The organism is Streptomyces sp. NPDC048248, assembly GCF_043201875.1.
In the GTDB taxonomy this organism is placed as follows: domain Bacteria; phylum Actinomycetota; class Actinomycetes; order Streptomycetales; family Streptomycetaceae; genus Streptomyces.
The window spans coordinates 454,337-510,751 of sequence record NZ_JBICZL010000002.1 but is presented as its reverse complement, the minus strand read 5'-3'; the positions used below and the strand labels follow the sequence as shown (position 1 = coordinate 510,751).

Annotated in this window: 50 protein-coding genes and 1 tRNA gene (2 of these 51 only partly in view); 22 read left to right on the top strand and 29 right to left on the bottom strand. The window is 72.0% G+C overall.

All coding sequences use genetic code 11. The annotated features are described in order from the left end of the window. From ACGFZW_RS05420 to ACGFZW_RS05375, 10 genes are all read left to right on the top strand, one after another. Positions 1-1,031, top strand: the 3' portion of a protein-coding gene (locus ACGFZW_RS05420; RefSeq protein ID WP_393891693.1) for an SCO3242 family prenyltransferase. The gene continues 163 nt to the left of window position 1, outside the view; 1,031 of the gene's 1,194 nt are visible here — the last part of the coding sequence; the start codon falls outside the window, past its left edge; it ends in the stop codon at positions 1,029-1,031. Then, entirely contained in the window at positions 1,028-1,948 is a 921-nt protein-coding gene (locus ACGFZW_RS05415) for a sugar phosphate isomerase/epimerase family protein (RefSeq protein ID WP_393891692.1), read from the top strand. The genes ACGFZW_RS05420 and ACGFZW_RS05415 overlap by 4 nt, the downstream gene beginning before the upstream one ends. Continuing rightward, complete coding sequence (locus ACGFZW_RS05410) at positions 1,942-2,718, top strand: EboA domain-containing protein (protein WP_393891691.1); 777 nt, start codon at positions 1,942-1,944, stop codon at positions 2,716-2,718. The genes ACGFZW_RS05415 and ACGFZW_RS05410 overlap by 7 nt, the downstream gene beginning before the upstream one ends. A 23-nt stretch (positions 2,719-2,741) precedes the next feature. After that, positions 2,742-3,590, top strand: a complete 849-nt coding sequence (locus tag ACGFZW_RS05405; RefSeq protein WP_393891690.1) for a TatD family hydrolase — start codon at positions 2,742-2,744, stop codon at positions 3,588-3,590. Between the two features lie 13 nt (positions 3,591-3,603). Continuing rightward, positions 3,604-4,842: a metabolite traffic protein EboE gene (gene eboE, locus ACGFZW_RS05400; protein WP_393891689.1), complete on the top strand. Its 1,239-nt coding sequence runs from the start codon at positions 3,604-3,606 to the stop codon at positions 4,840-4,842. Then, positions 4,839-6,242 carry an alkaline phosphatase family protein gene (locus ACGFZW_RS05395; RefSeq protein ID WP_393891688.1) on the top strand — a complete coding sequence of 468 codons (1,404 nt, stop codon included), beginning with the start codon at positions 4,839-4,841 and terminating at the stop codon, positions 6,240-6,242. Before eboE ends, ACGFZW_RS05395 begins: the two co-directional genes overlap by 4 nt. A 91-nt stretch (positions 6,243-6,333) precedes the next feature. Beyond that, on the top strand, positions 6,334-7,395 hold the full coding sequence (locus ACGFZW_RS05390; protein ID WP_393891687.1) for a sugar phosphate isomerase/epimerase family protein: 1,062 nt from the start codon (positions 6,334-6,336) through the stop codon (positions 7,393-7,395). A gap of 138 nt (positions 7,396-7,533) precedes the next feature. Continuing rightward, on the top strand, positions 7,534-7,902 hold the full coding sequence (locus ACGFZW_RS05385) for a chorismate mutase (RefSeq protein ID WP_393891686.1): 369 nt from the start codon (positions 7,534-7,536) through the stop codon (positions 7,900-7,902). Between the two features lie 463 nt (positions 7,903-8,365). Then, the gene (locus tag ACGFZW_RS05380) at positions 8,366-9,955 is read left to right on the top strand and encodes an aldehyde dehydrogenase family protein (protein ID WP_393891685.1); all 1,590 of its coding nucleotides are present in this window, start codon (positions 8,366-8,368) and stop codon (positions 9,953-9,955) included. Positions 9,956-10,226: 271 nt separating this feature from the next. Next, a tRNA-Leu gene (locus ACGFZW_RS05375) sits at positions 10,227-10,314 on the top strand. Between the two features lie 97 nt (positions 10,315-10,411). Here the strand turns inward: ACGFZW_RS05375 and ACGFZW_RS05370 are convergent. The 4 genes from ACGFZW_RS05370 to ACGFZW_RS05355 form a co-directional block, all read right to left on the bottom strand. Beyond that, positions 10,412-11,125, bottom strand: coding sequence for a nucleotidyltransferase domain-containing protein (locus ACGFZW_RS05370; protein WP_393891684.1), 714 nt, complete (start codon positions 11,123-11,125; stop codon positions 10,412-10,414). An 80-nt stretch (positions 11,126-11,205) separates the two neighbouring features. Next, complete coding sequence (locus tag ACGFZW_RS05365) at positions 11,206-12,750, bottom strand: GMC family oxidoreductase (protein WP_393891828.1); 1,545 nt, start codon at positions 12,748-12,750, stop codon at positions 11,206-11,208. A gap of 63 nt (positions 12,751-12,813) precedes the next feature. Then, positions 12,814-14,391, bottom strand: coding sequence for an APC family permease (locus tag ACGFZW_RS05360; protein WP_393891683.1), 1,578 nt, complete (start codon positions 14,389-14,391; stop codon positions 12,814-12,816). Beyond that, complete coding sequence (locus ACGFZW_RS05355) at positions 14,379-15,848, bottom strand: aldehyde dehydrogenase family protein (RefSeq protein ID WP_393891682.1); 1,470 nt, start codon at positions 15,846-15,848, stop codon at positions 14,379-14,381. Before ACGFZW_RS05355 ends, ACGFZW_RS05360 begins: the two co-directional genes overlap by 13 nt. 331 nt (positions 15,849-16,179) lie before the next feature. On the opposite strand from ACGFZW_RS05355, the gene ACGFZW_RS05350 reads away from it, so the two are divergent. Continuing rightward, the gene (locus ACGFZW_RS05350; protein WP_393891681.1) at positions 16,180-16,644 is read left to right on the top strand and encodes a DUF6314 family protein; all 465 of its coding nucleotides are present in this window, start codon (positions 16,180-16,182) and stop codon (positions 16,642-16,644) included. Positions 16,645-16,717: 73 nt separating this feature from the next. Here the strand turns inward: ACGFZW_RS05350 and ACGFZW_RS05345 are convergent, their stop codons facing one another. Both ACGFZW_RS05345 and ACGFZW_RS05340 read right to left on the bottom strand, forming a co-directional pair. Beyond that, positions 16,718-17,527: a class I SAM-dependent methyltransferase gene (locus ACGFZW_RS05345; protein ID WP_393891827.1), complete on the bottom strand. Its 810-nt coding sequence runs from the start codon at positions 17,525-17,527 to the stop codon at positions 16,718-16,720. A gap of 225 nt (positions 17,528-17,752) precedes the next feature. Beyond that, entirely contained in the window at positions 17,753-18,391 is a 639-nt protein-coding gene (locus tag ACGFZW_RS05340) for a TetR/AcrR family transcriptional regulator (RefSeq protein ID WP_393891680.1), read from the bottom strand. Positions 18,392-18,504: 113 nt separating this feature from the next. Between ACGFZW_RS05340 and ACGFZW_RS05335 the strand changes: the two genes are divergently transcribed. Then, positions 18,505-18,966, top strand: coding sequence for an SCP2 sterol-binding domain-containing protein (locus tag ACGFZW_RS05335; protein ID WP_393891679.1), 462 nt, complete (start codon positions 18,505-18,507; stop codon positions 18,964-18,966). Positions 18,967-19,012: 46 nt separating this feature from the next. On the opposite strand, the gene ACGFZW_RS05330 is transcribed toward ACGFZW_RS05335, so the two are convergent. From ACGFZW_RS05330 to ACGFZW_RS05310, 5 genes are all read right to left on the bottom strand, one after another. Continuing rightward, positions 19,013-19,240, bottom strand: a complete 228-nt coding sequence (locus ACGFZW_RS05330; RefSeq protein ID WP_393891678.1) for a hypothetical protein — start codon at positions 19,238-19,240, stop codon at positions 19,013-19,015. Positions 19,241-19,407: 167 nt separating this feature from the next. Further along, positions 19,408-19,656 (bottom strand): SCO4226 family nickel-binding protein, encoded by a 249-nt coding sequence (locus tag ACGFZW_RS05325; protein WP_393891677.1) that lies wholly within the window; start codon positions 19,654-19,656, stop codon positions 19,408-19,410. A 450-nt stretch (positions 19,657-20,106) separates the two neighbouring features. Then, on the bottom strand, positions 20,107-20,790 hold the full coding sequence (locus ACGFZW_RS05320) for an ABC transporter ATP-binding protein (RefSeq protein ID WP_393891676.1): 684 nt from the start codon (positions 20,788-20,790) through the stop codon (positions 20,107-20,109). 285 nt (positions 20,791-21,075) lie between these two features. Continuing rightward, entirely contained in the window at positions 21,076-23,301 is a 2,226-nt protein-coding gene (locus tag ACGFZW_RS05315) for an OmpL47-type beta-barrel domain-containing protein (protein WP_393891675.1), read from the bottom strand. Further along, positions 23,301-25,721 (bottom strand): ThuA domain-containing protein, encoded by a 2,421-nt coding sequence (locus ACGFZW_RS05310; protein WP_393891674.1) that lies wholly within the window; start codon positions 25,719-25,721, stop codon positions 23,301-23,303. Before ACGFZW_RS05310 ends, ACGFZW_RS05315 begins: the two co-directional genes overlap by 1 nt. A 341-nt stretch (positions 25,722-26,062) precedes the next feature. On the opposite strand from ACGFZW_RS05310, the gene ACGFZW_RS05305 reads away from it, so the two are divergent. Both ACGFZW_RS05305 and ACGFZW_RS05300 read left to right on the top strand, forming a co-directional pair. Then, positions 26,063-27,034 carry a multicopper oxidase domain-containing protein gene (locus ACGFZW_RS05305; RefSeq protein ID WP_393891826.1) on the top strand — a complete coding sequence of 324 codons (972 nt, stop codon included), beginning with the start codon at positions 26,063-26,065 and terminating at the stop codon, positions 27,032-27,034. Between the two features lie 208 nt (positions 27,035-27,242). Continuing rightward, on the top strand, positions 27,243-28,058 hold the full coding sequence (locus ACGFZW_RS05300) for an SAM-dependent methyltransferase (RefSeq protein WP_393891673.1): 816 nt from the start codon (positions 27,243-27,245) through the stop codon (positions 28,056-28,058). A gap of 138 nt (positions 28,059-28,196) precedes the next feature. Here the strand turns inward: ACGFZW_RS05300 and ACGFZW_RS05295 are convergent, their stop codons facing one another. Next, positions 28,197-29,105 (bottom strand): helix-turn-helix domain-containing protein, encoded by a 909-nt coding sequence (locus ACGFZW_RS05295; RefSeq protein WP_393891672.1) that lies wholly within the window; start codon positions 29,103-29,105, stop codon positions 28,197-28,199. A gap of 91 nt (positions 29,106-29,196) precedes the next feature. Then, complete coding sequence (locus tag ACGFZW_RS05290; RefSeq protein ID WP_393891671.1) at positions 29,197-29,439, bottom strand: DUF397 domain-containing protein; 243 nt, start codon at positions 29,437-29,439, stop codon at positions 29,197-29,199. Between the two features lie 195 nt (positions 29,440-29,634). On the opposite strand from ACGFZW_RS05290, the gene ACGFZW_RS05285 reads away from it, so the two are divergent. After that, complete coding sequence (locus ACGFZW_RS05285) at positions 29,635-30,129, top strand: ATP-binding protein (RefSeq protein WP_393891670.1); 495 nt, start codon at positions 29,635-29,637, stop codon at positions 30,127-30,129. Positions 30,130-30,377: 248 nt separating this feature from the next. Here ACGFZW_RS05285 and ACGFZW_RS05280 read toward each other — a convergent pair whose 3' ends face one another. From ACGFZW_RS05280 to ACGFZW_RS05265, 4 genes are all read right to left on the bottom strand, one after another. Further along, complete coding sequence (locus ACGFZW_RS05280) at positions 30,378-30,809, bottom strand: VOC family protein (protein ID WP_393891669.1); 432 nt, start codon at positions 30,807-30,809, stop codon at positions 30,378-30,380. 357 nt (positions 30,810-31,166) lie between these two features. Beyond that, on the bottom strand, positions 31,167-32,174 hold the full coding sequence (gene meaB / locus ACGFZW_RS05275) for a methylmalonyl Co-A mutase-associated GTPase MeaB (protein WP_393891668.1): 1,008 nt from the start codon (positions 32,172-32,174) through the stop codon (positions 31,167-31,169). A gap of 13 nt (positions 32,175-32,187) precedes the next feature. Continuing rightward, entirely contained in the window at positions 32,188-34,431 is a 2,244-nt protein-coding gene (gene scpA / locus ACGFZW_RS05270) for a methylmalonyl-CoA mutase (protein ID WP_393891667.1), read from the bottom strand. Next, positions 34,431-36,329, bottom strand: coding sequence for a methylmalonyl-CoA mutase family protein (locus ACGFZW_RS05265; RefSeq protein WP_393891666.1), 1,899 nt, complete (start codon positions 36,327-36,329; stop codon positions 34,431-34,433). The genes scpA and ACGFZW_RS05265 overlap by 1 nt, the downstream gene beginning before the upstream one ends. Positions 36,330-36,891: 562 nt before the next feature. Between ACGFZW_RS05265 and ACGFZW_RS05260 the strand changes: the two genes are divergently transcribed. Further along, positions 36,892-38,175, top strand: a complete 1,284-nt coding sequence (locus tag ACGFZW_RS05260; protein ID WP_393891665.1) for a DUF4185 domain-containing protein — start codon at positions 36,892-36,894, stop codon at positions 38,173-38,175. A 53-nt stretch (positions 38,176-38,228) separates the two neighbouring features. Here ACGFZW_RS05260 and ACGFZW_RS05255 read toward each other — a convergent pair whose 3' ends face one another. The 7 genes from ACGFZW_RS05255 to ACGFZW_RS05225 all read right to left on the bottom strand — a co-directional run bounded on the left by ACGFZW_RS05255 (position 38,229) and on the right by ACGFZW_RS05225 (position 44,527). Next, positions 38,229-38,642 (bottom strand): DUF1992 domain-containing protein, encoded by a 414-nt coding sequence (locus ACGFZW_RS05255; RefSeq protein WP_393891664.1) that lies wholly within the window; start codon positions 38,640-38,642, stop codon positions 38,229-38,231. A 180-nt stretch (positions 38,643-38,822) separates the two neighbouring features. Then, positions 38,823-39,395, bottom strand: a complete 573-nt coding sequence (locus ACGFZW_RS05250; RefSeq protein ID WP_393891663.1) for a hypothetical protein — start codon at positions 39,393-39,395, stop codon at positions 38,823-38,825. Next, positions 39,392-41,017: an ATP-binding protein gene (locus ACGFZW_RS05245; protein WP_393891825.1), complete on the bottom strand. Its 1,626-nt coding sequence runs from the start codon at positions 41,015-41,017 to the stop codon at positions 39,392-39,394. Before ACGFZW_RS05245 ends, ACGFZW_RS05250 begins: the two co-directional genes overlap by 4 nt. A gap of 17 nt (positions 41,018-41,034) precedes the next feature. Beyond that, positions 41,035-41,739, bottom strand: coding sequence for a response regulator (locus ACGFZW_RS05240; protein WP_393891662.1), 705 nt, complete (start codon positions 41,737-41,739; stop codon positions 41,035-41,037). A gap of 105 nt (positions 41,740-41,844) precedes the next feature. Then, positions 41,845-42,258 carry an SsgA family sporulation/cell division regulator gene (locus ACGFZW_RS05235; RefSeq protein WP_393891661.1) on the bottom strand — a complete coding sequence of 138 codons (414 nt, stop codon included), beginning with the start codon at positions 42,256-42,258 and terminating at the stop codon, positions 41,845-41,847. 212 nt (positions 42,259-42,470) lie between these two features. Then, positions 42,471-44,012: a PH domain-containing protein gene (locus ACGFZW_RS05230; RefSeq protein ID WP_393891660.1), complete on the bottom strand. Its 1,542-nt coding sequence runs from the start codon at positions 44,010-44,012 to the stop codon at positions 42,471-42,473. Continuing rightward, positions 44,009-44,527, bottom strand: a complete 519-nt coding sequence (locus ACGFZW_RS05225; protein WP_393891659.1) for a PH domain-containing protein — start codon at positions 44,525-44,527, stop codon at positions 44,009-44,011. The genes ACGFZW_RS05230 and ACGFZW_RS05225 overlap by 4 nt, the downstream gene beginning before the upstream one ends. 309 nt (positions 44,528-44,836) lie before the next feature. Between ACGFZW_RS05225 and ACGFZW_RS05220 the strand changes: the two genes are divergently transcribed. The 3 genes from ACGFZW_RS05220 (at position 44,837) to ACGFZW_RS05210 (ending at position 48,762) form a co-directional block, all read left to right on the top strand. Further along, positions 44,837-45,439: a TetR/AcrR family transcriptional regulator gene (locus ACGFZW_RS05220; RefSeq protein WP_393891658.1), complete on the top strand. Its 603-nt coding sequence runs from the start codon at positions 44,837-44,839 to the stop codon at positions 45,437-45,439. Positions 45,440-45,763: 324 nt separating this feature from the next. After that, positions 45,764-47,395, top strand: a complete 1,632-nt coding sequence (locus tag ACGFZW_RS05215) for a zf-HC2 domain-containing protein (protein ID WP_393891657.1) — start codon at positions 45,764-45,766, stop codon at positions 47,393-47,395. 209 nt (positions 47,396-47,604) lie between these two features. Continuing rightward, positions 47,605-48,762, top strand: coding sequence for a WD40/YVTN/BNR-like repeat-containing protein (locus ACGFZW_RS05210; RefSeq protein ID WP_393891656.1), 1,158 nt, complete (start codon positions 47,605-47,607; stop codon positions 48,760-48,762). A 263-nt stretch (positions 48,763-49,025) separates the two neighbouring features. Here ACGFZW_RS05210 and ACGFZW_RS05205 read toward each other — a convergent pair whose 3' ends face one another. Then, positions 49,026-49,919: an NADP-dependent oxidoreductase gene (locus ACGFZW_RS05205; protein ID WP_393891655.1), complete on the bottom strand. Its 894-nt coding sequence runs from the start codon at positions 49,917-49,919 to the stop codon at positions 49,026-49,028. Positions 49,920-49,989: 70 nt separating this feature from the next. On the opposite strand from ACGFZW_RS05205, the gene ACGFZW_RS05200 reads away from it, so the two are divergent. Together ACGFZW_RS05200 and ACGFZW_RS05195 are read left to right on the top strand one after the other, a co-directional pair. Further along, the gene (locus ACGFZW_RS05200; protein WP_393891654.1) at positions 49,990-50,565 is read left to right on the top strand and encodes a TetR/AcrR family transcriptional regulator; all 576 of its coding nucleotides are present in this window, start codon (positions 49,990-49,992) and stop codon (positions 50,563-50,565) included. Positions 50,566-50,782: 217 nt separating this feature from the next. Beyond that, complete coding sequence (locus ACGFZW_RS05195; RefSeq protein ID WP_393891653.1) at positions 50,783-51,187, top strand: SMI1/KNR4 family protein; 405 nt, start codon at positions 50,783-50,785, stop codon at positions 51,185-51,187. 125 nt (positions 51,188-51,312) lie between these two features. On the opposite strand, the gene ACGFZW_RS05190 is transcribed toward ACGFZW_RS05195, so the two are convergent. The 4 genes from ACGFZW_RS05190 to ACGFZW_RS05175 all read right to left on the bottom strand — a co-directional run bounded on the left by ACGFZW_RS05190 (position 51,313) and on the right by ACGFZW_RS05175 (position 56,077). Beyond that, entirely contained in the window at positions 51,313-51,819 is a 507-nt protein-coding gene (locus ACGFZW_RS05190; RefSeq protein WP_393891652.1) for a MarR family winged helix-turn-helix transcriptional regulator, read from the bottom strand. 71 nt (positions 51,820-51,890) lie between these two features. Further along, positions 51,891-53,699 (bottom strand): FUSC family protein, encoded by a 1,809-nt coding sequence (locus tag ACGFZW_RS05185; RefSeq protein ID WP_393891824.1) that lies wholly within the window; start codon positions 53,697-53,699, stop codon positions 51,891-51,893. Between the two features lie 143 nt (positions 53,700-53,842). Further along, positions 53,843-54,868 carry an acyl-CoA dehydrogenase family protein gene (locus tag ACGFZW_RS05180; protein WP_393891651.1) on the bottom strand — a complete coding sequence of 342 codons (1,026 nt, stop codon included), beginning with the start codon at positions 54,866-54,868 and terminating at the stop codon, positions 53,843-53,845. Positions 54,869-54,907: 39 nt separating this feature from the next. Further along, a complete protein-coding gene (locus ACGFZW_RS05175) occupies positions 54,908-56,077 on the bottom strand; it encodes an acyl-CoA dehydrogenase family protein (RefSeq protein ID WP_393891650.1) in 1,170 nt (389 codons plus the stop codon). A 104-nt stretch (positions 56,078-56,181) separates the two neighbouring features. Between ACGFZW_RS05175 and ACGFZW_RS05170 the strand changes: the two genes are divergently transcribed. Then, positions 56,182-56,415 carry the beginning of an SDR family oxidoreductase gene (locus ACGFZW_RS05170; RefSeq protein ID WP_393891649.1) on the top strand. 615 nt of this gene lie beyond the right edge of the window, so 234 of the gene's 849 nt are visible here — the first part of the coding sequence; it begins with the start codon at positions 56,182-56,184; the stop codon falls past the right edge of the window.

Sequence of the window (56,415 nt, the reverse complement as noted above, 5' to 3'; positions counted from 1 at the left end):
TGCGCGTCTCCGCCCTCTTCACCGTCCCCGGCGACCTGCTGGCGGGTGCCGCGGCCGGCGGCCGGCGGCCCGACCACCGCACTCTCCTCGCCACCTGCTCGTCCCTCTGCCTCTACGAGGCCGGGATGGCACTCAACGACTGGGCCGACCGCGGCATCGACGCCGTCGAACGTCCCGGCCGGCCCCTTCCGTCCGGCCGGATCGGCCCGCCCGCCGCGTTCGCCGCGGCCTCCGGACTGACCGCAGCCGGCCTCGCCCTCGCCGCAGCGGCCGGCCGCCCCGCCCTCCTCACCGGCACCGCCCTCGCCGCGACGGTCTGGGCCTACGACCTGTACCTCAAGAACACCGCGGCGGGACCCGCCGCGATGGCCTGCGCCCGCGCGCTGGACCTCCTCCAGGGCGCCGTTGCCACCGGCCCGCGGAAGACTGCGGGGGCGCCGACCACGGCGGGGCCCTTGCGGCAGGCGGCCGGGGCCGGGGCGCGGCGGCGCGCCTTCGCGGCCCTGCCCTCCGCGGCATTGCTCGGGGCCCACACCCTCGCCGTCACCACCGTCTCGCGCCGAGAGGCGCAAGGCAGTTCCGCCGGTCTGCCGCTCGCCGGCCTGGCCGCCGTCGCCGCCGTAGCGCGGGCCGGTGCCGACCGGAGCAGGACGGCCGCGCCGTCCCCGGCGCCCGCTCCCCGGCGCGCCGGGACCGTACTCGCCACTTCGCACCCCGCCGGGACCGTGCGCCGCCTCTCCCGGGCGGTGTCGGCCGCCTTGCCCCGCGCGGTCCGCGACACGCCCGCGACCACCGCCGTCACCGCCGCACTGGCCGCCGGCTATGCCGCCACGGCCGCCCGTCCGCTCCTCCAGGCAGCCCTCAACCCCTCGCCCTACTTCCTCCAACGCGCCGTCGGCGGCGGCATCCGCGCCATGATCCCGCTCCAGGCGGCGCTCACCGCCCGAGCCGGAGCACCCGGTACCGGCGCCGCGCTGCTGGCGCTCATCCCCGCCGCCCGGCGGCTGTCGAGGAAGGTCAGCCCGACATGACGACGACGCCCGCCCTGCGGCTGGCCTACGGAACCAACGGCCTCACCGACCTCCGCCTCACCGACGCCCTCGCCCTGCTGGCCGACCTCGGCTACGACGGCGTCTCGCTGACCCTCGACCACATGCACCTCGACCCGCTCGCCCCTGATCTGCAGGCCCGGACCGCCCATGTCGCCCGCAGGCTCGACGCGTTGGGCCTCTCGGTGGCCATCGAGACGGGCGCGCGCTACGTCCTGGACCCGTACCGCAAGCACCACCCCACGCTCCTGGACCCCGACCCGGACGCCCGCGCGCGACGCACCGGACTGCTGCGCACCGCGGTCCGCGTCGCCGCTGACCTGGGCGCAACGGCCGTCCACTGCTTCAGCGGCGTGCGGCCCGACGGCACCCCCGAGGATGTCGCCCGCCACCGGCTCGTCGACGCCATCGGCCCCGTCCTCGACGCGGCAGCGGAAGCCGGGGTACCGCTCGCCGTCGAACCGGAGCCGGGCCACCTCATCGGGGACCTCGCCGGGTTCCACGGACTGCGCACCGCCCTCGGCGACCCGCCCGCCGCGCTCCTGGGCCTGACCCTCGACATCGGCCACTGTCAGTACCTGGAGCCCGACCCGCCCGCCGCATGCGTACGGGCCGCGGCGCCCTGGCTCCGCCACGTCCAGATCGAGGACATGCGGCGGGGTGTGCACGAGCACCTGCCGTTCGGCACGGGCGAGATCGACTTCCCACCGGTCCTCCAGGCACTCCAGGACATCGGCTATCGGGGCCTGGTGGGAGTCGAACTGCCCCGTCACTCCCACGCCGGCCCCCAGCTCGCCGCGTCCTCCCTGCGCTTCCTCCGGGCGGCCGCGGCCCCGCGCGACACCACGCCGCAGCCCACCGCCCTCCTCGCCGGCCCCGCGGGAGCCCCCTCATGCTGACGACCGCGGACGACTGGATCCCCCGGCTGTACACCGCCCTGCACACCCGTCTGCACACCTCGGCCAGTGCCTGGCTCACCGCTTCGCTGACCGAAGCCGCCGGGACCGCCACGTCCGCCCGGCCGGCAGCCGACGCGGATCACCCCACCGACACCGCTGCCGCCCTCGGGGTGCCCGAGCCGCCCGCGGGGAAGCCGCCCGCCTGGGAGACGCGGTTCGCCGAGGCGGGGCGGCACTGCACCCGGCCGGAGCCGCCACACGCCGCGGACCCCGAAGCGGCAGAGGCCGCCCGCGTCCTCATCCTGTGCGCCGCCCACGCCGATGTTCCGACGGTGACCCGGCTGTACGCGCACGGCACGGCCGCCGAGCGCCGCGCCGTCCTCGCCGCCCTGCCCCACCTCGAACTCGGCCCGGGAGCCCGGCCACTCGTCGAGGACGCCCTGCGCACCAACGACACCCGGCTGGTCGCGGCGGCCGTCGGGCCCTACGCCGCCCGCCACCTCGACGCCCACGCCTGGCGGCACGCCGTCCTGAAGTGCCTGTTCACCGGCGTACCGGTGCGAGCCGTCGCCGGGCTCGCGGAGCGGGCGGCGGACGACACCGAACTGGCCCGGATGCTCGGCGACTACGCCCGCGAACGCACCGCAGCGGGCCGCGCCGTACCCGACGACCTCCACCATGCCCTGGCCCTCACCGGCCCGGCCCCCGACCATCCCGCCCCGCCCACCGAGCCGCCCCGGCTCCCCGCCGTACCACCGGCAACGGCCTGACCCCCACCACGCGAGGAGTCCCGATGCGCATCTTCGACCCGCACATCCACATGACCTCCCGCACCACCGACGACTACGAGGCCATGCACGCCGCCGGCGTCCGGGCCGTCGTCGAGCCGTCCTTCTGGCTGGGGCAGCCCCGTACCTCGGCCGCCGCCTTCTTCGACTACTTCGACTCCCTCCTCGGCTGGGAGCCCTTCCGCGCAGCCCAGTACGGCATCGCCCACCACTGCACGCTGGCGCTGAACCCCAAAGAGGCCAACGACCCGCGCTGCACGCCCGTCCTGGACGCCCTGCCCCGCTACCTCGCGAAGGACTCAGTCGTCGCCGTCGGCGAGATCGGCTACGACTCCATGACCCCGGCCGAGGACACCGCCCTCGCCACCCAGCTCCAGCTCGCCGCCGAGCACGGACTGCCGGCGCTCGTCCACACCCCGCACCGGGACAAGGCCGCCGGGCTCCGCCGGACCCTCGACGTGCTGCGCGAATCAGCCCTCGCCCCCGAGCGGGTGGTCCTCGACCACCTCAACGAGACCACCGTGGGCGAGGCCGCCGACAGCGGCTGCTGGCTCGGCTTCTCCCTCTACCCCGACACCAAGATGGACGCCGACCGGATGGTGCGGATCCTGCGCCTGCACGGCACCGACCGGATCATGGTCAACTCCGCGGCGGACTGGGGCCGCAGCGATCCGCTGACCACCCGGCAGGCCGGTGACGCCATGCTCGCGGCCGGCTTCACCGAGGACGACGTCGACAAGGTGCTGTGGCGCAACCCCGCCGCCTTCTACGGGCAGAGCGGCCGCCTTGACCTGCACACCACGCCACCCGGCGCACTGTACGAGGGCAACTCCATCCTGCGCGGCGGGGAATGAGGAGGGCACCGGCATGCGCTTCCGCCACCCCGACGGCTCCACCGTCCACCTGGCCTACTGCACCAACGTCCACCCCGCCGAGACCCTCGACGGTGTGCTCGGCCAGCTTCGCGACCACTGCGAACCGGTCCGCAAGCGCCTGGGCCGCGACCGCCTGGGCATCGGGCTCTGGCTCGCCAGGGACGCCGCCCGCGCGCTGACCGCCGACCCCGCGGCGCTGCGCAGGCTCCGCGGTGAGCTGGACGGCCGCGGCCTCGAAGTGGTCACCCTCAACGGCTTCCCCTACCAGGGCTTCGGCGACCAGCACGTCAAATACCGCGTCTACCGGCCCGATTGGACCGAGCCCGAACGGCTGGAGCACACCACCGACCTGGCGCGGCTGCTGACCGCCCTGCTCCCGGACGACGCCACCGAAGGCACCATCTCCACCCTCCCCCTCGGCTGGCGCACCGACTTCGACCCGGTCCGGGGCGCCACCGAACGGCAGGACACCGCCCTCGACGCGCTGCGTCTCCTCGCCGAGCGGCTGGACGCCCTGCACGAACTCACCGGCCGCTCCGTCCGCGTCGGCCTGGAGCCCGAACCCGGCTGCACCGTCGAGACCACCGCGGACGCGATCGGCCCCCTCGGTGCCGTCAACCGGGACCGTGCCGACGGGCCGCGCACCGCGGGGCAGCCCTCCACCCGGCAACCGCGCATCGGCATCTGCGTCGACACCTGCCACCTAGCCACCTCCTTCGAGGACCCGGCGCGCGCCCTCGATGCGCTGCACCGGGCGGCGGTGCCCATCGTCAAGTCCCAGCTGTCCGCCGCGCTGCACGCCGAGCACCCCGACCGGCCCGAAGTGCGCGAGGCCCTCGGCGCGTTCGCCGAACCGCGGTTCCTGCACCAGACCAGGACCCGCAGTCCGCAGGGCACGCTGCGGGCAACCGACGACCTCGACGAAGCGCTCGCCGACCGAGGCGGCCTGCCCACCACCGCCCCCTGGCGCGCCCACTTCCACGTGCCGCTGCACGCCCCGCCCGAGCCGCCCCTCACCTCCACCATGGCGGTCCTCCAGGACACCCTCACCCTCCTGGTCGGCGGGCCGGCGCCGCGTACGCACCACCTGGAGGTCGAGACGTACACCTGGCAGGCGCTGCCGGCCGCACTGCGCCCCCGCAGCCGCGCCCGGCTGGTCGACGGTATCGCCGCCGAACTGTCCCTGGCCCGTGACCTGTTGACCGACCTCGGCCTCAAGGAGCTGCCGTGACCGACCCCACCGCACCCGGCACCGACGGCGTGCAGCGGCTGCTCGTCCTCGACGTCGTCGGCCTCACCCCGCGCCTGCTGTGCCACATGCCGCATCTGTCCGCCCTCGCCGAGGCCGGCGCGCAGCGTCCCTTGAACACCGTCCTGCCCGCCGTCACCTGTAGCGTCCAGTCGACCTTCCTCACCGGCACGACCCCCGCGGAGCACGGCATCGTCGGCAACGGCTGGTACTTCCGCGACGTCGGCGAGGTCCACCTCTGGCGGCAGCACAACGCCCTCGTCGGAGGCGACAAGATCTGGGACGCCGCCCGCCGCGCGCACCCCGGCTACACCGTCGCCAACGTCTGCTGGTGGTACGCCATGGGAGCCGACACCGACTGGACCGTGACCCCGCGCCCCATCTACTACGCCGACGGCCGCAAGGAACCCGACTGCTACACCCGGCCGCCCGCCCTCCACGACGAACTGACCGATCTGCTGGGCCCGTTCCCCCTCTTCACCTACTGGGGGCCGACCGCCTCGCTCGCCTCGTCGCAGTGGATCACCGACGCCACGCGGCACCTCCACCGCACCCGCCGCCCCGACCTCACCCTCGCCTACCTGCCGCACCTGGACTACGACCTCCAGCGCTACGGTCCCGACGACCCCCGCGCCCACGCCGCGGCAACCGCGCTTGACACCGTCCTCGCGCCCCTGCTCGACGACGCGCGCAACGCCGGCACCACCGTCGTCGCGCTCTCCGAGTACGGCATCACGCGGGTGCGCCGCCCGGTCGACATCAACCGGGCACTGCGCAGGGCCGGCCTGCTGGAGGTACACACCCAGGACGGCATGGAGTACCTCGACCCCACCGCGTCCCGCGCCTTCGCCGTCGCCGACCACCAGATCGCGCACGTCTACGTCCGCCGTCCCGAGGACCTCGCCGCCACGCGCGCCGCGCTCGCCGACCTCCCCGGTCTCGCAGACCTCTTGGACGACGAAGGCAAGAAGGAGTACGGCATCGATCACCCGCGTGCCGGCGAACTCGTCGCGCTGGCCGAGCGGGACGCCTGGTTCACGTACTACTACTGGCTCGACGACGCCCACGCTCCCGACTTCGCCCGCCTCGTCGAAATCCACCGCAAGCCCGGCTACGACCCGGCGGAACTCTTCATGGACCCGCGGGACCCGTACGTCCGCCTGCGCGCCGCGACAGCGCTGGCCCGCAAGAAGACCGGGATGCGCTACCGCATGGCCGTCGTCCCCCTCGACCCCGAGCCGGTGCGTGGCAGCCACGGCCTGCTGCCCGCCGATGCCGCCGACGGCCCGGTCCTCATCTGCTCGCAGCCGGACACCCTGCCGGAAGCCCCCGAGGCCACCGACATCAAGCCCCTGCTGCTCCGCCTCGCCCGACTCACCTGACAGGCCCTCTGCCGAGCCAGGCCGCCGGCCACCCCGAGCCCCCGGCCGCACCGGCAGCCCACCGCACGCCACCCACCTCCAGGAGCCGACCATGACCCACGACCCCGAGCGCACCCGCGACCTCGCCCGCACCCTCGCCCGGCGCAGATTCCTCGGCGTCGCGGCCGGCACCACGGCCGCCGCCCTCCTCGGAGCCCACACCGCGACCGCGGCCGTTCCCGCGGCAGTTCCCGCGCCACAAGGCCACCGCAGGCTGTTGCCGCCCGGCCGTCTCGGCATCCAGCTCTACACCCTGCGCGACCAGACCGGTTCGCTCGGCTTCGCCCGGGTCTTCGAGGAGCTCGCCCGCTACCACTACGACGAGGTCGAGTTCGCGGGCTACACACAGGGCAGCGCGGGCCCCATCAACCTCGCGCAGCTCAAGCGCCTGCTGCGGGACAACGGCCTGCGGGGCGTCGGCAGTCATGTCGGCTACTCCTCCACCGACCCCAATGCGTACACCTTCGCCACCAACTTGACCCAGGTCCTCGACGACGCGGAGGCGCTCGGCCTGCCGTACGTCGGGACGCCCTCCAGCCCCAACCGCTACGGCGACACTGTCGACGCCTGGAAGCGCGCCGCCGAGGAGTTCAACACCTACGGAGCCGCCGCCAGGGCCCGCGGGCTGCGCTTCTACCACCACAACCACGCCGAGGAGTTCTCCTTCGCCACCGACGACCCACGCATAAGGCTCTACGACGTGCTGCTCGCCGAGACCGACCCCGACCTGGTCTTCCTCGAAATGGACATCTTCTGGGCCTACGTCGCGCAATACCGCTTCTCCCGGCGGCCCGACGACACTCCCGCCCCCTTCGAACCCCTCGACTACGTGCTCAAGGCCCCCAACCGCTATCCGCTCTTCCACGTCAAGGACGGCGAACACGACACCGCCGAACAGGACGGCTACCGCATGGTCGACGTCGGTGACGGCGACATCGACTACCGGCGCTTTCTGGCCACGGTGAACCGGCGCAAGGGGTGCGACCCCCGCGACCACCACTGGATCGTCGAACGCGACGACGCCGTCGACCCGGCCGCCAACCCGGCCGGCTCGCTGTCCACCGCCGAACGTTCCGCCCGCCACCTCCGGGGCCTGCGCCGACAGGAACACTGATGCACGAGCGTGGTCGAGCTCCAGGGTGCCCTCCGGCCGGGTCCGGTCCGATCCGCGAGACCGTGCCGAGGGCCATCCCCGGGTCCGGGTAATGTGCAGGCGATCACGCACCACCCGATGACGAATGGCGAGACGCACATGAGCGAGGGGACAGCACCGGCGGCCGGCGACACGGCCACCGTCGCCGACGAGGCGGCCCGCGAGCAGCTGCGCTATCTGCGCGGCAGCATCGACAACCTCGACGCCGCCCTGGTGCACCTGCTCGCCGAGCGCTTCAAGTGCACCCAGCAGGTCGGCGAGCTCAAGGCCCGGCACAGCCTGCCGCCCGCCGACCCGGCCCGCGAGGCCGCGCAGATCGCCCGGCTGCGCACCCTGGCCGCGGACGCCAGGCTCGACCCGGCCTTCGCCGAGAAGTTCCTGAACTTCATCATCGGTGAAGTGGTCCGCCACCACCGCGCGATCGCCGACCGGACGCTGGAGGAGCCGGGCCGACCGTCCGCCGACTGACCTCCCGCGACACCACGAGGGTGGGCGGTGCCATCACGGCACCGCCCACCCTCGTCCGGGTGAGGTGGCCGAACCCGGCGCCGTCCAGGCAGAGTTCCACGTCCACGTTGATGCCTCACCGCCCCCGAGGGCGGACCCCGGGCCAGCCGGCGCGATCGCCTCCTGGGCCGCAAGGCAGGGCATCAGCATCAGGCGAAGAAGACGGCCCTGGAGGCGGCGGGGGTGCGCGTCGGACGTACTCGCACCGGGCAGCGCGGCCCGTCCGGGAGCACCTGGCCCGCCGACCGCCCCTCCCGGGTGGTCGCGCCGACCGGGCCGAGTGACACTCGCCATATCTGACGCCGGACCGTCCCGCAGGGCAGTCACGGACCACTACCGTCCGGTAACACACGGTTCCACCGGGGAGCCGACCGAGCGCCACCACCCTGCCCCTCCGGCCGTGCACCGAGAGCGGAGAAGAACGATGGCACCCACCCGCAGTACGACCCCCGACCCGCGGAATGCGCCACCCGCGGACCCGCCCCGCAGCCTCAAACCCGGCACCTCCTGGCGGGACGCCTGGGAGCGCAGTCTCGCCGCCGCCCCCGAGGCATTCGCCGACGACCACGTCCGCAACCTCTGGGACGGCCAATGGCAGCCGGACGGCCACCCGTTGCCCGCCACCAGTCCCGTGGACGGCACCCCCATCGCCGGTCCGCCCCGCCTCGACGCGGACGCCGCGCTGCACGCCGTCCGCGCCTCCCTCGACGAGCACAGGGCCTGGCGCCACATCCCCCTCCCCGAACGCAAGGCGCGCATCTCGGCGACCCTCGACGCCCTCACCGAACACCGCGAACTGCTCGCCCTCCTCCTGGTCTGGGAGATCGGCAAGCCCTGGAAGCTCGCGCAGGCCGACGTCGACCGCGCCATCGACGGTGTCCGCTGGTACGTGTCCGAGATCGACCGGATGCTCGCCGGCCGCACCCCGCTGCCGGGCCCGGTCAGCAACATCGCGAGCTGGAACTACCCGATGTCGGTCCTCATCCACGCGATGCTCGTCCAGGCCCTGGCCGGCAATGCCGTGATCGCCAAGACCCCGACGGACGGCGGCGTGTCCTGCCTGACCCTGGCCTGCGCGCTGGCCGCCCGCGAGGGTGTCCCGGCCACGCTGGTCAGCGGCAGCGGCCGGGAGCTGTCCCCGGCCCTGGTCCGCTCTCCGGAGATCGGCTGCGTCTCCTTCGTCGGCGGCCGCGACACCGGTGCCCGCGTCGCCACCGCAGTCGCCGACCTGGGCAAGCGCCACATCCTCGAACAAGAGGGCCTCAACACCTGGGGCATCTGGAACCACACCGACTGGCCCGCGCTGACCCCCTTGATCCGTAAGACGTTCGACTACGCCAAACAGCGCTGTACCGCCTATCCCCGCTTCGTCGTCCAGCGCGCCGCCTTCGCCGATTTCCTCACCGCATACCTCCCGGCAGTACGCAGCGTCCGATTCGGCCACCCACTGGCCGTCAACGCCCCCGGCGACCCGCTTCCGGAACTGGACTTCGGCCCGCTGATCAACGCCACCAAGGCCAAGGAACTCGCCGACCTCACCACGGAGGCGATCTCCCGCGGCGCCGTCCCCCTCCACCGGGGCAGCCTGGCCGAAGGGCGCTTCCTGCCCTCCCAGGACACCTCTGCCTACTTCCCCCCGACCACCCTGCTGGCCCCGCCGCCGGCCTCCCCGCTGCACCACGCCGAGCCCTTCGGCCCGGTCGACACCATCGTTCTCGTCGACACCGAGGCCGAACTCCTCGCCGCCATGAACGCAAGCAACGGCGCCCTGGTGGCGAGCCTCTCCTGCGATGACCAGGAGACCTACGAGCGCCTCGCGCCACAGATCCGCGCCTTCAAGGTCGGTCATGGCAAGCCCCGCTCCCGAGGCGACCGCGAGGAGCTCTTCGGCGGCTTCGGCAACTCCTGGAGCGGCGCATTCGTCGGCGGTGAGCTCCTGGTCAAAGCGGTGACCGAGGGGCCGGAGGCCGAACGGCTGCCGGGCAACTTCCCCGACTACCACCTCATGCCGTAGCGGGCCCGGTCCGCGCCGCCGCTCGTCGGCACCGTGCGATCCAGGGCCCCGATCAGGAGCGCACGGTGCCATCTCGGGCCGAGCGGCTGCCCGTCGATCCGACAGGCGGCCGCCAGGCCGTGCCCGCGACCGCGCGGCGAAGTATGATTTGCCCCTCATCAGCCATAAATCAGGGTTATGTGGCGCGCAGATACGCAGGTGAAGGGCACTCCGAAAGCTTGGTATTGTTGTCCATGTCGCCGCGGGGAACGCCCCGTGTCGATGACACCTAGTCCGGGTGGCGGAATGGCAGACGCGCTAGCTTGAGGTGCTAGTGCCCTTTATCGGGCGTGGGGGTTCAAGTCCCCCCTCGGACACCAGCGAAAACCCCAGTTGATCTGGGGTTTTTCTGCTTTTGGCGGCAGGGGCCCTCGGCGAAGGGCCGGAAGGGCGCAGACGCGCCGTATGCCCGTCCGATCAGGGCGTTCCCTGCCGGTGATATCCCGCCCACAGTCGGCCGCCCACGGGCCCCAGCGCCTCGTCGACCAGGGCGACGAGCGGGCCGGAGCCGCCGTCCATGGCGGCGCGGGACGCGGCTTGCAGGCGCTCCGGAAAGTCGGGATCGACACCCTCCAGCCGACGGGCCAGCCACTTGCCGCCGCCGAGCCACGCGCCGTGCCGCAGCAACACGAGTTCGCCGGTACGGCGGGCCAGCTCGGAGACGATGAAGAGTCGCTCCGTGTCCGCCGCGCAGCCTTCGAGGTCGTCGAGGAGGTCGGTGAGGGCGTAGCGGCGGTCGTCCAGCTCCGCGGCGGTCACCGGGGCAGGTCCGGCCGCGGCCCGGGTCCGTGCCTCCCGGGCCAGGTGCTCGCCCACGCCGTCCCGGTCGAGGAGCAGCACGCCCGCCGCGCACATCCACAGCAGCGGCGAACGGCGTGCGGCGGTCTCGCGCTCGATGAACGCGCGCCAGGTCCGTTCCGTGTGGGCGAACAGCTCGACCGGCCATCCGGCGTGCCGGAAGCTGTGCCGGGACGGGGCCGCGTCGCCGCACAGCACGACGACGATGTCGAGGTCGGATGTGGCCGTGCGCCGCTCGGTGGGAGCGCTGCCGCCGAGGAACGCGGCGAGGGCGTGCGGATGGTGCGCCCGCACGACGTCGCGGGCCGCGGCCACGGGGTCGGGGATCGTCATATCCGCGCGGGGCGGGGGGAGTTGGTCATGGCGGGATGCTACGGGACCCGGTCGCGCGTGAGGGTAGGTCATGCCGACGGTCAGCCGCTGCGGACAAGGTCCGCGCACTTCTCGCCGATCATCATCGTGGTGATGCACGGGTTCACCGCCGGCAGGAACGGCATCACCGAGCCGTCGGCGACCCGCAGACCACTGACGCCCTTGACCCGCAGATGCGGGTCGAGCGGGACGCCCAGGTCGTCGGCGGCGCCCATCCGGACGGTGCAGGCGGGGTGGTAGACGGTGTTGTGCGTGGTGCGGATGTAGTCGAGCAGTTCGGCGTCGGAGCGGACGTCGGGGCCGGGGGCCAGCTCGGCGCCGGCCCAGTCCGCCATCGGGGACTGGGCGACGATCTCGCGGGCGAGCCGCAGCCCGTAGGTCATCACGCGGACGTCGTGCTCGTCGGTGAAGTAGCGCGGGTCGACCTTGGGCTTGTCGCGGAAGTCGCGGGTACGCAGCCGGACGGTGCCCAGCGAACGGGCGCGGGTGACGTTCGGCGTGAGGCAGAACGCGTTCTCCGAGGTGGGATAGCCCCGGCGGTAAGTGTTCATGTCGAAGGGCACCGACCCGTAGTGGAACATCAGGTCCGGCCGGTCCAGGCCCGGCTCGGTGTCGGCGAAGATGCCGATCTCCCACCACTGGGTGGAGGAGGTGACCATGGGCTGCTTCGCGTCCCACATGATCACGCCCTCCGGGTGGTCCTGGAGGTAGGAGCCGACACCGGGGGAGTCGACGAGCGTCTCGATGCCCACCTCACGCAGATGCCCGGCCGGGCCGATGCCCGACAGCATCAGCAGCTTGGGGGAGTCGACGGCGCCGCAGGAGACGATGACCTCGCGGCGGGCACCGATGCGGCGGGTGTGGACCAGGTCGGCGGCGAGGTAGTCGACGCCGGTGCAGCGCCGGTCGCCGTCGAACACCAGCCGCTTCGCCTGGAGGCCGGTGCGGACGTCCAGGTTCGGCCGGCTGCCCATGACAGGGTGCAGGTAGGAGACGGACGCGGAGGAGCGGGTGCCGTCGGGGCGGCAGTTGATCTGGAACCAGTTGGCGCCGCGGACGACGGTCCGGCCGGTGTTGAAGGGAGTGGTCGGAATGCCGGACGCCGCGCACGCCTCCAGGAGGGCGACGCCGCACGGGTCGCGGGGCGGGATGCTGCGCAGCGTCACCGGGCCGCTGCGGCCGTGGTGATCGCCGGGGGAGTCGTTGGTCTCCAGGCGCTGGTAGAGCGGGAAGCAGTCGGCCGCGCTCCAGCCCGTACAGCCCGAAGCGGCCCACTCGTCGAGGTCCTCGGCCGGCGCCCAGAAGGCGATACAGGAGTTGTGGGACGAGCAGCCGCCCAGCACCTTGGCGCGGGCGTGGCGCATGAAGCTGTTGCCGTTCGCCTGCGGTTCGACCGGGTAGTCCCAGTCGTAGCCCGATTCGAGCAGCCCCATCCACTTGTCGAGACGCAGGATGTTCGGGTCGTCGACGTCGGAAGGGCCGGCTTCCAGGAGGCAGACGGTGACGGAGGGGTCTTCGCTGAGCCGTGCCGCCACGACGGCGCCTGCCGTACCGCCGCCGACGACGACGTAGTCGAACGTGTCCAGCGGCTCGTTGTCCGTACGGTTGTCGTCCACGGGGGCCTCTCAGGGCTTGGTGCTGTCGCCAGCTCAGGGCTTCTTGGGGGTGGTGGGGTCGGGGACGTCGGCGGCGTGGCCGGCCAGGACCCCCGTGCGCTTGCGCTGGATGAACCAGTAGTAGGCGAATCCGCCGAGGCCCACGACGCCGACGAAGAGGAAGGCACCCCAGCGCAGGTACCAGTGCTGCGGGCCGGTCGCGTTGTAGACGGTGGCGCGCGGCCAGGCGAGGTTGAGGGACATCGCGGCGCCCCACAGCACGGCGAGGATGTTCACCGGGAGCCCGAACTTGCCGAGGGAGAACTTCCCCTCGGCCGGGGTCCAGTTGCCGCGCAGGCGCTGGACCAGCATCGGCAGCGTCACCAGCAGATACGCCAGGTAGATCATGATGATCGCGATGCTGGTGATGACCGAGAAGATCTGCGGCTGGTTGATGTTGATGACGAGGATGCCGACCGCCACCAGGCCGATGATGACGGCGGGCAGCACCGGCGTCTGGAAGCGGGGACTGACCTTGGCGAGCAGGGACGCAGCGGGCAGGTTGTTGTCCCGCGCCATCGCGAAGGCCAGCCGGATGCCGGCGGTGTGCACCGCCAGCTCGCACACGGTGATGGCGATGACCACGCACCACAGCACGATCTGTCCGATCGTCGAGCCGAGCGTGGAGAGAACCACGTACTGCAGGCCGTCCACCGACAGTTCCTTGGCCTGCAGATCGGGGACCGCCAGCAGAGCGAAGAGCAGGATGAGGCCGCCGATGATGAAGGAGGCGATCAGCGCGCGCAGGATCGCCCGCGGGGCGTTGCGACCCGGGTTCTTGGACTCCTCGCCGAGCGACGAGGCCGTGTCGAAGCCGTACATGACGTAGGCGGAGGCCAGGGAGGCGGTCAGGAAGGCACCGAAGTAGCCCAGCTGGTCGCCCTTGCCCAGGCCGTTGGTCTCGGTGATTGCGCTGGGGCCGCGGGTGACGTGCGCGGCGAGGAGAATGATCAGGACGATGGCGGCGATCAGCTCGATCGCCACGCCCGCCGAGTTGATCCGGGCCATCAGCTTCACGCCGAAGGCGTTGACCAGCGTGGTGAACGCGACGAGCACGGAGCCGAGCAGCACGGCGTTGGCCGCGGCGTCGGTCTTGCCGGTGCCGTCGCCGATGAACTGGAACCACGACGAGATCTGCGGCAGCGTCACCTGGTAGGCGAGGGCGACGGCGGACAGCGAGACCATGGTGGCGGTCAGCATCATCCAGCCGCCGAGCCAGCCGATGTGCGGCCCGCCCAGCTTCTTGGCCCAGTTGTAGATCGACCCGGCCACCGGGTACCGGGCGGCCAGCTCGCAGAAGCACAGAGCCACCATCAGCTGGCCGACGAAGACCATCGGCCACGACCACCAGTACGCCGGGCCGCCGAAGCTGACGCCGAAGTAGAAGAGCTGGAAGGTGCCGGTGAGGATCGAGATGTAGCTGATCCCCGCGGCGAAGGTGTGGAAGTTTCCGAGGGTGCGCTTGAGTTCGGGCTTGTAGCCGAGTTCGGCGAGCGAGTCGTCGTCGTGGGAACCGTCCGCCCGGGTGCCGGGGCGGACGGGTTCGGAACCTGGGTCGCTCACTCGAACCACCTCTGCGCCTGCGGCGCGGTGTTGCGCCAGACGTGCTTGGCTTCCTGGTACTCCGCCAGGCCCGCGGGACCCAGCTCGCGGCCCACTCCGGACTGCTTCATGCCGCCCCATTCGGCCTGCGGGACGTACGGGTGGAAGTCGTTGATCCACACGGTGCCGGCGCGCAGCCGGGAGGCGACCCGCCGGGCGCGCCCGCTGTCCTGCGTCCAGACCGCGCCGGCCAGTCCGTAGATGGTGTCGTTGGCGAGGGAGATCGCCTCTTCCTCGTCGCGGAACCGTTCGACGGTCAGCACCGGGCCGAACGATTCATCGCGCACGACGGTCATGTCCGGGGTGCACTCGTCGAGCACCGTCGGCAGGTAGTAGAAGCCGTCCGCCAGTGACGGGTCGTCGGGTGCCGATCCGCCGCACAGCAGTACGGCGCCCTCCTCCAGCCCCGCGGCGACATACGCCTCGATCTTCGCCCGGTGCGCGGCGGAGATCAGCGGACCGGTGCGGGCGTTCTCGTCGAACGGCCCGCCCAGCCGGATGCGCCGGGCCCGGGAGACCAGCTCGTCGACGAACGCGTCGTGCAGCTCGTCCTGTACGAGCAGCCGGGCTCCCGCCGAGCAGACCTGCCCGGAGTGCAGGAACACCGCCATCAGGGCGTAGTCGAGGGCGGTCTCGAACTCGGCGTCCGCGAAAACGATGTTGGGGTTCTTGCCGCCCAGTTCGAGGGCGATCTTCTTCACCGTCGGCGCCGCGGCGGCCATGATGCGGCGGCCGGTCAGCAGACCGCCGGTGAAGGACACCATGTCCACCAGCGGGTCGGTGGTGAGCGGTGCGCCCACGGCGGGGCCGGTGCCGAGGACCAGGTTGGCTGCCCCGTCCGGCAGTCCCGCCTCGGCCAGCAGGCGCATGAGGTGGATGGCCGTGTGGGGCGTCAGCTCGCTGGGCTTGAGGATGATGGTGTTGCCGGCGGCGAGGGCCGGGGCCACCTTCCAGGCGGTCTGGAGCAGCGGATAGTTCCACGGCGTGATCAGCGAGCAGACGCCGACCGGTTCGTGCCGCACCGTGCTCTCGACCTCGCCGATGCCCGTGTCCACGACCCGGTCGGTGCCGCCGGCCGCGGCGAGATTGCCGAAGTGGCGGAAGCAGTTGGCGATGTCGTCCATGTCGTACGCGCTCTCGACCAGACGCTTCCCGGTGTCCAGCGACTCTTCCCTGGCCAGTGCGGCCTTGTCACGCTCCAGCAGGTCCGCGACGCGCAGGACCAATCGGCCGCGCTCGGCGACCGGTGTCCGTGGCCAGGGCCCGTCGTCGAAGGCGGTACGGGCCGCGGTGATCGCCGCCGCGGCGTCCTTCGGCCCGCCTTCGTCGACGGTCGCGACCAGCGTGCCGTCCGCCGGGCAGCGGATCTCGCGCACCTGCCCGTCGGCGGCTGCGGTCCACTGACCGCCGATGAACAGCTCCGGCATGTGGGGCCTCCGGTCTCCGGTCGTGTAGGAGCCTGCGGCGGGCGCGGTGCCCAACCGGCGGCGCGCTGCCGCCGGGACGCCGGCCGGCCCGGCGATGCGGACCTCGGTGACGATGTCTGCACCGACAGTAAGACGGGTCCCGCGGGGCCGCACGACACGAGGGGCCGGGTGGGGGGTGCCTCGTAATGGCGCAGGTCGGCGCGGGTGAAGAGGGCGGCCGGAGAGCGGCGCCCGGGCCACGGCGGGGGAACGGTGACGCCTTCCTGCGGTCGATGCCGCTCGCCGGTGGGGGGCTGCGAGGCGGCTCCGCGTGGCCGGGACAATGGAAGGTATGTCCACCGCGCCCGGCCCCGCCCCTGCCCTCCCGGTCCCCGACGCCGCGGCCTATCTCACCGGCCGCTGGCGCGTCGAACGCGCCGTGTACGACCTGCTCGGGGGCACCGAGGGACGCTTTCGCGGCATGGCGGAGTTCCGGCCGGGCCCGGCGGGTGACGCACTGCTCCATCTGGAGGAAGGCGAGCTGACCTGGGGCGGTGCGGTGCATCCGGCGAGCCGGACCCTCCGGGTGCGCCCGCTGTCCGACGGCACCGCGGAGGTCGACTTCGCCGACGGCCGGCCCTTCCACGACCTGGACCTGCGCACCGGCAGGTGGACCGCCGTGCACCCCTGCGCCGCGGACCGGTACGAGGGGACATTCACCGTGGTCGCACCGGACGAGTGGCATCTGCGCTGGCGGGTCGGCGGCCCGGCCAAGGACCAGTTGCTGCGGTCGGTCTACCGGCGCGAGGGGGACTGAGGCACCCGCGTGTCGCGTACGGGTGTCCCGCGCCTCCCCTCAGGTGCGAAGGCGCGGGCGGGCGCCGGTGGGGTCAGTCCTTCACCGCGCGCACCGCGTACAGCATCGGAATGATCGGCTCCGACGGAGGCAGGCGCCACCAGCCGTTGTCCGACGGGACCATCGACTCGAAGCGCTTCCAGGGCAGCAGCTCCGTCTCCCGCACGACCTGGACGGTGAGACCCGCGCCGACCACGGCCGAGATGACCTCGCCGATGCCGTGCCGCCACTCGTAGCTCGTCGTCGCGCCCGTCACCGGCGGGCCGTCGGTGTAGGTGCACGGCGTGTCGCTCCTGAGGGGGCCGCGTCCGGCCAAGTAGTCGTGACGCAGCAGGAGATCTTGACGCTCCGCGCCCGGGGTCGGGCCCAGGGCGTCCAGCAGCGGGTGGAACTCCACGAGGTAGAGGGCCCCGCCCGGCCGCAGCAGGGAGCTGACGACGCCGGCCCATACGGCCAGGTCCGGCAGGTAGCACAGCGCGCCCTTACCGGTGTAGATCACGTCGAACCGGCGATCCCCGAGCGCGTCGGCGGCCCGGTGGACGTCGCACCGGACGAACTCCACGTCCCGCCCCGCCTCGTCGGCGAGCCGCCGCGCCTCCGCGACCGCTGCCGCGGAGAAGTCCAGACCCACGGCGTGCGCGCCCCGTTCCGCGAACGCCGCCGTCTCGGTCCCCAGATGGCATTGCAGATGCAGGACGTCCCGCCCCGAAAGATCGCCCAGATCGGTCCACTCGAACGGCGCGAACCAGTCGTCGGCGGTCCTGGAGCCGTCCAGTCCGTAGAACTCGCTGGCCACATGGACGGGGGTACGGGCGTCCCAGTTGGCCTGATTGGTCCGCAGCATCTCCTCGGTGGTCGGCCGCCGCGCGGTGGTGGGTGCCGTACCGGTCCCCGGCGGCGTACACGTCGCGGGGATCCCCGCACCCCCCGGCGCGGCTCCGGCCAACGGCTCACTCTTCTCTGTGGTCATCCTTCCTTCTACCGGCCCGCCCGCGGCATGCACCAGACCGCGTGGCGCCGGACGGCGAGTCCCGTCGGCGGCAACGCTCCGGGGCCACCGAGACCCGGCTCAGCTCTCCGCCGGGGTCCAGACCTCGCCGTCGAGCACATTGCGCATCCCGACCCACACCATGTTCATCAGGCGCAGAGTGATCCGCTCCGGGGACTCCTCGGGGTGCCGCGCCATCCAGTCGGTGAGGGTGTCCGCGGCGCCGACCAGGGCGTGGGCCACGAAGTCGGCCTCCTCGGCGGCCGGGCGTGCGGCGCTGTCCGCGACGCCGTCCTGGATCAGCCCGGCGACCTCCGCCATGACCGCCCGGCGCCCGCACGCGACCTCCGCCGCGATGGCCGGGCTCAGTTCCGCGGCCTGGCGGTGCAGTATCACCCAGCTGCCGCGGTGCTCGGCGACGAAGGTGAAGAACGCCAGCAGTCCGGCCCGCAGGCGGAGTTCGGGGGAGTGCGCCTCACCTGCCGCGGCCTGGAAAGCGGCCACCAGGCGGCCCGCCTCGCGCCGCAGGCAGGCGAGGAACAGCCCTTCCTTGGAGTCGAGGTAGAGGTAGACCATCGGTTTGGAGATGCCGGCCAGCTCGGCGATCTCGTCGACCGCGGCGGCGTGGTAGCCGCGTTTGGCGAAGACCTGGATCGCCGCGTCGATGATCTGTTGTTCCCGGACCGGCCTGGGGATGCGTCGCCTGCGTGTGTCGCTCATCCTTGCCAGCCTATCCACCACCGACATAAACTTACTCTGTAGTAAGTTTACGGTTGGGTAGAGAAGGTCGAGCACAGCCGGTTGGGTACGGCCGGTCGAGCAAGGAGGCTTCCGTGGCCGACGACGTGCGCGCGCGGCTGGCCGCGCTGGACTTCGCGAGTGTCACCCCGCAGGAGTTCGCGAGCATCGTCAAGGGGCTGACCACCCGCCAGATCTCCGAGCTGGCCGAAGGCGAGCTGCGGACGCGGGTGCTCGCAGAGGTCTTCGGCCGGATGAGCCGTCAGTTCCGCCCGGAGGCCGCGGGGACGGTGGCGGCCGTCATCCGCTGGCACATCACCGGCGAGTCCGAGGTGGTCTACGAGACCATCCTCGCGGACGGCGAGTGCGCCGTGCGCAAGGGGCGTACGGAGACCGAGCCGCGGCTGACCCTGACCATGGGCGACGTCGAGTTCCTCAAGCTCGTCTCCGGCAACGGCAACCCGATGACCATGCTCCTCACCCGCAGGCTCAAGCTGTCCGGTGACCTCGCCCTGGCCGCCGCGCTGAACCGCTACTTCGACATCCCGAAAGCCTGAGGGACGCCGGTGCGACCGCCCGCGGCGGCGGTGCCGCGGGCGTCGCTCACCGGGGGCCGAGCGCTCGCCCGTACTCGTGGGCGGGCCCGTCCCGCCACTCCACCCACAGCGGGTCGTCGAGGATCTCTCCCGGTTCGGCCACCCCTGCCCGGCGCAGGAACTCGATCAGGTCCTGGTCGTCATGGGCGAGGCCGAGGATCTGTTCACGCACAGTGACACGCCGCCCACCGGTGGGGGAGGGGCGGTGGACCACGATCGGAGCTTGGCCGCGCATGCCCCCAGCCTGCTCGGTAGCCGCCCGCGCCGCAGCCGGACGCACGGATCCGGCCCGCGAGCCGTGCCGGGCGCCCGGCTGCCGGGCCGCCTGACGCAGTCGGACAGGTCGGGCGCCGGGTCGCTGCCGGGCTGTGCAGAAGTCCGCTCGCCTTCGCAGGCGCGGGCTCAGATCATGAGCGGCACCGCGTGAATCTCGTCCGCCGCGTGGCCGGTGCGGGTGTGGATGCGCTGCACCGCTTCTGCCGAGGGGGCCTCGGACAGGCAGAAGACATCGCCGGAGGTCGGGTCGGCCCAGGCGTGCTCGAAGTGGACGTTCTCCTCGTTCTCGATGGCGAGATCGGCCTCGTGCGCCTCCTTGAGCTGCGCGGCCGTGATGTCCTTCATCCCGCGGTGGATGTCCATGAATTTGGCCATCGGTCTCACTCCTCCGACTGACAGACGCGGCCACCCCTTCTTCCATGGTGCATCCGATTGCGCCGGAGGGGGAGGTTCGCCCTTCGCGGCCGGAATCGCGGGCTCCTTCCCGAGGAGCGCATCCGCGGTTCGTACGGGTCCGGGGCCGCTCCCCGGCAGCTTCGTCCGTCGTCGATTCGCGCCGCTCCGGTGTGCGGTCGCGAAGGGCCCGTGGAGCGGAAAGGTGTAAAGCGAGACGTGCGTGGTAGGCGAACCGTAACAACGCTCCGCTCCGCCAAGGGTGTTGGTCGGGTGACCACCGGTCCGGAGGCGGTACGGGAGCGGTCCATCACCTCTCGGAGGGCCGGGCCCGTTCCCGCGGTGCGTGCCCGGCGCCGGGTGTCGCCGGGGACGGAACGGGCCGCCGCCCCTGAGTGGCGAGGTGGCGGCCCGTACCCGGCCCCGATTGCCTCAGCCGGCGCAGCGGGCGATCGTGGTCACCCGCCCTCGGCTCATCGTCGCGAGCCGGGGCGCCCGCCGGGCGAGCGCTTCGTCCTCGGTGACCACCACGCACGTCAGCCGGCGCTCGTCCCACAGCCCTTCGAGCAGCGCGGCCAGGATGTCGCGGTCGTCGGCTCCCAGTCCGGCCGTCGGCTGATCCGCCAGCAGCACGGTCGGACGCTTCACCAGGGCCCGCGCCAACGCCACACGTCGCCGCGCCCCTTCGCTCAACTCCGATGTCAGGCTGTGCCGTTGGGCGCCGAGGCCCACCTTTTCCAACGCTTCGTCGGCCAGTTCCCCACGGTCCGCAGGGCGCAGCCGCAGCGGCACCAGGGCGCCGGCCACGTTCTCCCGGGCGGAGAGACCCGGCGTGAGACCGCCGCCGTGCGGCACGGTCCCGATGGACTCGGCACGGATGCGGGCCAGCCGTGCCTCGGTCACCGTGGCAAGGTCCGTGCCGTCCAGTTCGACGCTGCCGCGGGTGGGCCGTTCCGCCCCGCCCAGAACGCGCAGCAGTGTCGACTTGCCCGCCCCGGCCGGCCCCTGCACGACCAGTGTCTCCCCGGCCTCGATCCAGAGCCCGACTCCGTCCAGCGCCCGTATCGGGCCCTGCGCGCTCCGATAGGACTTGGTCACGCCGGTCAGGTGGTACACGGGTCTCCTCTTGCTCCGTCGGCCGAGTGGGCCGAGCGGCAGTGGTACGGGGTGCTGTCGGGCGCCTGCCGGGGAGGACCGGACGGCCGGGGGACGTGGGGCGACCGTACGGACACGGTGTGACGGCTCGCTGAGCGCCGCGTGAGAGCGCGATGAGAAGGCGCGGCCGGGGCGGGGGCGTGGGGCCCTGCTCCGCGCCCTCGTCCGGCCACCGGGTGCGCCGCGGGCCGGGCTGCGGATGAGGCAGCCCGGCCCGCGGCGCGGTGGTCGTGCGGGGGCCGGGGTCTACAGCTCCTGGATGCGGATGTTGCGGTAGGAGATGACGTCGGTTTCGCTGTGGACCTGGAGGCCGATGTAGCCGGAGGCGTAGCGGCGGCCGTCGGTGCCCGGGTCGTCGCCGCGCGGGGGGCTGAACTCCTGGCCGCCGGTGTTGTCGAACTCGTTGAGCAGGACGCCGTTGCGGTAGACGGCGTAGTGCTGGCCGGTCACCCGGATCTCGTAGTCGTTCCAGGTGCCCTTGGGGGTGACGCCGGCGCCGCCGAGGCCCACGCGGTCGAAGCCGTAGACCGATCCGGTCTTGTACATGTCACCGTCGGGGCGGTCGAGGATCTGGACCTCGTGCCCGTATTTGATGGCGACCCACTCGGGGCGGGGCTCCTCGGGATGGTCGTGCACGTTCGGGAAGCGCACGAACACTCCGCTGTTGGCGTTGCCCGTGCCGGGGGCGTCGTCCCGGAACTGGAGCTTGAGCGAGAAGTCGTCGTAGGTGCGCTGCGGGAACCACAGCATGCCCATCCCGGGGACGGTGGAGGAACTGGTCATGGTGCCGTCCTCGCCGAGCGCGAAGGAGCCGCCGCCGACCTGCTGCCACCGGTCGAAGGACTTCCGGGTGCCGTCGAAGAGGTCGCGGTAGCCGGTGTGCTGCCCGGGGGTGCCGATGCCGGACTGCTTGGCGGCCCGGTTGACGGTCCGGTACTCGCGGTCGTCGAGGACCCCCGCGGTGCGCAGACGGTCGGTGACGGCGCGGACGTGCTTGAGGAAGAGGGCCTGGGATGACCAGTCTTTCTCGTCCTCGATCAGCTCGTTGACGGTGCATCGGTTGCCGGTCATGCGGTTGGGGATGCCGGTGTTGACGGTGCCCACGATGACGGTCAGCCGCTCGTCCCATTCGGGGCAGTTGGGCGCGGGCACGCCACCACCCTGGGCGACGGTGAACGACACCGTCCGGGCCTGCGAGGTGTTGCCGGCCTCGTCGGTGGCGCGATGGGCGACGGTGTGCCGGCCGGCCCGGTCCACGACGACCGGCGTGGAGTAGGCCAGGAAGGGGCCGCCGTCCATGGCGTACTCGGTCTTCGCCACGCCGGACTCGCCGTCGGTGGCGGTGAGGGTGACGGTGGCCCGGTCGAGGTAGTTGCCGTCGGAGTTCTTGTCGCCGGTGACCTCGGCCGTGGTCTCGGGCGGCGTGTCGTCCTCGGCCGGCGGGGTGACGACGGTGAAGTCGGCGGACTTCTCCGGCGCGGCGTTGCCGGCCTTGTCCGCGGCGCGGTAGCGGAAGGTGTGGGCGCCGGCGTCGTGGACCATGACCGGGGTCGTGTACGGCTGGTAGGCGCCGTCGTCGAGGGCGTACTCGATGGTGTTGACGCCGGAGCCGGTGTCGGAGGCGGAGACGGTGGCCGTCGCGCTCCCGATGTAGGCGCCGTCCGCGTCCTGTTCGCCGTCGAGCTTCACCGACGTCTCGGGCGGGGTGGTGTCGTCCGTCGGCGGTGACGCCACGGTGAAGGCCGTGGACTTCTCCGCTGCCGCGTTGCCGGCCTTGTCGGTGGCGCGGTAGCGCAGGGTGTGGGCGCCCACCTTGTCGATGACGACGGGCGCGGTGTACGGCTGGTAGGCGCCGTCGTCGAGGGCGTACTCCACGGTGTCGACGCCGGAGCCGGCATCGGACGCCGTGACCGTGGCCGTCGCGCTGCCGATGTACGCGCCGTCGGCGTTCTGCTGGCCGTCGAGCTTCAGCGACGTCTCGGGCGCGGTGGTGTCCGAGCCCCCGCCGTCGGTGACGACGAGCACGCCCTGCATCCCCTCATGGCCCGGAATGGTGCAGTGGTAGCGGTACTTGCCCGGAGTGAGGGTGACTTCCGCGGTGTGCTTGCCGCCCTCCGCGTCGCCCGGATTGGCGAGGATGTTGAGGGAGACGTCCTGGTTGTACTCGGAATCGGAGGTGACGAAGGTCAGCGTGTGCGGCATCCCCATGGTGTTGCCGGTGGCCGCGCTGTTCTCGAAGACGATGGTGGCCTTGCCCGCGACCGCCGTGGCGGGCGCGGAGGCGTACTTCGTGATGTCGTCCCCCGCGGTCCAGGTAAGGATCTGCTCGGCCTGCTGCGGGGCGGGCTGACCGTGCGCCGTCGCCGAGGCCAGGCCGAGGACGAGGGCGAGTGCGGACAGCAGCGCCGTCCATGTTCTCCGGAGCTTCCAGTACTTCCGGTACTCCCGGTATCTCCTGTGTCCCCGGTTCATCAGGATGCCTTCCTGGCCAGTTGCTGCGGCAACGGGGTGGGCTCGCCGCCCTTGTAGGTGATGCGCCAGAGCGCGGACTTGGGGTCGGAGGTGAAGAAGCCACGCCCGTAGTCCAGGACGTAGAGCGCACCGTCGGGCCCGAAGGTCCAGCCCATGAGGTTGCGGATGCCGTCAGCGCCCACCGGAATGATCTTGTCGAGGCTTTCCGCGTGCGCCGGCAGACCGCCGCCGCCCGCGGTCTCGGGATCCATCACGACGGCGTGCCGAGGCTGCTCGCCGTCGTAGAAGTCCCCGACGAACCACTTGCCGTCCCAATAGGCGGGCCAGGCGTCCTTGCTCGCGCTTCCCGGGTCATGGCGGTAGACCGGGCCGTCCATCGCGGCCTGCCCGCCGCCCTTGAGCCAGGGGAGCAGCAGCTTCTGCTGGGACAGTTCGTAGCTGGGGACGCCTTCGGCGTTCCGCGGGAAGTCGGGGCCGCCGCCCTGCGGGGAGTACCAGATGTTGTTGGACTCGGCGGGCGGGATGTCGACCAGGCCGTCGTTGTGCGGCGACTCGTTCTTCAGGTGGTCGCAGTCGTACCAGCCCAGGGGCTTGGTGGGGTCGGGCAGGTTGCGGTCGCGGTAGGGCTGCTCGTTGCCCATGCAGAACGGCCAGCCGCGGTTGGAGGCGTGGGTGATGACGGCGAAGGTGTCGTACTTCGCCGGCCCCCAGGTCGGGCTCGGCGTACCGGCGTCCGGGCCGACCCAGCCCGCGTACAGGGTGTCGGTCTTCTTGTCGACGGAGATCCGGGAGGGGTTGCGGACGCCCATCACATAGATCTCGCCGCGGGTCTTGCCGCCCCCCTCGTCGGTCTCCTTGCCGGTGAAGAGGTTGCCTTCGGGCAGTGTGTAGGTGCCGTCCTGCTCGGGGTGGATCCGCAGGATCTTGCCGTTGAGGTTGTTGGTGTTGCCCGCGGTGCGCCGGGCATCGGCGAACGCGACGCCCTTGTAGGCGGGCTCCGGGTTGTTTCCGGAGTAACCGTCGCTGAATTGCGAGGAGTTGTTGTCACCGGTGGCGATGTAGAGGTTGCGCGCGGAGTCCCATGCCATGCCGCCGCCCGCGTGGCAGCAACTGTGGATCTGTACGGGCCACTTGAGGAGGACCTTCTCCGAGGACAGGTCCAGTCTGTTCGTGGCCGGGTTCACGGTGAAGCGGGAGACCCGGCGTTCGGCCATCTGTTTGTCACGGTCGATGCGGGAGTGCGGGGTGTAGTGGAGGTAGATCCAGCCGTTGGAGAGGAAGTCCGGATCGAGTTCGATGCCGAGCAACCCCTCCTCGTTCTTGACCAGTTCATCGCCGCCGCCCTTGTTTCCGAAGACGGTCACCGAGCCCGCGAGGGTCACCTTCCCGGTCTTGGGATCCCAGCTGTGGACGGTGCCCTCACCCTTGCCGACCTCGGGGTTGTTCCAGTCGGTGACCACCGGCGTGCTCGCGTCGCCGCCGCCGCGGCCGATGTAGAACACCCGGCCGTCCTTGGCCGTCACCAGCCCGTGCGGCTCGCCGATCTGGTCGGAGCTGCCCGGCTTGTTGGGTGAGGTGACCCGCTTCGCCGCGTAGTTGGTGGTGATGGTCGCCTGGCAGTCGGCGCGCGCGAGCCGGGTGGTCCACAGCAGGGCGCCGCGCAGGTGGCTGCGGAAATCCGCCTCCTGGAAGCTGTCGGCGGTACCGCCCATGGCGGTGTAGAAGGAGCGGCCGCCGTCGTAGTCGCGGCACCAGGACACCGGGTGGTCCCAGCCGTTGGCGCCGGTGCCCGGCTGGTAGGTGTTCTCCCGCACCCGGGCCACGGTGTGCACCGTACCGCTGGGATTGGTGGACCAGTTGAGCCAGCGGTCGGGGCGCTTCCACTCGACGGGCAGGTCCTTGGTGGCGGGATTTGCGCGGTCGCCGACCTCGACGGTCGCACGTTGCGCCGCGGTCTGGCCGGAGCCCGTGGGCCGGGCACCGATCAGGCCGGTGAACCAGTCCGAGTACGGCTCCGCGCGGGCCGCGCCATGGATGCCCAGGAAGCCGCCGCCGGCCTCCATGTAGCGTTGGAGGCCGGCTTCCTGGTCGGGGTCGAGGACGTCGCCGCCGCCGGTGAGGAACACGACGGCGTTGAACTTCCCCAGCCGGGGTTTGGTGAACACCGAGGCGTCCGCGGTCGCCTCGATGGTGAAGCGGTCGGCGACGGGTCCCTGTTGGCCGATCTTCTCGATGGCCGCGATGCCGGCGTCCACGGTGGGCGGCTCGTCGCCCGCCGAGGCGTGGAAGACCAGGACGCGTACGTTCTCGCCGCCCGGTGGGGACGGCAGGCTCAGCCGGGCGGCGGACCGCTCGGGAGCGGTCCCGGCCACGGCGGGCGAACCGCCGAGCAGGGCCGCGGTGACGGCTGTGGCGATCATCCCTGCCACCCAGCCATGTCGGGGCTTCGGTCTGCCGGTGTTCAACCCTCTGTGGTGCGAGGGTTCCTGACGCGGTGTGCGTCGCATGGTCCACCCATCCCTCATCGGTCACACAACAGCCGATGAAGCTAGACCTCTTTTGGCGACTCGCCAAGAGCTATGACCGCGACACAACGAACTTTGTCCTGGGTGTGGATAAACTGAGGGCGCGCGGCTACCGTCCAGACAGCTCACTTCGCGCCACTTCACTCGCACATCCCTCGCCCCTCGCACCCCTGTGCCGCGCACTCGCCGATGGGAGCACGATGACCGAGGCAGCCGAAGCCACCCCGCCGCCCGCCCTGCCGAGACGACTCTTCAACCGCCGCTTCCTGGCCGGCGGCGCCGCCGTGGCGGCACTCGGCCCCACCGCCGCGGCCGCAGGGCCCGCCCCTGGTGCGGCTGCCGCCGACACGCGAGCCGCAGCCGCGGGCACGGTGAAGCACATGAAGCTGTACGCCGAGAAGCTGCCTGACGGTAAGCGCGGCTACGGCCTGGAGAAGGGCAAGGCGTCGGTACCCGGCCCGCTGATCGAGCTCGACGAGGGCGACACCCTGCACATCGAGTTCGAGAACACCATGGAGGTCGAGACCGGCCTGCACGTCCACGGCCTCGACTACGACCTGGCGAACGACGGCACCAAGATGAGCCACAGCACCGTCGAGCCGGGCGGCACCCGCACCTACACCTGGCGTACCCACGCTCCGGGAAGGCGCAAGGACGGCAGCTGGCGGCCGGGCAGCGCGGGCTACTGGCACTACCACGACCACGCAGTGGGCACCGAGCACGGCACGGGAGGTATCCGTGCGGGGATGTACGGGCCGGTCGTGGTGCGCCGCACCGGAGACATCCGGCCGGACAAGCAGTTCACCATCGTCTTCAACGACATGACGATCAACAACCTGAAGGCCGGTCCGGACTTCAAGGCGACCGTGGGTGAACGTGTCGAGATCATCATGATCACGCACGGCGAGTATTACCACACCTTCCATGTGCACGGTCACCGCTGGGCGGACAACCGCACCGGACTCCTCCAGGGCCCCGACGACCCCAGCCGGATCATCGACAACAAGATCACCGGCCCGGCCGACTCCTTCGGCTTCCAGATCGTCGCGGGGGAGGGCGTCGGCGCCGGCGCCTGGATGTACCACTGCCATGTGCAGAGCCATTCGGACATGGGGATGGCCGGTCGCCTTCTGATCGCCGAGCTCGATGGGTCGATTCCCGGCCATGATGGTCACGAGAACCACGCGTCCCACCACGGCACCGGCTGAACGCCCCTTATTGGAGCGGATGTTCGACCGTCGCGACGAAGTCGGCGCGAGGGCCGCCGAACCGAGCAAATGACTGTGCCGCTCGCCTGCAACAACCGCCATTCGGTGGGTATGTTGGGGGCTGCACCGGAGGAGCCGCAGCCCCCGTCGTGGCGCGGCAGGCGGCTGCCTCAAGGCGGTGGATGTCGAAGCGACGGGAAAGTGTCGAATGAGCCAGGAAACCCAACCGCAGTCCAGCACCGTCGACGTCAGCGTCCCGAGCGTGGCGCGGATGTACGACTACTACCTCGGCGGCAAGGACAACTACGCGGTTGACCGCGAGGCCTGCGAAGAGCTCAACAAGGTGGTGCCGAGCACCCAGGTGCTCGCCATCAACAACCGGCGATTCCTGCAACGCGTGGTGCGCTGGCTGGCTCGCGAGCACGGCATCCGGCAGTTCATCGACCACGGATCAGGTCTGCCGACCCAGGACAATGTCCACCAGGTGGCGCAGGAGATCGACCCGCAGTCCCGCGTGGTGTACGTCGACAACGACCCCATCGTGCTGGCGCACGGCCGCGCGCTGCTGGAGGAGAACGACAACACCGCGGTCATCCAGGCCGATATGCGGGACACCGACGACATCTTCGGCAGCTCCGAGGTCCAGCGGCTGATCGACTTCGACAAGCCCGTCGCCGCGCTGTTCGTCTCGGTCCTGCACTGCATCTCCGACGCCGACGACCCGGCGGGCCTCATCAAGCGTGTTGCCGACCGGCTCGCCCCCGGGAGCTTCCTGGTGGTGTGTCAGCTGGTCAGCGAGGACGCGGCGACCCGCGACTTCGTCACGGAGTTCATGCGCGTCAGCACCGAGGGCCGGTGGGGCCGGGTGCGCCAGGCGCACGAGCTGGCGAGCTTCCTCGACGGTCTGGAGATCGTGGAGCCGGGCCTGGTGGAGGTCTCCACCTGGCGTCCGGACGCGGACCTCGGGCCCAAGCAGGCCACCAAGGAGTGGATCGAATTCGGCGGCGTCGCCCGCAAGTCGTAGCGATCCCGACGGCGGAGCGGGACGAAAGAGCGCGCGAAGAAGGAGAGGCGGGCCCCCGAGGGGGCCCGCCCCTCCTGCGTCCCGCGATGTCTTTCCGTGCTCTTCCCGCCCGCACCGCGCTGCTTACCGGCGCGCGGCTCAGGCGTCCTGCTTCAGGAGTCGCTCCAGCATCGCCATCGACTCGCGGGGCGACTCGGCCTGGGCGCTGAGCCGGTCCATCACGGCGAGATAGTGATCGACGTCGTCCCGCTTGTCCAGGTAGAGCGCGCTGGTCAGCTGCTCCAGATAGACGATGTCCGGCAGATCCGGCTCCAGGAACCGCAGGATGGTGATCGGCCCGCCGGCGGCAGCGAGGCCGCCGAGGCTGAACGGGGCGATCTGCAGAGTGACGTTGGGCAGCTCCGCCATCGCCATCAGATGCCGCAGCTGTCCCTCCATCACCTCCGGGCCGCCCAGCGGTCGACGCAGTGACGCCTCGTCGATCACGGCCCACACCCGGGGCGCGTCGGGGATGGTCAGCAGGGCCTGCCGCTGGACGCGCAGCGCGACCCGGCGCTCGATCTCCTCCGCGGAGGCGCGCGGATGACCGAGCTTGGTCACCGCACGGGCGTAGTCCTCGGTCTGCAACAGGCCCGGTACGAACTGAACTTCATACGTACGGATGACGGAGGCGGCCTCTTCGAGACCGATGTGGGTCTCGAACCACGTGGGCAGCACGTCTCCGTACTGGTGCCACCAGCCGGGGGTGCTGGTCCGGCGGGCGAGCGTGAGGAAGACCTCGCGGTCGCTCTCGTCCGTGACGTTGTAGAGCGTCAGCAGGTCGGCGACATCCCGCTCCTTGCAGCCCACCCGTCCCAGTTCGAGACGGCTGATCTTCGCGTGGGAGCCACGGATGGCGTCACCGGCGGCCTCGCGGGTGATGCCGGCCGATTCACGCAGCCTGCGCAGCTGCGTGCCCAGCACGATGCGCAGGACGGTCGGGCCGCCCCGCGGGTGCTCAAGGTAGCGGCGCAGAGACGGTTCGCTGCTCGGCTGCGCGGCGATCATGCAGACTCCCCTGAGTGGTCGGGCGAACGCCCAGTGTCCCATCGCCCGGTGCGTACGTACAGCCGTGCTGACTATCCGGTCGACATATGCGTCAGTCGCGTGGGATGAGGTCGTCGAAGTCGCCGTCCTTGGCGCCCTGGACGAAGGCCGCCATCTCATCGCGCGTGTAGATCAGAGCCGGCCCCGAAGCGAACCGCGAGTTACGCACCGCGACCCCGCCGTCCGAAAGAACGGCCAGCTCAACGCAGTTGCCGCTGGGGTTGCTGCGGCGGCTCTTGCGCCACACGGCGCGCTCGATGCTGGTCGCCTGCATGCCGTTGGTCACCGGCTTCATAACAGCTTCTCCTTGCTGGAGGACGGTCCTCCGCCCCTGTTTCGAGCTCGCGATCACGGTGGCGTGAACAAGCCCCTGTGCGACCGTCCTTACCGATGTAATTGCAGATGCACTTGCAGCGGGGGACGACTGACGAGGATATTAGCCCTCCAGGGCAATCCCGCCCAGCCCCGAATGCCCTTCGCGGAGATCGTGATGACGACACATCCGGCAGAGACCGTGCACGACGCCCTTCGGGAGGAACCGTGTGAGGACGCCTGGTGGATGCCGGGCCCCGACGGCTTCGCCGCCTGCGCCTTGAGCAGTTCCGCCCGCACCGTGGCTGAGGCCCGCCGCTTCACCCGGGCGACGCTCGAAGGCTGGAGACTGTGCTCCTCGGTCGCCGAGGACGCGGCCCTGGTCGTCTCCGAACTCGTCAGCAACGCCCTGCGGTACGGCGCCGGCGGGGGCGGCAAAGAGCCGGCCGCGGTCTGTCCGGCCTGGCTCGCGCTGACGCGGCAGGACGGCACCGTGCTGTGTGCGGTCTCGGACGCCGGCACCACCGCACCGGTCGTCAAGGTGCCCGACCATCTCGCCGAGTCGGGCCGCGGTCTGCACATCGTCGATCAGCTGAGCGATGCCTGGGGCTGGACACCGCCTGACCGGTCGGGGAAGACGGTGTGGGCCACCGTGTCCTCGGTCCGCGTCTGACGCTTGGTGGTCAAATGAAGTGCTGAGCAAGGGCGTTGGTGCCTGTGTGCGCCGATGGCGGGGGCGCTGTCGTGGCGGGAATGAATGACGGAAGGTCCCGCGACCGAGGACATGTCCGCCCGCACCCGCGCGGCGCTGGGGCTCGCCAGGGTCCAGGAACAATCATCCGGAGCGGCCCGGGCCCCATCCGTCTCACCCTCCACGAGGCGGAGCCGTCGGGGTGACCGGGCCATCCTGTCGCTACGCCCCTAGGGGCGGACGTAGGGACGGGTCAGGATCTCCATGTTGTGGCCGTCCGGGTCGGCGAAGTAGGCGCCGCGACCGCCGAACAGGCGGTTGATCTGCCCCGGTTCGGTGTGGCGGGGATCGGCGCAGTAGGTGACACCGACGGCTTCCAGGCGGGCGATCATGTGGTCGAACTGTTCGTCGGGCACGAGGAACGCGTAGTGCTGCGACTGGATCGGCTCGTCACGCTTCTCGTAGTAGTCGAGTGTCACGCCGTTGCCGAGATCGACGGGCAGGAACGGCCCGAAGGGCGCCCCGACCGGCAACCCCAGGATGGCGGCAAGGAACTCGGCCGACAGCTGCCGGTCCCTGGCGTGGACGACGGTGTGGTTCAACTGCACGCCGGTCGTGGGGAGTTCGGACTGGGGCAGGCGGTCATACGGTTCATTCGGCATGTGTGGTGTCTCTCCGGGTCTCGGGATCCGCTGGGAAGGGCGCCGTCGTGGCGCCGGGCAGAAGGACTCGGAAAGAGGGGCGGGGCTCTTGCCCGCCGCGCGCTCACGCCGGGGCCGGGAACCTCACTCGTGCGTGGCTCATGGCCGACCCGGTAGTCACCCGAGCGACTGTAGTGAGCGGTACGGGCGGCGGCAACGCCATTTCGCTCCGGGCCGGGGGGGGCACCGGCGTCGGCGATACGCGCGGGGATTACCGACACCGGCGCCCCTCAGCGGCAATGCGCCTCCGTGGTGGGACAGAAAAGGCGCGGCGGCCGAAGTCCTCGGCTGCCGCGCCACGTTGTCGGAAGATGCCGCCTAGGCTCCGTCCGGTGCGGCATCCGGCAGCCCGAAGGCGGACAGGAGTTGCTCGGCGGCGAGTGTCGCGGTGATCCGGCCTTCGCGGACCTCGTCCTCGATTCCGGGGCCCACGCGGCGTACCTCCGGGTGGTCCTGGAGGCGGTCGATCAGACGCTCGCGGACCATTGACCAGGTCCAGTCGACCTGTTGCCCGCGACGGCGCTCGGCGAGCGCGCCGGTGGACTCCAGCAGCGTGCGATGCTGCTCGATCCGCTCCCACAGCGCCTTCAGACCGGTGCCCTCACGGGCGCTACAGGTCAGGACGGGCGGCGTCCACGCGGCGTCCGGCGGCTGCAACAGCCGCAGGGCGCCGGATAGTTCACGGGCCGCCGACCGTGCGTCCCGTTCGTGCGGGCCGTCCGCCTTGTTGACCGACACGAGGTCCGCCAGCTCCAGCACGCCCTTCTTGATGCCCTGCAACTGGTCGCCCGTGCGGGCCAGGGTCAGCAGCAGGAAGGTGTCGACCATGTTGGCGACGGTGGTCTCGGACTGCCCCACGCCCACCGTCTCGACCAGGACGACGTCGTAACCCGCGGCCTCCATCACCACGATGGATTCGCGGGTCGCCCGTGCCACCCCGCCCAGCGTCCCGGACGTGGGCGAGGGGCGGACGAACGCCGCAGGGTCGGTCGCCAGCCGCTCCATCCGGGTCTTGTCGCCCAGGATGGAGCCGCCGGTACGGCTGGACGACGGGTCGACGGCGAGCACCGCCACCCGGTGCCCAAGACCGGTCAGCAGCGAGCCCAGCGCGTCGATGAACGTCGACTTGCCGACACCGGGCACACCGCTGATGCCCACCCGGCGAGCCGCACCGGAGTGCGGCAGCAGCTCGACCAACAGCCGCTGAGCCGCCGCCCGGTGATCGGCGCGGGTGGACTCCACCAGGGTGACGGCGCGGGCGATCCAGGCCCTGGAGCCCGCGCGCACACCCTCGGCGTAGCGTTCGACATCGATCCTCGCAGGCATCAAAGGCACCGGCTCACAGTTCGTGGCCGAGGACCGACGCCAGGTCCTTCACCAGATCGTGGGCGGCATCGGGGATGACCGTGCCGGGCGGGAAGACCGCGGCGGCGCCCATGTCGCGCAGGGTCTGCACGTCCTGCGGCGGGATCACCCCGCCGACCACGACGGTGATGTCCTCGCGGTCTTCCGCGGCCAGCGCCTCGCGCAGCGCGGGCACCAGCGTCAGATGACCGGCCGCGAGGGAGGACACTCCCACGATGTGCACGTCCGCCTCCACCGCCTGGCGGGCCACCTCGGCCGGCGTCTGGAACAGCGGGCCGACATCGACGTCGAAGCCCAGGTCGGCGAAGGCCGTGGCGATCACCTTCTGGCCGCGGTCGTGGCCGTCCTGGCCCATCTTGGCCACCAGGATGCGCGGCCTGCGCCCCTCGGCGCGCTCGAACTCGGTCACCAGTGCCCGGGTGCGCTCCACACCGGAGGACGGGCCCGCTTCGTCTCGGTACACACCGGAGATCGTACGGATCTGGCCGGAGTGCCGCCCGTACACCGACTCCAGTGCGTCCGAGATCTCACCGACGGTCGCCATCGCGCGGGCCGCGTCCACGGCCAGGGCGAGGAGATTGCCCTCCAGGCCCTCGCCCGGTCCCGACTTCGCCGCCTCGGTCAGCGCCCGCAGCGCGTCCTGGCAGGCACTCTCGTCGCGCTCGGCGCGCAGCCGCTTCAGCTTCTCGACCTGCTGCGTGCGCACCGAGGAGTTGTCCACCTTGAGGACGTCGATCTCCTCGTCGGTCTCCACGCGGTACTTGTTGACGCCGATCAGTGCCTGGCGTCCGGAGTCGATCCGGGCCTGGGTGCGGGCCGCGGCCTCCTCGACGCGCAGCTTCGGGATGCCCGCGTCGATCGCCTTGGCCATGCCGCCGGCCGCCTCGACCTCCTCGATGTGCTGCCAGGCCCGCTGCGCCAGATCGTGGGTGAGCTTCTCCACGTACGCGCTGCCGCCCCATGGGTCGATGACCCGGCAGGTGCCCGACTCCTGCTGGAGGAACAGCTGGGTGTTGCGGGCGATGCGTGCGGAGAAGTCGGTGGGCAGGGCCAGCGCCTCGTCGAGGGCGTTGGTGTGCAGCGACTGGGTGTGGCCCTGGGTGGCGGCCATCGCCTCGACGCAGGTACGGGTGACGTTGTTGAACACGTCCTGCGCGGTCAGCGACCAGCCGGAGGTCTGCGAATGGGTGCGCAGCGAAAGGGACTTGGGGTTCTTCGGCTCGAACTGCTGCACAAGGCGCGCCCACAGCAGCCGGGCGGCGCGCAGCTTGGCGATCTCCATGAAGAAGTTCATGCCGATCGCCCAGAAGAAGGACAGCCGCGGTGCGAAGGAGTCCACGTCCATGCCGGCCGCCCTGCCGGCGCGCAGGTACTCCACCCCGTCGGCGAGGGTGTACGCCAGCTCAAGGTCGGCTGTCGCGCCCGCCTCCTGGATGTGATATCCGGAGATCGAGATGGAGTTGTAGCGCGGCATCTTCTGCGAGGTGTACGCGAAGATGTCGGAGATGATCCGCATCGAGGGCTGCGGAGGGTAGATGTAGGTGTTGCGGACCATGAACTCCTTGAGGATGTCGTTCTGGATGGTCCCGGCCAGCTTCTCGGGCGGTACGCCCTGCTCCTCCGCCGCCACGATGTAGAGCGCGAGCACGGGCAGCACCGCGCCGTTCATCGTCATCGACACGGTCATCTTGTCGAGCGGGATGCCCTCGAAGAGCTGACGCATGTCGTAGATCGAGTCGATCGCCACGCCCGCCATACCGACATCGCCGGTCACCCGGGGGTGGTCGCTGTCGTAGCCGCGGTGCGTGGGCAGGTCGAAGGCGACCGAGAGGCCCTTCTGGCCGGCCGCCAGGTTGCGGCGGTAGAAGGCGTTGGACTCCTCGGCGGTGGAGAAGCCGGCGTACTGCCGGATGGTCCACGGCTGGTTGACGTACATCGTCGGGTACGGGCCGCGCAGATACGGGGTGATTCCCGGGTAGGTGCCCAGGAAGTCCACGTCCGCCAGATCCGCCTCGGTGTAGAGCGGCTTGACGTCGATGCCCTCCGGCGTCTCCCACGTCAGGTCCTCGATGCCCTTGCCGGTGGCCTCCTCGACGGCCGCCGCCCACTTCCCGGCGTCGCCCGCGCCCGCGGCGCCGGCAGTGCCATCGGCCGCGCCCGCCAGCTCGACCGTGCTGAAGTCCGGGATGGCGCCCGCCTGTTGCGTCGCGTCGTCCATCACGCCACCTCCATGACATCCAGGGCCGAGGACAGCACCTCGACCGCGTCGCAGCCCGCGAAGACGAAGGAGTCCACACCGGCCTCTACGAATTCCTCCCGGCGCTCGCCCGGCTTGCCCGCCAGGTGCACCCGCAGCGCTCCCGCCGACTTCAGCGCGGCTGCCACCGCGCCGGCCTGCTCGGCGTACACCGCGTCACTCGAACACACGCACGCGATGCCCGCGCCGCTGCGCCGGAACGCCTCCGCCACCGACTCCGCGTCGACCGAGGCGGGCTCCTGCACCGTCTCGATGCCGCCCGCCTGGAAGAGGTTGGCGGCGAATGCCACCCGCGCGGTGTGCACCGCGGCCGGTCCCAGGGCGGCGAGGAAGATCTTCGGGCGGGCGCCGGTGGCCGCCAGATGCGCGTCCGACCGGGCCCGCAGGTTCTCGTACGCGTCGTCCCTGCGCACCCGAGGCAGTCCGCCGCCCACCGGAGCGGGGGCGGGTTCGCGGTGCACCGCGGGTTCGGCGAGGTGCGGGAACTCGCTGACTCCGGTGATCGGTTCGCGACGGCGGGCGAGCTTCTCGGAGCGCTGCTGCCAGGTGCGCGCCAGACGCTCGGCGACCATCCCGGAACGCAGCGCCGCGGCCTGCCCGCCCGCGCCCTCGATCTCCTGGAAGAACGACCAGGCGGCGCCGGCCAGTTCGTCGGTGAGGCTCTCCACGTACCAGGAGCCGCCTGCCGGGTCGATCACCTTCGACAGGTGCGACTCCTCCAGCAGTACGGACTGGGTGTTCCGGGCGATGCGGCGCGCGAACGCGTCGGAGACGCCCAGCGCAGAGTCGAACGGCAGCACCGTCACCGCGTCCGCGCCGCCGACGCCGGCGGACAGTCCGGCCACCGTCGTGCGCAGCATGTTCACCCACGGGTCCCGACGGGTCATCATCACCGTGGAGGTGACCGCGTGCTGGCGCTGCGCGGAGGCGTCGGGCGACGCGCCGCACACCTCGGCCACCCGCGCCCACAGTCGGCGGGCCGCGCGGAGCTTGGCGATCGTCAGGAACTGGTCGGCCGTGGCGGCGTAGCGGAACTCCAGCTGCCGGCAGGCCGTGTCGATGTCCATGCCGGCCGCGGTCAGCTCCCGCAGGTAGGCGACACCGGTGGCCAGCGAGGCGCCGAGCTCCTCGGCCGTCGAGCCACCGGCCTCGTGGTACGGCAGCGCGTCCACGGCCAGGGTCCGCACGCCCGGCGCGTCCGCGGCGCAGCGCGCGGCCAGCCTGGCGGCCGCGTCGAGGTGGGTGCGCAGGGCGCTGTCGTCGCCCGTGCGGGCCAGCAGGCCCAGCGGGTCGGCGCCGAGATTGCCGGACGCCGCGCCGAGGGGCACACCCGCCGCGGTGTAGAGGCGCAGCAACTCCCCGGCGGCAGCCTCGAAGTCGGCGCCGGCGTCCAGTACGACGGCGGCCAGGTCCAGGTAGACGCCCTGCAGCGCCTCGGACAGCCCCGCGACCGGCACGCCGCCGTCCCCGGCGGTCAGCCAGAGGGACGTGACGCCGTTCTCCAGATCGGCGAGGACGGTTTCGTTGGCACGGCGCGCGTCGGTGTGCTCGTGGCGCTGGCGTACGTCCCAGCCGGCCACGGAGGTGCCCTCCGGGCGGCCGGCCCGTACGAACGGCGGGAAGCCGGGGAGACCCACGGCGGCCGTCGGCTCGGCGGCACCGGAGGGCTCGGCGGTGTACAGCGGGCGGATGCGGATCCCGTCCTGGAGCTCGGTGGCGAGCGCGTCCTCGGCGGCGTCGCCCGCGGCATCGGTGACGCCCGATTTGCGCAGCACGCCTTCGACGAGGCGCTGCCACTGTTCTCGGTCCGCGTCCGGGAATGCTGCGGCCAGGGGGAGTTCGGGGGACTCGGCGGTCATGGCAGCAGGCTAGGCGAACGACCGTTAGCTGGAGCAGGGGCTCCAGCTGTGACCTTGCACTCTTTGACCTCGCGCTTGTCCGTATTCGGGTGGACATTCGAGCCGACGGGACCCGGTGGAGTGTTCCCCGCCACTCGCTCGGGTGGCGGCAGACTCGCTCGGGTGGCGGCAGAGAGGCCGCCGCCTGCGGCGCACGCACTCGATATTGGTCGCAAAGGGGGTGAATTGGATATAACGCCCCCTCTGGTCGGTTTGTTGTCGCCCCGATCGCCTGCGGTGCTTGCTGACCGGTTGTATCGGGGTGATCGCAATGGGTTGCCGGTCGGCCCGGTCCTTCAGGGCGCATGAGCGCGGCGGCAGCGGTGTCGACACGGCCCGAAGCCATCCGTGGTGTGCGGGCAGAGGGGTAACGGGCGTGTCCCGCACGGTTGTTGGTTCCCTGTGGGACGGTTGTGCGAGCGCCCGCGGAAGAGGCACCGGCCCGCGCTCGCCGCTCAGCGTGCGTGACCGTCCGGGCCGGCCGGCTCTCCGACCGCGGGCGCGGCACCGACGGAGGAGCGGTATGTCCAGGCCGATGGCCCGCCCGGTGACCGCCGCGCTCCTGACCCTGCTCATGGCAGCCGCCGTGGTGTGGGCCCTGCCGGACGCCGCCCCTGAGCGCGGCCCGGCCTGCACGGGACGCGCGGTGGCGTCCTGGTCGGCGGACGCGGCGCACACCGCCGCATTCTCCCGTTACGGCGACGACAACACCCGGGTCGACGACTGGACCGGCGGCGACGGCACCCACTCCGTACGACTCCCCGACGGCCGGACCCTCTGGCTGTTCTCCGACACCTTCCTCGACCGGGTCCAGCCGCCACCCAACCCCCAGGGGCTGCCGCACCGTTGGCGTACCGCCGATCACGGCGGCACGCCCCTGCTCCGGCACAACTCCGCCGTGCTGATGTCGGCTTCCGGCCGCCTGGAGCGCACCCTGACCGGCGGCAGCGGGGCCGCAGCCGGGCCGTTCTTCCCCGATCCGCCGCGCGGCTGGCGGTGGCCGGTCCGCGCGAGCGTGGAGCCACGCACGCCCGGCGCGCGCGAGAAGGTCGTCCGGGTCCTGCTGTGGAACCGCACCCCGGGATCCGGCCCCTGGGTCTTCGGCGTACCTCGCAGCACCGAGGTCGCCACCCTCTCCCTGCCCGGACTGCGCCTGGAGAGCATCACCGACGCGGTGGACCAGACGTCCGTCCCCGATCCGGGCCGGCGCGTCCTCTACGGCGCGGCGTCGGTACGCGACGGCGCCTGGCACTACGTCCTCGGCAGCGACGACCCGCAGGCATCACCCGCCTCCAGTGCCTATCTCGCCCGGGTCCCGGCCGGGCGGCTCGCCGAGCGCGAAAGCTGGCGCTTCTGGGACGGCACCCACTGGCAACAGCGGGCCGCCCGCGCCGCGCCGGTGCTGCGGGCGGGCGGCCGGCGTGGCGTGGGCAGCTCCTTCACCGTCGTCCGCGACGGCCCGACCTGGGTGCTGTTCACCATGGACACCGGCAGCGGGGGCGCGGCCGGTCTGACCTCCCTCACCAGCTACTGGTCCTGCGCGCCGCAGGGCCCCTGGCACGGTCCGCGGGGCCGCCTCACGCCGCCGCGCCCGTCCGGCGCCGACAGCCCGCATGCGGCCGACGGTGTCGCCGTCTACAACCCGCAGATCCACCCCGAGTTCACGGCCTCGGGCAGGCTCCTGCTCAGCTACGACGTCAACGTGCTCGGCCCGCCCGGCGTGCCGACCGACTCCCGGCTGAACGGCGACGTCGGCCTCTACCGGCCGAGGTTCTTGCGCGTGCGGCTGGGGCCGGCCGGGCCGTGAAGCAGGGCGACTCCGGCTCGGAGCTGTGCCGTCCGGTGGTCGGGCGGTCGCGATCAGCCGGAGCCCTGCTGCCCGTGCCGCTCCCGCCAGGCGCGGGCCACCTCGTCGATGTCGAACGGTGTGAGGTTCAGCGGCGGGCCTTCGAGGGGGGTGCGCAACGCCGCGCGGATCCGTTCGTTGACCGGGGTCAGGATGCGGCGCAGCGCGGTCTCGGTGGGTGCTCGGGACGCCGCTTCCAGCGCGTCCTCGGCCTCCTTGCGCAGGACGAGTGTCGGTGGGAGGTACGAGAGGTTCTCCCGGCTCATCTTGTCCTTGACCCACCACAGCTCGTCGTACGGCCGGTCGAGCTGGGGGAGGGGCTTTCCGGCTCCGGGCAGGTCGGCGAAGTCGCCCCGCTCCGTCGCCTCGCGGATCTGCCTGTCGACCCAGGTCTCGAAGTCGACGCCGGGGGGTTTGCGCTCGGTCATCGCGTGAATCTCCCGAGGTTCAGGGCCGTCCGATCCTCTTGGCCCGCGGGTGCCTGCTTTCACCGTAGCGCGGGGCGCGCGGATTCACGGCCCGGTCCCGGCACTGTGCATGAGCCGGTCACGCGCCACCGTCCCGGCGCCTCGCGGCGGTGGCGGCACGCCTCCGCCCCCGGCCCCCGCTCACCCGGGCCGCGTCTCCGTGGGGGTCGGCTGGACGACGGGGAAGGCGTTGTTGCCGCCGCACACCATGGGGCCGACGCGAACGCCCGCGCCCACGAGCGTCACCGTGACCTGGCCGGGCGGTTTGTCCCCGGGGACCTGGGCGTTGGCCGCCGTGCACACCAACTGATTGAGGGAAGCGGAGTCCAGCAGCTTGGCGTTCATCGGCAGCGTGATCTCGACCGTGCCCTGGCGTGTGCCGGCGGTCAGTCGCCCCGGGAACTTCGGGAGCACGCTGGACAGGCCACGCTGCCGCTCCGCGTGGTTCGGCCCGTCCATCAGCAACCGGATCGCCTCCTCCGGGTCGGCCGGTGCCTTCGCCGGGCGGGTCGCGGAACGCAGCCCGGACAGCCCGTAGAAGAACAACTGGACGTCCGCCTCGGGCTGGCCCGGATCCTTCACACCGACCGCGGGCGCGCCCGCGTCGATGACGTCCGTGGTCGCCACTCCGCAGCCCGACAGCGCGGCCCCCAGCAGCCCGCTGAGCACGATCCGCCGGGCCCGTACGGACGTCAGGGCGTCAAGGACGTTCATCCGTCGCTCTCCTTCCCGGCAGAGGTGCCCGCGGCTTCCCGGCCGCCGCCCACGGAGCTGCCCGCCACCGCGGGGCCGTCACCCGAAGACAAGGCGGCGGGCCCGGTCCCGCTCTCCGCGGCGTCCTCCTGTGCATCGGCTGCTTCAGTGGAGGGTTCGCCGTTTCCCGGGTCGTGGCGCAGCGGCAGTTCCACGGTGAACACCGCACCGCCCTCGGGCGAGTTGGCGGCACGTACCGCCCCGCCGTGCAGTCGGACGTTCTCCAGCGCGATGGCCAGCCCCAGGCCGCTGCCCTCCGAGCGGGCACGCGCGGAGTCCGCCTTGTAGAAGCGGTCGAAGACATGCGGCAGAACCTCGGGATCGATGCCGGGACCGCTGTCACGGATCTCGATGAGAAGCCGGTCCGCACCGGCCTCCGGCGTGCGCAGCAGCACCCGCACCGGCTCGCCACCGTGGTGCAGGGCGTTGCCCACCAGGTTGGCGACCACCACATCCAGCCGGCGCGGGTCCAGCCGCGCCCGTACCCCGTCCGGAAGTTCCGTGGACACCCGCTCCCGCCAGGCCCTGGCCTGCAGTGTCTTACGGATCGTCTCGGCGACGTCCACCTCGTCGAGATGCAGCGAAGCGGCCCCGGCGTCGAAGCGCGAGACCTCCATGAGGTCCTCCACCATCCGCGCCAGCTTGCCGGTCTCCTGGCTGATCAGCCGGACCGCGGAGGCGGTGTCCGGGTCGAGCGAGTCCGCGTCCTCGTCGAGGACATCGGTCACCGCGGACATCGCCGCGAGCGGCGTCCGCAGCTCGTGCGAAACATCCGCCGCGAAGCGCCGGGCGTTGGCCTCCAGCCGCCGCAGCTCCGCCATGCTCTCCTCCAGCCGCGCCGCCATGTCGTTGAACGACCGTGACAGGTCGGCGAGTTCGTCGGCCCCCTTCACCTCAAGACGGGTGTCCAGCTTGCCCTCCGCGAGTCGCCCTGCGGCCTGCCGCAGACCCCGTACGGGACGCAGCACGCCGCGTGCAGCGAACAGCGCGGGGATCACCGCGAGCGCCAGCACCGGCAGCGCCCCCCGCTGTGCCGCGCTCACCAGCGCCTCGACATTGGACTCCTCGGCGTTCAGCGGGAGCTGTGCGTAGACCGACAGGGCCGAGGCGTCGCCGTCGGACTGCCGGACCGGCATCCCGATCAGCAGCCACGGCGCGCCGCCCCGCTCGACCCGCTGAAAGGCCGGGACATGACGCTTCTCGACCGACTCCTTCAGCTCGGCCGGCACCACCACGTCCCGCCGCAGGCCGCCGCCGCTGTCCGACACGCCGCTGTAGTGGACGGAGATGTCCCAGTCCCTGGACTTGCCCGAGCGCTCCAGCTGGACCCGGAAGAAGTCCAGATCCGGCTGCGACGGCGGTACCGGCAGCTCGGGCGCGAGCGAATTGATCTGCTCCCGCAGATCGTTGACGGCGATGTCCTGGGAGCGTTGAAGGATGGCGTTGCGTGCCTCGCGGTAGGTCAGCCCCGCGGTGGTCAGCGCACTGACGGCCGCCACCAGCAAAAAGGCGACCACGAGCCGCGCCCGCAGCCCCCGCAGGAACTGGGGGCCGCCCCGCCGCAGACGGGGGAGGGCCGGCACCAGGCGGCCGACGTGGCTCACAGCGGTCCGAAGCGGTAGCCGAAGCCGCGCACGGTCTGGACGTACCGGGGGCTGCGCGGTGTGTCCTCTATCTTCGTGCGCAGCCGCATCACACACGCGTCCACCAGCCGGGCATCGCCGTGGTAGCTGTGCTCCCAGACGTGTTCGAGGAGCTGCTGGCGGCTGAATACCTGGCCGGGCGTGGCGGACAGGAACAGCAGCAGCTTCATCTCCGAAGGGGCCAGTGCCAGGTCCTGGCCCGCCTTGGTGACGACCAGGCCGGCCCGGTCGACGGCCAGTTCACCGTAGGTCTCGACCGGGGCCGGCCCCGGCTCGGTGGCCGGACCGCCGTCGGCGGGCAGCGCGGTGCGGCGCAGCACCGCGCGGATCCGCGCTTCGAGGACCTCGCCGCGGGCGGGCTTGACGATGTAGTCGTCGGCGCCGGCCTCCAGGCCGAGCACCACATCGAGGTCGTCACCGCGCGCGGTGAGCATGATGATCGGCAGCTGCCGGTCGGCGCGGATCAGCCGGCAGATCTCGAAGCCGTCCTTGCCGGGCAGCATCAGGTCCAGGAGGACGATGTCGGGGCGGAAGCCCGGCAGGACCTCCATCCCCTCCTCGCCGCTGGCAGCGGCAGCCACGTCATGGCCGCGCCGGCGCAGCGCCAGGCTCACTCCGTCGCGTACGGCAGCGTCGTCCTCGATCAGAAGTACCCGTGGCATGGGAACAAGTATCGGAGAGATACATGATGGATCCGTAACAGGGGTGGAATGCCCGGACTGCGGGCAGTTGCCCGGAGGTGCGCTTCCGTGGCACACCGTGCCCGGTCACGCCGCGCCGAAGAGTTCCGCCAGGCCGCGGTCCACATCGAGCTGCATCTGCTCGGATCCCTCGGGCACGGCCTCGTAGGAACGGGCCAGGAAGCGCCGGATGTCCGCCGTGCGCATCTGGACCATGGCGACGCCTTCCTCGGCGTGGAACTCCATCACGGTGCGCTCCTGGCCGGCCGGCCGTACCCGCACATCGCCCCGCCCGGCCGGCCCTCTCAGCCCCTCGGCGAGCAACTCGCGGGCGAACGCCCAGTTCACCGCGGCCCCGTCCAGGGAGATCTCCGGCGGGAAGGACATCCGCACCGCGAGCGGATCGGCCGGCTCGTACCGCAGCACCGCGGGCACCGCGTGCGGGCCTGGCGCGGTCGCGATGAGACGGACCTGGACGGCTTGGTCGATAGCACTGGGCATCGCGGCTGCTCCCTCACGGCTGTCGGGTCTTGGGCGTGGCTCGTCCAGTAGGACGCAGTGCCCGCTCTCGCCGTGCACGCGACAGGGGTGTGATCTATGTCATGAAAGGAATCGTCGGCCCGATCCGGGGTAACGCCCCCGGCCGGCCGACGGCTGAAGCCCTCCGTCGGCCGGTCCCGGATGCCCTCGCCGGGCACGGTCGGCGACTTCGGTCACGGCGTGGGGTGCTCCAGGAACTCCTCGATGATTCCCGGGGTGGCGGCAGCCGCGAAGGCCGGTGCCTCGGTGGCCGAGAGGTCAGGGACGCGGTAGCCGTCCTCGCCCGCCGCGACCGCCGCGGTGAGCGAGACGAGTCCGGCCCGGCGGGTGGCGGGCGAGGTGGTGAACGTCCACGCCACGACGGCCTTGCGCTCAAGGGCGAGGGTGTCCCGGCTGAAGGTGCCGGAGCGGGTCACCAGGAAGCCGCCGCGTATCCCGTGGCCCAGATTGCGGTATGCGTCCTGGGCCAGCCACAGTGCGAGCGGTGTGCTGAGCGCCGCGTAGATCCATGCGCAGTGCAGAAGTACGGGGGTGAACGCCACCCCTGCCCCCGCGAACAGGGCCGTGCCGGGCAGCACCGCGTACAGCACGCCGCGCACCCGGCGTCGGCGGAGCGCGATGCGCGGGTGCGGCGTCAACGGGGCCGGCGACATCAACTCCGTGTCGGGGGCGGGCATGCACAGGGCGCCGCGCGCCACACGCAGTGCCTGTGGCCGGGGCGCGGGCGGCAGCAGCACGCTGCGTCGGCGGTTCTCCTCACGGTTGCCGAGGCCACCCGCCACGGCGCGGACCGTCGCTCCACCACCGGCTCGCAGCAGCAGTGGTTCGCGGAGCAGCACCCCGCGCAGCCGGTCCTGCTCGATGGTGACCGAGCGGGTGGTGAACAGGCCCCGCTGCACCCGGAGTGTGCGGGCGTCGGCCCACTCCAGGCGGTAGTTCCACCAGTTCTCGATGTAGAGGGCGACCGCGCCGACCGAACCGAGTGCGAGGACGCCGAGCAGCGCTGCGGGAAGGGTCAGCCACAGCATGCCGGCGCCGAATTCGCTGAATGCCCGCTGGACGAAGCCGAATTTCCACGGCTCGATACCCATTCCGTCGAGCGCGCGGTAGAGCGAGCCGACCGCGACGAACACGCCACCGACGACCCAGAAGGTCAGCGGCGCGTACCGCAGCCAGCGTCGGCTGATACGGGCCAGTACCGGATCCGTTGTGTCCGCCCCCGCGTCGGCACGCGCGAGCAACTCTGTTTGCAGGAGCCGTGCTTGATGGCAAGTCAGGGAATCGAGACGCAGCTCGCCGCCGGCGGCGCCGGAGCCGGCGGTGCCGGCTCGCAGTACGGTCACGCCCAGCAGGCGGTGCAGCGGGGAGGCTGTCAGGTCGACGCTGCGGATGCGCTGGAGCGGCACGCTGCGCAGCCGTCGGGTCAGCAGCCCGGTGCGGACCTCGAAGGACTCAGGGGTCACGCGGAAGGTCGTGCGGCCCCAGCGCACCAGGCCGATCGCGGTGATCACGGCGAACGACGCGGCGATGGCGGCCAGGCTGATCCAGGCCCTCGCGCTGATCCGCCCGCCGGTCGCCAGGGCCGTCAGGGCCAGTGAGCCGAGCGGTGCGACCATCCAGCCGCAGTGCACCAGGAGCGTGCGCGGGTCCAGCCGTCGCCACTGCGGCGTGCCGGGGGGAGCGGTGAGGTCGGAGGTCTCCGCCGGGGCGCTCATGCCGCGTCACCCGGCGCGTCCTGGGCGGCTTCGCCGATCCGCCGGGCCAGTTCCTCGGCGTCGGCGTCGCAGAGCCCGGCGATCTTTATGTCGCCCGCGGTGGAGGCGGTGGTGACGGTGACGGTCGCCAAGCCGTAGCGCCGCTGCACGGGGCCGCGCAGGGTGTCGACGGTCTGCACCCGCGACAGCGGCGCGATCCGCCGCTTCTGCCAGAACCAGCCCCCGGCCGCGTAGACCGCGCGGTCGCCAAGCTCCCACGCGTGCACCGCGTACCGCCGACGCGGCATGACGGCGGCGTACCAGACCGCCGGCAGCACGAGGGTGATCAGCAGCAGCGGGCCGAGCCAGGGCATCGCGCCGGGGAAGAAGAGCAGGCTCAGGACGGCCAGAGCGAGCGCCGTCAGCAGCATCGGGCCGCTGAGCGTCAGCAGCGCCTGGACGGTCCACCAGCGGCGGGCGCGCGGGTCGACGCGGTGGCGGGGTGGGCGCAGACGCGGGGCGGCGCACTCGGTCATCAGGGATCACTCCGGGTTTCAAGTCAACTGTATTGAGTCCCGTACGCTATAACGATACGAGTGACTTGTAAAAGGGGTCGCCGTGGCGGTGTGGTGGGTGCGGTGGGTCAGAGGTGAGTCAAGGGCGAGTCGGACCGATTCGGGTACGGCGCGCCCTACGAGCTCGGATGCGACTCCCGCAGGCGACTTCGCGCGAACGCCCGGACGGCAGCTGCACGAGGCGGTGCGCTGTCCGCCGCGGCAGCGCCACGGCGGCGGCACGACAGCGGGACGGCGCCCTCAACGGCGCCATCAGAGGAAGGGACCGGTGTGCCCAAGAAGGTGGATCACGAAGCCAGGCGGCAGGAGATCTCCGAGGCGCTCTGGCGCATCGCGAGCACCCGGGGCCTGGACGGGGCGAGCCTGCGCGACGTCGCCGCCGAGGCCGGCATCTCCCTCGGCCGGCTGCAGCACTACTTCGGCAGCAAGGACGAGATGCTCCGCTTCGCCCTCCGCCACATCAACCAGCTGGCCGAGCGGCGCATCCGCGAGGGCATCGAGAAGCTGCCGGAGGAGCCGTCGCCCCGTACGGTGCTGCGCGCCTGCCTGGCGGGCATGCTGCCGCTGGACGGGAAGAGCCGGATCGGCGCGCTGGTCGGCGCCGCCTACTTCGCCCGTGCCGTGCACGACGAGTCACTCCGGGCCGAGGCCAGGGAGGGCACCCCCAAGCTGCGCGCCTTCTTCGCCGACCAGCTGCGCCGGGCCGCGGACCGCGGCGAACTCCCGCCGGAGCGGGCCACCGAGGACGAGGCGATGCTGCTGATCAGCGTGACCGACGGCCTCGCCACGTACGTCCTGCTGGACGTACACGGCCCCGAGCAGGCGCTGCGGCTGCTGGACCGGCATCTGGAAAACCTCTTCGGGAGCGCCTGACCGGAGCGAGCGCAAGCCGCGGCTGATTGCGCGGCTCCTGCTTGCGCTTCCTCCGGTGCGTCTCCCGCTGCCTTGCGTGCGTCTGGCGCGCGGGACGACCTCGTGGGCGGTGCGCCCAACGGAATATGGCCGAAGATCGACCCCGGTTCCGCCGTCGCTCCGTTGCGCCGCATGCCTCCGTGACCTCCGTCACGAAACTTTGAGCCAACGTCGCGTCCTCCTTACTCTTGCCCTTCAAGCCATGCCCCCGCCGCGCCGCGACCGACCGCCGGGCAGTCGCGGAGCCGCTGCCGGGGTGCGCACTACGTCAGGGGCCGTACCTCCATGTCAGATGACTTCGCGATGTCCGAGGAGTCGGCGGTGGACGCCTACACCGCGCTCCACGCGCGGGAGTACCCGCACCTGATCGGCTACGCCCGGCTCCGGACCGCCGACCCCGCCCTCGCCGCCGACCTCGTCGCCGAGGCGCACTTCCACGTCTGGCAGCGGATCCACGGCGGCGCCCGGATCGAAGACATCCGCGCGTATCTGCGGACCACCATTCGCGACCTCGCGGCGACGGCGGAGGCGGACCCCGCACGCCGGATCCCGCGCGACCCGCAGGACGACCCGCGCGCCGGCACCCGTGCGTCCGCGGAGGGCGCCGAGGCGTCGGAGCCCGGCGGCTACGTCGATCTGCTCGCCCGGATCCTGAACCAGCTGCCCCAGCGCTGGGTGCAGGCCCTGTGGCTCGCCGAGGCCGAGAACCAGTCGCCCGGCGCGATCGCCAAGACGGTGGGCGGCAAGGAAGACACCGCGGCCGTGCTGCTCAACCGGGCCCGGGGTGGTCTGCGGCAGGCGTTCCTGAGCGAGATACCCGGCGCTCCCGAGGATCCGCTGTGCTTCGCATACCGGGAGCGGATGCCCGCAGTCATCCGGGGCGAGGCCACCGGCGACCAGGTGCGCGAGGTCGAAGGCCATCTGCCGCACTGCCCGGACTGCCAGGACCGGATGGCCCTGCTGACCCGCTCCGACGACCGGCTGTCCGCGCTGATCGGCCCCGCGCTGCTGACCTTCCTGGCGGGCGACTCCGCGACGTTCCTGCGCCCGCTGGTCGGCGTCGGCGCCGCCGGCACCGGGGCGAACACCGGTTCGCCCGAGCCGACGCCCTCGCCGATGCGGCGTCTCCTGCGCGGCCGGGTGGGCATGACCGGGCCGGTCGCCGCGACGGCGGCGGGTGTGGCCGCGGCCGCGGTCGCCGGGGCGGCTGTCGCCGCCGGGTTCGTACTGGCCGGCGACGACTCCGCGGCGGCCCCGCACCAGGTCGAGGCGGCCTCGCGGACCACGGGCGGTACGTCGGAGCAGAGCCTGCCGCAGGGCGGTGCGCCGACCGAGGAGGCACCCTCCGGGACCGGCGGAGCGAGCAGCACGAGCCCCGCCGCCGGATCGACCGCGCCGTCGAGCAGCGGGATCCCGGCTCCGGGGACAACCGGTGCGTCCACGCCCGGTCAGCCGGTGCCGCCGCGCACGGCCGCTTCGATATCCGCGCCGCCCTCGTCTTCGCTGCCGGGCACGGGGCCCGCGTCCGGGACCCCGGCACCGAGCATGTCCGCGCCGCCGACCACCGGTTCCCCGACTCCCGGCACGCCCACCCCGCCACCGACCACGGGTTCGCCGACGCAGCCCTCGGGCCCGCCGCCCTCCAGCCCGGCGCCTTCGAGTCCTGCACCTTCCAGCCCGGCCCCCTCCAGCCCCGGGCCTGCCAGCCCGCCGCCTTCCAGCCCCGGCACCGGGCCCCCCTCGCCGACGGCCGAGCCGAGCAGCGGATCGCCTTCGTCCTCGACGACCGCGCCCGGCACGACTCCGCCCCCGTCGGACAGCTCCGCCCCCTCCTCCGAGCCGGGCACCAGCTCCGCCTCCGCGCAGCCGACTGAGCCCACGCCCACCCCGACGGAGCGCGAACACCGGGACCGGTGACGGCCCGTCGCGCCCTGGACGGGGCCCTCGTGCTGGGCTAGCTTCCAGCGCAACGAGGCCCGGAGGTTCCTGAGGCCCGTGGGGATCACGATCGGGGTGGGGCGCGGATGCTGCGTTCGGAACGCAGGTCGTACGGCGGGCACGGCACAGCCCGCGCAGGTAGGGGCACGGGCACGGCGCCGGGGCGGGGACCCCGCAGCGGGCGTCCGGTGCGCCGGATCGCTTCGGCGGTCGTCGGCGCCGCGCTACTCGGCACGATCACCGCAGCCGCAGGACCGGTGGCCGCCGCACAGCCGACCGTCGCCGACCGGCCGCCATCGGCGTCCTTGGCGGAGAAGTCCGCTGCGCAGGCGAAGTCGCCGGCGTCGGCCACCACGCCCCGGCCCGATGCCCCGCACGTCGGCTGGCGGCTCAAGGACAGCGGCAGCAGCGCCCGTTTCCGCGGCCTCGCGGCCGTCAGCAGATCGACGGCCTGGGTGGCCGGCACCCACGGCACCGTTCTCCGGACGCACGACGGCGGGCGGCGGTGGAGCGATGTCTCGCCGCCGGGCGCGGGTGCGCTGGAGTTCCGCGACGTCGAGGCGTTCGATGCGCGCCGTGCGGTGGTTCTCGCGATCGGCGAGGGGGACGCCTCACGCGTCCTGCGCACCGACGACGGCGGTGCCACCTGGAGCGAGAGCTTCCGCAACACCGACCCACGGGCCTTCTACGACTGCCTGACGTTCTTCGACCGGCGGCACGGCATCGCACTGAGCGATCCGGTCGACGGCAGGTACCGCATCCTGTCGACCGGCGACGGGGGCCGCAGTTGGCGCGTGCTGCCGTCGGACGGGATGCCGCAGGCACAGCCGGGCGAGGCCGCGTTCGCCGCCAGTGGCCAGTGCCTGGTCTCCTCCGGCAGCCACGACGCCTGGATCGCGACGGGCGGCGCGGCGACCGCCCGTGTGCTGCACACCGCCGATCGCGGGCGCACCTGGACGGTCACCGACGCCCCCGTCCCGGCCGGTGACCCGGCCCGTGGGGTCTTCGCGCTCGCCTTCCGCGACCGCGCCCACGGCCTCGCGGTCGGTGGCGATTACCGCCCCGGCACACCGTCGCCCCAGGCCGCCGCGGTCAGTGCCGACGGCGGTGCCACCTGGACCGGCGCGGCCCGGCCGCCGAGCGCGTACCGCTCCGGAGTGTCCTGGCTCCCGCATTCGCGGCACATCGCCTTCGCCGTGGGACCGACCGGCAGCGAGGTGACGTTCGATGCGGGCCGCACCTGGCGGGCCTTCGACAACGGCTCGTACGACACCGTCGACTGCGCCCCGGACCTCGGCTGCTGGGCCGCCGGGGAAAGCGGACGCATCGCACGCCTCGCGCACTGAGGACGCCCGGGCGGGCGTCGAGGCCGGCGAAGGGACATCACCGGCAGGTCATCAGCGGGATCCGGTGACGGACCGGTATCCCGAGGCGGGTCACCTGCCGCGCGGCCCGGCAGCCCTCCTACGGCCGTCACCGGCGCCGGACGGCACACGGGAGAGGATCTGCTGAGCTGTCCAGGCCGGCCCGGCGGACTCGGCGACGGGAAGCACGTTCACCACCGTCGAGGAATCGGCCTGCCGAGCCGTGCAACCGCGCGGGGAACGGCTCAGACGACTATGACGCGGCGCCCGCGCGTGTGGCCGGCATGGCTGTCGATGTGCGCCGCAGCGGCCTCGGCGAGGGTGTACGACTTCTCGACCGGGATGTGCAGCTTCCCCCGCGAGATGAGGACGGCGGCCTCGGCGAGCGCTTCCGGCACGCTCCCGGCCTCGCCGGAGAACCGGACACCGAGTTCCGGCGCGGCGAGATCGGCGATGGAGATCACCTTCTGCGGATCCCCGGTCAGCTCGACGAGTTCGCCGATCACGCCCGAGCCCGCCAGATCGAGAGCCGCGTCGACACGGCCGAGGTGCCGCACCCGCTCGACCCAGCCCTCGCCGTACGTCGTGGCGAGGGCACCCAGGCTGCGCAGATAGTCCTGGTTCGCGGCGCCGGCAGTACCGATCACCGCAATGCCGCGGTCGCGGGCGATCTGCAACACCGCCGATCCGACTCCTCCGGACGCGCCGCTGACCAGCAGCGTCTGCCCGGACTCCACACCGACCTCGCGGATGACGCGCAGCGCGGTCTCCACCACGGAGGGGTACCCGGCCGCCTCTTCGAAGGTCAGCCCCTCGGGCATACGGGCCCAGGCCGACAGCACGGCGAACTCGGCATACGTGCTCGACCCTTCGCCGAACACGTGGTCGCCGACCTCGACGCCGCTGACACCGTCGCCGACCTCGTCCACCACCCCGGCGGCGTCCAGCCCGACCCCGGCGGGCAATTCGATCGGATGGGCCCCCAGGACCTGGCCCTCACGGACCCTCCAGTCGACGGGGTTCACGCCCGCCGCCCGCACGGCGACGCGCACCTGACCGGGGCCCGCGTGGGGCTCCTCGGCGTCCATGAGTTGCAGCACGTCCGGACCGCCGAACTCGGCGAAGCTCACTTTCTTCATGCGGCCGAACATAGCACTAACGGTTAGTGTTTTGGAACGGTTCTGAATTTGTATCTGATAGCGTCAGCGCGTGAACATGCCGTCCGGACGCCGTGAGCGCAAGAAGGCCGCCACCCGCCAGAAGATCGCCGACGCTGCCCTGCGGCTCTTCCTGGAACGCGGGTACGACGCGGTGGGCATCCGTGACGTGGCCGCCGAGGCCGATGTGGCCGTCACCACGCTCTTCTCCCACTTCGCCTCGAAAGAGGCCCTGGTGTTCGAGCAGGACGAAGACTTCGAGCAGCGCCTCGCGCAGGCGGTCACCCGCCGGGCGCCGCACGAGCCGCTCATCCCTGCGCTGCGCCGCGAGATCCAGGCCCTGGTGCGGCATTGCACGGCGGACGGCGCCGGCCCGATCTGGCGGATGATCGACGCCTCACCCGCCCTGCGCGAGTACGAGGAGTCGATGCGGCTGCGCCACGCGGAGTCGCTGGCAGCGGCCATCGCCGCCGATCCCGATCTGTCGCCGAGCGCCACGGCCTCCCGGGCGATCGCCAGGTTCGTGATCGACGCCTATTCGCTGGCCCGTGAGGCGGCCGACCCGGAGGCCGCGGTGGACGAGATCTTCCGGATGATCGAGGCGGCCTGGGAGGCCACCCGCCCTTGAGGACTGCCCGGCGCGTCACGGGCGAAGGCCGGAGGCGCATGGCGGCAACGGTCGTTTCGGGAATACGCGGCCCGACGCCGCGTCGAGTGTTTTCGGCAAGTGCCGCTCCGGCCGCATCCACTCACGACCCGTCGGACCACCGGGCCTGATACCGACCGGAGCGATGTGAACGGCGGCCCGGTCATACGGCCCGTCAGACGGCGCCCATGCTGCCCGCATGTGGAGAGAGATCGCCCGTCAGGCGCTTCCCGAGGTCGAGTTGAGCGAGCCCGCCGATCCGGCGATGGTGACCACAGCTGAGCAGCGCCTGGGATGTTCGATACCCACCGAACTCGTGGTCCTGCTGCAGGAGACGGACGGCATCGTGGGCCACGACGGAGTGGAAACGCTCTGGCCCCTGAGCCGCATCGCCGAGGAGAACCTTCACTTCCGGTCCGATCGCGCCTTCGTCGATCTCTACATGCCGTTCGATCCGCTGCTCTTCTTCGGCGACAACGGCGGCGGCGACCGGTTCGCCTTCGTCCGGACTCCTCCGCGGCCCGACGTCTTCGTGTGGAACACGAGGACGACAGTCGTCGATGGGCTGCCCGGGACTTGCGGGACTACCTCGGCCGGGCTCTGACGGACCACGAAGACGACTGGTACCGATAGCCGATCACCCGCGGGGCCGGTCCGCAGACGCTCATGTGCGGCGCCGAGCACCGGCAGCCGTCCGTGCGCCGGCTCGCCGCTCCGTCCCGCCGTCCCTCAGTCCATCAAGCTGCCGAGCCGGCCCTCCAGAACCACCAGCAACTCGCCCAACCCTTCGGAGAGTTCCTCCTGCCGCTCGTCACCGATGCCGTCGAGCAGGGCCGCCTCGTAGCGCAGCTGCTCCGGCAGGAGCCTGTCGATGGTGTCGCGGCCCTCGTCGGTGAGCGAGAGGTGGGTGACGCGGCGGTCCCGTTCGTCGGGCCGGCGGGAGATCAGCCCACGGTCCTCCAGTTGCCGCACGCGCTTGGTCACCGCGGCCCCGGAAGCGAAGGTCTCGCGGGCGACCCGCCCGGGGGTCAGCTCGCGGTCCATCCGGCGCAGCGTGCCCAGGATGTCGAACTCGGGGCGGGTCAGTCCGGCCCGCCGCAGGGGCGCGTCGGCCGCCTGCTGCAACAGTGCGGAGCAGCGGTTGAGCCGCCCGATCACCGCCATCGGGCCGGTGTCCAGCCCTGGGTGCACCTGCTGCCACTGGCGCAGCACCCCCGCGACGATGTCCTCGGTCACCCGCACTCCTCTCGGCACACTGCCGTACAAGCCCTAATTGTGCCTGCCGCCGGGGCCCGCGGACGCACCGGTCAGGCGGCGGCCACGGGCGCCGAGAGCCTGCGGACGAGTACCGCCAGTAGGCGGTGACCCTGCTGCTCGGCCACGGCGATCCGCTCCTGCGGCACGGGACGCTGCCACCACTCACCGGCCGCGACATCGACGGCCTCACGCAGCTCGATCAGGCACCCGGCGAGCCGGTCACGGGTCCAGCCGGCCTCGGGAGTGTCGTCCCGCCCCGTCAGCTCACGCGCCGCGAGCTGACGATGGGCCGCGGCCTCGGCGGCCGCCAGCCGCTCCAGGGCGATGTCGATGCGGTCGGCGGCCCGCCGGTTGGTGACCAGCACACAGCACGCCAGGCCCACCGCCGCGCCCACCACGGTGTCGATCCAGCGGTCGGTGACGAGCGTTCTCGCAGGCAGATGGCTGCCGAACTCGGTCAGGAGCAGCGCCATGGGCGTCACGCACACGGAGCCGAGCCAGTAGTTCCGGGTGATGCATGCCTCGGCGCCGAGCTGGAAGGTCAGCGCGAGCGCGATCATCGCGAGGTGTCCCGTGTGGATCAGCGGCAGCAGTGCGGTGAAGAGCAGCAGGCCCAGCAGGTTGCCCAGGGTCCGCTGCAGCGCGCGCTGCCAGGAGAGCGTGGTGTTGGCCTGGTAGATGGAGGCCGCGGTGACCACGGCCCAGTACGGGTGCCCGACGCCGACGGCCATCGAGGCCCATCCCGCGAGCACGCAGCCGGCGGCGACCCGCGCGCCGATGGGCAGCAGTGGCGATCCAGGCGCGAGACGCGCCATCACCGCCCGCAGTCCGCGCCGGTGGCCGGGCGCCGGATGCCGCAGCACGAGCGGGCGGGAGTCGTCGCCGTCCGGACCGTGGCTCTTCGGCGGAGTCCCCGGTGTCACCGCGGCTGTCGTCTCCGCCGTGATGCCGGCGAGTTCCTCGGTCTGGGCCGCGGAGAGCGGGACCTCGGGCAGAGGCCGCCCACTTCGCAGCTCACGCGCCCAGCCGCTGAGCCGGTCCGCCTCCGCCGCCGCGTCCCGTCCGGCGGTTCGTGTGCCGGCGGGATCGCGGTCTCCGAGCGCCGACTCCGCGCGTACCAGGAGCCGTTCGAGGCGGGCGCGGGCAGCCGCCCTGTCCGGTGTGCGGACGGGTACGAGGAAGACGGCGTGCCACGCGGCGTTCACGGCGGCGGCGGTGGTGTGCCGGGCGTGCGCCGTCCCGGTCGGTTCCGCGCCGCCGCCCGTCTCCGGGGCCGCGCGCAACAGTCCGGCCGCGGCCTCCAGGGCACGAGCGGCGACGATCCGCTCCGGCCCCTGCGGCCGCACCAGCGCAGGCGCCATGCACACCAGCCAAGCGATGGCGCCGGTGCCGAGCGCCAAGGCCACGTGCAGCGGAACCTGCGTCGGCCGTTGCGGCACGAAGAACGCCGAGGCGGCGATGAACGTCAGGATCAGATTCCCCGGGGGACCGATGCGCGTCGCGTCGCACACCATCTTGTGGACCGCGGCAACCAGTGAAGCGAACACCACGAGCAGAGCGGTCGAGGTGGTCAGCGAAGCGGCGGTCAGCGCGACGGCGAGGCTCGCGGCCATGCCGAGCACCACCCAGGGCAGCGTGCGGGCGCGGGCCGCGTACGGCAGACCGTGTGCGTACAGCGCGCACATCGCCCCGGCCGAGGTGTAGAGGATCAGGTCCAGCCGTCCGAGGGCGAACAGCGTGAGATCGGGGATGGCGAGCGCCACGACCGCGCTGAGCGCCGGCTTGTGCCAGATGTCGACGGGGCGGCACAACCGCACGGTGCTCCTGACCGGCAGCGCGCGCGGTGGACGGGCGCGCATCGCGCTCCTGGGCGCGGTGATCGTGTGAGCCTCGGGCGGTCTGCTGTGCTTCCCCATCCTTAAAGATTAGCAGGTGTTTTACTCGTGAATTATTTCTGAAGAGGGGCGCAGGTGATGGCTCCCCCCCGTCCCGCCCGCCCCGCTCACTCCATCCCGGTAAGTACCCGGGCCCGGCATCGTGACGGCGTCCCCCAGGCGCTCCGCAGCGCGCGCGCCTTGCGGATCCACAGTGAGAGGTCCAGCTCCTCGGTGTAGCCGATGGCGCCGTGGAGCTGGAGCGCGGTCCGGGCCGCCCCGTATGCCGCTTCGCCCGCGGCCACCTTCGCCGCGGCCACGTCCCGGGTCGCCTGCTCGGAAGCCGCCCCGCGCCCGCCTCGCCCCTCTCCCCGCCCCGTCATCCCCACCGCCGCCGCGAACACCAGCGGCTGTGCGAATTCCCAGGCCAGCAGCGCGTCGGCCAGCCGGTGCTTCACCGCCTGGAACGTGCCGACGGCCACGCCGAACTGCCGCCGTTGCTGTACGTACGTCACGGTGTCCGCCAGCAGCCGGCGTCCGACGCCGAGTGTCTGTGCGGCGGTGAGCAGCGTCGCCACGTCACCCGCGTACGCTGCGGCCGCCCGGACCTCCGATCCGCTCGCCACCGTCTCGCCGTCCGGGGCGGGGCGGGCGAGTCGCCGCGCCGGGTCGATCGAGGGCTGAACGGGTCCGCCGGCGGTCGTGCGCAGCAGCTGGTCTCCGTCGACGGCGAATGTCGCGTCGGCGGTGGCGGCGTCCAGCGCGTACGGCCCGTACGTCGTGTCCGCGTACGACACGATCAGCCCGCCTGTCGCGATCCCCGGCAGCCACCGCCCGCAGAGCGCGGGGTCGCCCAGCCGTCGCAACAGCGCGGCGGCGGCGACCGTCTCCACCATCGGACCAGGGGCCGCGTGGCGCCCCAACTCAACGAAAGCGGTGACGAGTTCGACGGGATGGAAGTCCATTCCGTCGTGCTCCTCCGGAACCGCCAACGCGAACAGGCCCGCATCCGCGAGCTGTTGCCATGTCTTCCGGCCCGGCGCGGTGTCCTCCGCCGCCCAGGCGCGTACCGCGGAAGCGCTGCCCGCCGCGCCCAGCATCCGGTCGAGGGTCCGGCCGAACTCGAGCTGCTCGTCGTCAAGAAGGAAAGCCACCGGGTCGAGTCCTCTCGTCGTGACCGGGCGGGGCGGCCGTCACCGCCTGCCCCTGGGCAGTCCGAGCAGTCGCTCGGCGATGATGTCGCGCTGGATCTCGTTGGTGCCCGCGTAGATCGGTCCGGCCAGCGCGAAGGTCCAGCCCTCGGCCCAACTGCCGTGCTCCGGAGCCTCTTCGGCACGGTCGGCGAGTTCACCCTCGGCGCCGAGGAGGTCGAGCGCGGTCTCGTGCAGGGCGATGTCCAGCTCCGACCAGTAGATCTTGTTGAGGCTGGACTCGGCGCCCAACTGCCCGCCGGCCGCGAGTCGAGCCGCATTGGCGCGGGTGAAGAGCTGATAGGCACGGGCGCCGATGACGGCGTCGGCGACGCGGTCGCGCAGCGCCGTATCGGCGGGATCGGCGCACTGCCGCCACAGTGCGGCCAGGCGGTCGGCGGCCGCCGTGAAACGGCCGGGGCTGCGCAGCGTGAGGCCGCGTTCGTTGCCCGCCGTGCTCATCGCGACCTGCCACCCCCGGCCCGGCTCGCCGATGACCTCCGCGTCGGCGACGAAGACATCGTCGAGGAAGAGTTCGGCGAAGGCGGGCTTGCCGTCCAGCCGCCCGATGGGCCGCACCGCCACACCCGGTGCCGCGAGGTCGAACATGAAGTAGGTCAGCCCGCGGTGCGGGCGGTCCGCGTCCGGATGGCTGCGGAACAGGCCGAACGCGCGATCGGCGAAGGCTGCCCGCGAGGACCACGTCTTCTGCCCGTTGAGCAGCCAGCCGCCGTCGACCCGCACGGCCGTCGAGCGCAGCGACGCGAGGTCGGAGCCCGCTTCCGGCTCGGACCAGGCCTGCGCCCAGACGACCTCGCCACGCGCCATCGGCGGTAGCAGGCGGGCGAGTTGGGCGGGGGAGCCGTGCTCGAAGAGCGTCGGGGCGAGGAGGCTGATGCCGTTCTGGGAGACCCGGCCCGGCGCGCCTGCGGCGTAGTACTCCTCCTCGAAGATCAGCCAGCGCTGCAGGGAAGCCCCCCGGCCGCCGAACTCCTCGGGCCAGGAAACCGCCGACCAGCGGTCCGCGGCCAGCGTGCGCTCCCACTCCCGATGGGCGGCGAACCCGTCCGCGGTCTCCAGGGAGGGGAGGGGGGCGGCGGGTACGTGCGCGGTGAGCCAGGCGCGGGCCGTTCGCCTGAACTCCTCGTCCTCCGGCGTGTGCGCGAGATCCATTCGGCGAGCGGCCTCTCTCGTGACGCGGCCCGGAGTTCTCCGGGCCTGGGACTTCGTGGTGTCGTCTGTTCCCTAACAAGTGTTTGGTAGGTTAACGTACGGCCATGACGCCCGAGAAGCCTTCGTACGTCCCCGGACACGGGCTGCTGACCGGTCGGAGCGCCGTCGTCACGGCCGCCGCGGGCGCCGGCATCGGTGGCGCCACCGCCCGCAAACTGCTGGAGGAAGGCGCTGACGTCGTCCTCTCCGACGCCCATACCCGCAGGCTCAAGCAGTCCGCGGAATTGCTCGCCGACGAGTTCGGGGCCCGACGGGTCTCCGCCCTGCCCTGCGACGTC

Bases quoted from the DNA above. Each gene is read 5' to 3' on its own strand.
- ACGFZW_RS05225 (WP_393891659.1), bottom strand. From the start codon at position 44,527: ATGACCGAGTGCGCCGCCCCGCGTCTGCGCCCACCCCGCCACCGCGTC.
- ACGFZW_RS05415 (WP_393891692.1), top strand. From the start codon at position 1,028: ATGACGACGACGCCCGCCCTGCGGCTGGCCTACGGAACCAACGGCCTC.
- scpA (WP_393891667.1), bottom strand. From the start codon at position 34,431: ATGGACGACGCGACGCAACAGGCGGGCGCCATCCCGGACTTCAGCACG.
- ACGFZW_RS05410 (WP_393891691.1), top strand. From the start codon at position 1,942: ATGCTGACGACCGCGGACGACTGGATCCCCCGGCTGTACACCGCCCTG.
- ACGFZW_RS05290 (WP_393891671.1), bottom strand. From the start codon at position 29,439: ATGAAGCCGGTGACCAACGGCATGCAGGCGACCAGCATCGAGCGCGCC.
- ACGFZW_RS05330 (WP_393891678.1), bottom strand. From the start codon at position 19,240: ATGCGCGGCCAAGCTCCGATCGTGGTCCACCGCCCCTCCCCCACCGGT.
- ACGFZW_RS05260 (WP_393891665.1), top strand. From the start codon at position 36,892: ATGTCCAGGCCGATGGCCCGCCCGGTGACCGCCGCGCTCCTGACCCTG.
- meaB (WP_393891668.1), bottom strand. From the start codon at position 32,174: ATGCCTGCGAGGATCGATGTCGAACGCTACGCCGAGGGTGTGCGCGCG.
- ACGFZW_RS05185 (WP_393891824.1), bottom strand. From the start codon at position 53,699: ATGCGCGCCCGTCCACCGCGCGCGCTGCCGGTCAGGAGCACCGTGCGG.
- ACGFZW_RS05265 (WP_393891666.1), bottom strand. From the start codon at position 36,329: ATGACCGCCGAGTCCCCCGAACTCCCCCTGGCCGCAGCATTCCCGGAC.
- ACGFZW_RS05340 (WP_393891680.1), bottom strand. From the start codon at position 18,391: ATGAGCGACACACGCAGGCGACGCATCCCCAGGCCGGTCCGGGAACAA.
- ACGFZW_RS05325 (WP_393891677.1), bottom strand. From the start codon at position 19,656: ATGGCCAAATTCATGGACATCCACCGCGGGATGAAGGACATCACGGCC.
- ACGFZW_RS05315 (WP_393891675.1), bottom strand. From the start codon at position 23,301: ATGAACCGGGGACACAGGAGATACCGGGAGTACCGGAAGTACTGGAAG.
- ACGFZW_RS05405 (WP_393891690.1), top strand. From the start codon at position 2,742: ATGCGCATCTTCGACCCGCACATCCACATGACCTCCCGCACCACCGAC.
- ACGFZW_RS05345 (WP_393891827.1), bottom strand. From the start codon at position 17,527: ATGCTGCGGACCAATCAGGCCAACTGGGACGCCCGTACCCCCGTCCAT.
- ACGFZW_RS05255 (WP_393891664.1), bottom strand. From the start codon at position 38,642: ATGACCGAGCGCAAACCCCCCGGCGTCGACTTCGAGACCTGGGTCGAC.
- ACGFZW_RS05250 (WP_393891663.1), bottom strand. From the start codon at position 39,395: ATGAACGTCCTTGACGCCCTGACGTCCGTACGGGCCCGGCGGATCGTG.
- ACGFZW_RS05390 (WP_393891687.1), top strand. From the start codon at position 6,334: ATGACCCACGACCCCGAGCGCACCCGCGACCTCGCCCGCACCCTCGCC.
- ACGFZW_RS05350 (WP_393891681.1), top strand. From the start codon at position 16,180: ATGTCCACCGCGCCCGGCCCCGCCCCTGCCCTCCCGGTCCCCGACGCC.
- ACGFZW_RS05380 (WP_393891685.1), top strand. From the start codon at position 8,366: ATGGCACCCACCCGCAGTACGACCCCCGACCCGCGGAATGCGCCACCC.
- ACGFZW_RS05385 (WP_393891686.1), top strand. From the start codon at position 7,534: ATGAGCGAGGGGACAGCACCGGCGGCCGGCGACACGGCCACCGTCGCC.
- ACGFZW_RS05240 (WP_393891662.1), bottom strand. From the start codon at position 41,739: ATGCCACGGGTACTTCTGATCGAGGACGACGCTGCCGTACGCGACGGA.
- ACGFZW_RS05175 (WP_393891650.1), bottom strand. From the start codon at position 56,077: ATGGATCTCGCGCACACGCCGGAGGACGAGGAGTTCAGGCGAACGGCC.
- eboE (WP_393891689.1), top strand. From the start codon at position 3,604: ATGCGCTTCCGCCACCCCGACGGCTCCACCGTCCACCTGGCCTACTGC.
- ACGFZW_RS05195 (WP_393891653.1), top strand. From the start codon at position 50,783: ATGTGGAGAGAGATCGCCCGTCAGGCGCTTCCCGAGGTCGAGTTGAGC.
- ACGFZW_RS05370 (WP_393891684.1), bottom strand. From the start codon at position 11,125: ATGACGATCCCCGACCCCGTGGCCGCGGCCCGCGACGTCGTGCGGGCG.
- ACGFZW_RS05205 (WP_393891655.1), bottom strand. From the start codon at position 49,919: ATGAAGAAAGTGAGCTTCGCCGAGTTCGGCGGTCCGGACGTGCTGCAA.
- ACGFZW_RS05295 (WP_393891672.1), bottom strand. From the start codon at position 29,105: ATGATCGCCGCGCAGCCGAGCAGCGAACCGTCTCTGCGCCGCTACCTT.
- ACGFZW_RS05310 (WP_393891674.1), bottom strand. From the start codon at position 25,721: ATGATCGCCACAGCCGTCACCGCGGCCCTGCTCGGCGGTTCGCCCGCC.
- ACGFZW_RS05235 (WP_393891661.1), bottom strand. From the start codon at position 42,258: ATGCCCAGTGCTATCGACCAAGCCGTCCAGGTCCGTCTCATCGCGACC.
- ACGFZW_RS05280 (WP_393891669.1), bottom strand. From the start codon at position 30,809: ATGCCGAATGAACCGTATGACCGCCTGCCCCAGTCCGAACTCCCCACG.
- ACGFZW_RS05215 (WP_393891657.1), top strand. From the start codon at position 45,764: ATGTCAGATGACTTCGCGATGTCCGAGGAGTCGGCGGTGGACGCCTAC.
- ACGFZW_RS05285 (WP_393891670.1), top strand. From the start codon at position 29,635: ATGACGACACATCCGGCAGAGACCGTGCACGACGCCCTTCGGGAGGAA.
- ACGFZW_RS05300 (WP_393891673.1), top strand. From the start codon at position 27,243: ATGAGCCAGGAAACCCAACCGCAGTCCAGCACCGTCGACGTCAGCGTC.
- ACGFZW_RS05230 (WP_393891660.1), bottom strand. From the start codon at position 44,012: ATGAGCGCCCCGGCGGAGACCTCCGACCTCACCGCTCCCCCCGGCACG.
- ACGFZW_RS05355 (WP_393891682.1), bottom strand. From the start codon at position 15,848: ATGCCGGAGCTGTTCATCGGCGGTCAGTGGACCGCAGCCGCCGACGGG.